This window comes from Tabrizicola sp. (assembly GCF_016792905.1).
Lineage (GTDB): Bacteria > Pseudomonadota > Alphaproteobacteria > Rhodobacterales > Rhodobacteraceae > Tabrizicola.
The window spans coordinates 1-54,963 of sequence record NZ_JAEULP010000001.1; the positions used below are offsets into that span (position 1 = coordinate 1).

Below are 54,963 nucleotides of genomic sequence, written 5' to 3' on the forward strand. Positions count from 1 at the left end.
GGTCGATCTGGCGGACATGGGTGATGCCGATCCCGCGCAGGGCCTTGGCGATGGGGTTCTTCGTGGCCTTTGACGCGTTGTCGGCACGGGAGGACATGACGTCCTGCCCCCCGGTCGCGGCGGAGTAGTAGTTGTCGACGATGATCGCCACGCCGTCGGACTTGTTGAAGGCCATGTTGGTGAAGCTGGAGGAGAGGCCGTTGTGCCAGAACCCGCCATCGCCGATGATCGCGATGGGGCGCTTTTCGCCGCCGCCGTCGAAGGCCCCGTTCGCGGCGGGGCCGAGGCCGTAGCCCATGGTGGCGCCGCCGATCTCGAACGGGGGAAGGCTGGCGAAGAGGTGGCAGCCGATGTCGGCGGCGATCTGGTGCTTGCCGAGTTCCTTTTCCACCAGCTTCATCGCGGCGAAGATCGGGCGCTCCGGGCAGCCGGTGCAGAAGCCGGGGGGACGGATCGGGACGGTTTTCGTCAGGTCCGGGATCGCCGGGCGGTCGACGTTCGGCGCGCGGACTTGGGCGGAAAGCATGTAGGGGGCGGCCTGACGCAGAAAGCCCTCGACGGCGTCCAGCATCACCGCGCCGGTGTATTCCCCGGCCATCGGGAACAGGCCCTTGCCGTGGAGTTTCACCCCGGACCCGGCGCGGTAGAGGAAGCTGCCGAGCTGGGTTTCGATGAATTCCGGCTGGCCTTCCTCGACGACGAGGATGTTGTCCTTGCCCTGGCAAAAGTCGAGAAACTCGCTGGAAATCAGCGGGTAGGTGACATTCAGGACATAGATCGGCACCTCCGTCGCGCCGTAGATGTCGGCGAGGCCGAGGCGTTGCAGGGCGCGGATCAACCCGTTGTACATGCCGCCCTGCACCACGATGCCGAAGGGGGCGTCCTTCGGGCCGAAGATCTCGTTCATGCCTTTGTCACGGATGAAGGCTTCGGCGGCGGGCCAGCGGTTCTTTACCTTGTCCTGTTCATGCGCATAGGACATTGGCGGCAGGACGACGCGGTTGAAGTCGCTGCGGGGGTTCGAGAGGGCGTCCTTCACGGTCAGCTTGGGGCGTTGGTTGTCCCGCGCGGTGAAGCTGCCGGTGACATGGCAGGACCGGATGCGGACCATCAGCATGACCGGGGTGTTCGAGGCCTCGCTGAGGTCGAAGCCGTCCGACACCGCCTTGACGATGGAGGGCAGGTTCGGGCGCGGGTCCAGAAGCCACATCTGCGCCTTCATGGCGAAGGGGTGGGTGCGTTCCTGCATGATCGAGGAGCCTTCGCCGTAATCCTCGCCCACGATGACCAGCGCCCCGCCGGTCACGCCGGAGGAGGAGAGGTTGGCGAGCGCGTCGGAGGCGACGTTGACGCCGACCGGGCCCTTGAAGGTGACGGCGCCGCGGATCGGGTAGTGGACCGAGGCGGCCAGCATGGCGGCGGCGGCGGCTTCGTTGGCATTGGCTTCGTAGCGGACACCAAGGTCAGCCAGCAGCTCCTCGGCGTCGGCGAGAACGTCCATCAGGTGGCTGATCGGCGCGCCCTGGTAGCCGCCGACATAGCCCACGCCGGATTCGAGGAGCGCCTTGGTGATGGCAAGGATGCCTTCGCCGGTGAAGGTTTCCCCCGCGCCCAGCTTGAGGTCCTGCACCTGCGCCTTGAAGCTGCGTTCGGCCATGTCAGATCTCGTGCTTGCGGATGTTGACCAGCATCTTCTGGAGCGTGGCGGTGAAGGCCTGCCGCTCGGCGGCCGGAATGCCGCGGAACATCCGCTCCTGCGCGTCATGCATGTGCGGCCAGAGGTCGGCGAAGACGGCACGTCCGGCGTCGGTGATGACGATCCGGACCGCGCGGCTGTCACTGGCATCGGCCTCGCGGCGGATCAGGGCCTCGGCCTGCAACTGGTCAAGCGCGCGGGACAGGGTGGATTGCTCGGTGACGGTGTAGACGGCAAGTTCCCCGACGAGGGGTGCCTCGACGACCGACAGCACGGCAAGGGCGCGGGCCTTGGGCGTGGTCAGGCCAAGCCCGGCCAGTTCCTCGCGAAAGCCCGCGTTGTAGCGGCCCATGATCCGGTTCATCAGGTAGGGGGCGAAATTGGTCAGGCCAATCTCGCCCAATCCCCGGGGGGCCGCGCCGTCCATGGCTCAGGTCCGGGGGACGAGCGCCAGCGCACGAATGGGCGAGCCGGTGCCGTGCTGGATCTTCAAGGGCGCGGCGATCAGGATCGCCCCCTTCGGCGGCAGTTTCGACAGGTTGGCCAGCGAGGCGAGGCCGTAGCAGTTGTTCTTGTGCAGCAGGTTGTGCGCCGGGAAGGGCGGGTTCATGCCGCCCGCCTGACCGGCGTCGGTGCCGATGCACTGGCTGCCCCAGCCGACGATGCCCTTGTCGATCAGGTACTGGATGACCTCGGCGGTCGGGCCGGGCGTGTGCGGGCCGGTCTCGTTGGCGTTGAGGAACAGGTTTTCGTCATGCGATCGGCTGTCCCAGTCCGACCGCAGGACCACCCATTCGCCCTTGCCGATGGGGCCATGCTTGGCCTCCCAGGCCTTCACATGGTCGATGGTCAGGAGGAAGTCCGGGTCGGCGCTGCATTCCTTGCTGAAGTCCAGCACGTTGACCGGGGCGACAAGGCGCTGGACCGGCAGGGTGTCGGTGTAGCCGTCGGCATAGTCCTTGCCGGTGATCCAGTGGTGCGGCGCGTCGAAATGGGTTCCGGAGTGTTCGCCCAGCTCCAGCCAGTTCCAGGCCCAGAACGGCCCGTCCTTGTCGTATTCGCTGATCCGGTGGATCTTGATCGGCGGGGTGTCCTTGGCGAAATCGGGGGGAAGCTTCAGAAGCGGCGTGTCCGGGCCAAGTACGCCGGTGCAGTCCACCACCTGAATCCCGCCCGAGGCGATCATCGCGCCCAGTTGCGCCAGAACATTTTCCGCTGCCATCGCAATCCCTCCCCGGTGGTGACATGCTTCTTTGCGGGAATCGGTACGTCAATTTAAATGCAAATGCAAATAAATTCGGGGCTGGCGCCGAAGGGCGCCGGACCGCCCGGGGCGAAGGCCGGACGCAGACTGCCCATTGCGGCTTCGCGCCGGGTGCAGCAAAGTCAGGAACGAGCGGCGACGGCAGATCGCCAGCAGACAGGTCAGGGAGGCGCTGATGCGATACCACACCCCGAGGAGTTTTTCCGACGCAGCGACGATAGCCGAGGCTTCCACCGGAACCCTGCGGTTCCTGGCCGGGGGCACGGATGTCCTGGTGCAGATGCGCGCGGGCATGGTGCAGCCGGACGACCTGATCGATCTGAAGCACATCCCCGGCGTTGACCGGATCACCCCGACGCCCGAGGGCGGTTGGCGAATCGGCGTGGCGGTTCCGGGGATCGTGCTGGGCGCGCATGAGGGACTGCTGCGCGACTGGCCCGGCGTGGTCGAGGGGATGAACCTCGTGGGCTCGACGCAGGTGCAGGGCCGGGCAACACTGGCGGGCAACCTGTGCAACGGCTCACCGGCGGCGGATTCGGTGCCGGGGATGGTTGCGGCGGGCGCAGTGGTCACGGTGACGGGGCCGAAGGGCGACCGCGACCTTCCGGTGGAACAGGTGCCGACCGGGCCAGGGCGGACCAGCCTTGCGAAGGGCGAGGTGATCTCGGCCATCACGCTGCCGCCAAGGGGCAAGAACGGCGGCGACGCCTATCTGCGCTTCATTCCCCGGACCGAGATGGACATTGCCGTCGTCGGCTGCGCGGTGAACCTGCGGCTGGACGGCGACAGGATCGTCGAGGCGCGGGTGGCACTGGGAGCGGTGGCGCCGACGGTGATCCTGTCCGAAGCGGCGGCGAAGGCGATCATCGGCACCACGCTGGGCGAGGCTGCTTTGGCGGCACTGGCCAAGGCGGCAGAGGCGGCGGCAAAGCCGATCTCCGACAAGCGCGGCACGAAGGAGTTCCGGATCGAGGTGGCGGGGGTTCTGGCCCGCCGGGCGGCGCAGATCGCCTATGACCGGGCGAAAGGATTGAAAGCATGAGCAAGATTCACGTCACCACCACCGTCAACGGCGACCCGGTCGAGTTTCTGGCGGACCCGCGCGAGACGCTGCTTGACGCGCTGCGCAACCATCTGGACCTGACGGGGACGAAGGAAGGCTGCGGCACGGGCGACTGCGGGGCCTGTTCGGTCACGGTCGACGGGACGCTGGTCTGCTCCTGCCTGATGCTGGCGGCGGAAGCCAACGGCAAGCGGGTGGAAACCATCGAGGGAATGGCGGGCGAGGAGCTGCACCCGTTGCAGCGCAAGTTCATCGAACATGCGGCCTTGCAGTGCGGGTTCTGTACTCCTGGTATTCTGGTGGCGGCGAAGGCGCTCTTGGAGCGGAACGCGAATCCAACGGATACGGAAATCCGCTATTGGCTGGCCGGGAACCTGTGCCGCTGCACGGGCTATGACAAGATCATCCGCGCCGTTCAGGACGCGGCGGCGGAAATGCGGGGGGCTGCGTGATGGCACGGGATGATGTGAAGACCGGATACAAGCTGATCGGCACCCGGCCGAACCGCCCCGACGGGCTGGACAAGGTGACGGGCCGGGCGCGCTATGGCGCGGATTTCGCGCTGCCGGGGATGCTGCACGCCGCCGTGGTGCGCTCGCCCCATGCCCATGCGCGGATCGTGAAGATCGACGCCTCGAAGGCCTTGGCGCTGGACGGGGTCAAGGCGGTGGTCACGCGGGCCGACCTGCCGACCGGGCTGACGGGCGAGGACCTGAACCTGCAGGACAACACGCTGGCGGGGGAGAAGGCGCTGTATGACGGGCACGCCGTGGCAGCGGTGGCGGCGACCTCGCAGCTTCTGGCGCAGGACGCGGCGCGGCTGATCGAGGTCACCTATGAGGTCCTGCCGCATGTGACCGATGTCGATGCGGCGATGGCGCCCGGTGCCCCGGTCATCCGCGAGGGTGTGGCGGACTATTCGGTGCCGGAAGGCATGAACGGCAACGTCGCGCGGCACATGGAGTTCGGGCATGGCGACGTCGAGGCGGGTTTTGCCGCTGCCGACATCGTGCGGGAGCAGACTTACAAGACCGAGGCGACCCATCAGGGTTACATCGAACCGCATGCCTGCGTCGCCCAGATGGGCGAGGACGGGCGCGGCGAGATGTGGGTCTGCACGCAAGGGCACTGGTATATCCGGCGGATGTGCGCTTCTGTGCTGGGGATCGAGGCGGCGAACCTGCGGGTGACGCCCTCCGAGATTGGCGGCGGCTTTGGCGGCAAGACCACGATCTTCATGGAGCCCTTGCCGCTGGCGCTGTCGAAGAAGGCGGGCGGGCGTCCGGTGAAGCTGGTGATGAGCCGGTCGGAAGTCTTGCGGGCGACGGGGCCGACGGCCAGTGCCTCGATGGACGTGAAGATCGGCATGAAGAAAGACGGCACGATCACGGCCGGACAGGTGTTCTTCCGGATGCAGGGCGGGGCCTTCCCCGGCATGTCGCCCATCGGCGAGGCTCTGCCTTGCGCCTTTGCCTGCTATGATATCCCGGCGCTGAAGCACGAGGCGGTGGAGGTGATCGCCAACCGCCCCAAAGCGGCGGCCTATCGTGCGCCGGGTTCGCCCATGGCGGCGTTTGCGGTGGAAAGCCTGGTCGACGAGATGTGCCGCGAGTTGAAGCTGGACCCGATCGCGGTGCGGCTGAAGAACGGGGCCAGGAACGGGTCGAAGTCGAGCTACGGCCCGGTCTACAACGTGATTGGTCTGGCCGAGACGCTGGAGGCCGCGAAGGCGCATCCGAACTACGCCATCCCCCTGGGCAAGAACCAGGGCCGGGGTGTCGCCTCGGGCTTCTGGTTCAACCATGGCGGCGAGACTTCGGTATCGCTGGCGGTGGGCGAGGACGGGACGGCGACGGTGATGATCGGGACGCCGGACATCGGCGGGAGCCGCGCCTCCATCGGGCTGATGGTGGCCGAGACGCTGGGCATTCCCTATGAGGATGTCCGGGTGAACGTGGTGGAGACTGGGGCGCTGGGGGTCAACGAGCCGACCCACGGCAGCCGGGCGACCTTTGCCAGCGGCAAGGCGGCGGTGGAGGCCGCGCGGGCCGCGATCAAGGAGATGTGCAAGCGCGCGGCGGCGGAATGGGAGATCGACGCCGAGGCCGTCGAATGGAAGGACGGGGCGGCGCATCCCGCTGGCCCGAACGCGGGGAAGTTCCCGCCCATGACCATCGGCGAGATCGGTTCTAAGATGGGCGGCTCGGGCGGGCCGATCTCGGGCCACCATGAGGTGACAGCCGAAGGTGTCGGCGCCAGCTTCGGCACCCATGTCGTCGACGTGGAGGTCGACCCGGAAACCGGGCGGACCACGGTGTTGCGCTATCTGGTGGTGCAGGATGCGGGCACGGCGATCCACCCGGCCTATGTCGAGGGCCAGTATCAGGGCGGGGCGGCGCAGGGCATCGGCTGGGCGCTGAACGAGGAATATGTCTACGGGACGGACGGGCGGTTGCAGAACCCGATTTTCCTGGATTATCGCATCCCGGTGGCCAGTGACCTGCCGATGATCGACACGGTGATCGTCGAGGTGCCGAACCCCGGCCACCCCTATGGCGTGCGCGGCGTGGGCGAGACGGGGATCACCCCGCCGCTGCCTGCGGTTGCTTCGGCCATCGCGGGGGCGACGGGTGTGCGCATCCGCAGCCTGCCGTGTTCGCCGCCCAAGGTGCTGGCGGCGATCAAGGCGAAAGGCTGATGGCGAAGGTCCATCTCTGGGCCAGCCTGCGGCGGTTCGCCGAGGGGCAGGAGGTGGTGGAGGTGGAGGCTGCAACCGTGGGACAGTTGCTGGATGCGCTTGAGAGGGCGCATCCGGGGCTGGGACCGGCGATCAAGGCCGGGCTGTCGGTGGCGGTGGATGGCGAGGTCATCGCCAACAACCGCGCCGCGCCGGTGGCCCCCGGAAGCGAGGTCTTCCTGTTGCAGCGCCTGAAGGGCGGTTAGGCCGCCGGTCCAAGCGAGACGATGGGCGCGTCCTTCAGGTAGTTCTGCTTCATGTAATTGATGAAGTTGTCGCGGAACTGCCGGGTATGGGCATGCGCCAGCGCATCCGCGCGGGCCACGTCGCGGTCGCGGATCGCGGCCAGCATCTCGTCATGCTCGTCGGTCAGCAGCACCTCGCCATCGCCCTGCTCCAGATAGGCGAAGTGGAGGTGCAGCATGCGGCGGCCCTGGTTCAGCAGGCGTTCGTAGAAGGCTGACAGGTAAGGGTTCCGCCCGGCATGGGCGATGGCCATGTGGAAGTTCTTGTTCCCTTCCGACATTGCCAGATGCTCGCCCTTGTTCACGGTCGCGACGAATTCCTTCTGGCGCCGCGCGATGGTCTTGAGGTCGAGCTCGGTGCGCAGCTCCGCCGCAAGCCGGGTGTTCATCCGCTGGGCGACGTCCAACGCCTCGACGTATTTCGGGAAGCTCTGCAGGTCGATCGGCGCGACGACGGTTGAACGGTTCGAAAGCGTGACGACCAGATCGTCCCCGGCCAGCCGGATCAGCGCCTCGCGCACCGGCGACCGGGACATGCCGAAGCGTTCGGCCAACGAGGTTTCGTCCAGCACCGCACCGGGTTCGAGGTCGAGGGACAGGATTTCGTCGCGCAGCGTCTCGTAGGCGAACTTCACGCCCGAGCCCTTGACCCGTTTCGGTTCGGTCTCGTCGCGCATTGCGGCCCCCTCGCTGTATCCCGGCAGCATAGCGAAGCGAGGCGATCAAGTCGACACGGTACACTCTCGATTTGACATGTCGTCACCATGTCGTCATGATGGATACGAAATCGGGCGGGCCGCGGCGCTGCCTTTCAGGAAAGGAATCGCCTCATGCTGAAACTCTCCGGCGTCATGCCTGCGCTTGTCACGCCCTTCGACGCCAAGGGCCAGATCGACTTCAAGGCCTTCGAGAAGCACCTTGTTGCCCTGCGTGCGGCCGGGGTTTCGGGCTGGGTGCCCTGCGGGTCCTCGGGGGAATACAACCTGATGAGCGACGATGAGCGCGACCAGGTGCTGCGCTTCGTGAAGGACTTCGCCAAGCCGGGAGAGACACTGATCGCCGGGACCAACGCCCCCTCCACTGCCGGGGTGATCGCGAACACGCGGCGGGCCAAGGACATGGGCTATCACGCCGTCCTTCTGGCGGTACCGTTCTACACCAAGCCGACGCAGGCCGAGATCATCCGCCATTTCAACGCGGTGATCGAGGCGACTGACATGAATGTCGTCCTCTACTCCTACCCCGGCAAGGACGGGGTGGAGATCGAGTATGAGGCGCTGGACGCGCTGGCCGACAATCCCCGGATCATCGGGATCAAGGAGTCTTCGGGCGTCTTGCAGCGCGCCATCGGGATTTCGACGCGCTACAAGGGGCGCATCCAGCTGGTGTCGGGGTCCGACGACATCGCCTGGGACTTCATGCACTGGGGGGCGGATTCGTGGATCTGCGGCCCGGCCAACTGCATGGCGAAGCCGGTCTGCGAGATGGACGCGGCCTTCCGGGCGGGCGACCATGCCCGGGCGAAGCAGATCATGCAGGCGGTCTGGCCCGCGATGAACGTGCTGGAATCGGGCAAGTTCGTGCAGAAGCTGAAATATGGCTGTGAGTTGCAGGGCAACCCGGTGGGCGAATGCCGGATGCCCTTCGGCCCGCTGACCGATGCCGAGAAGGCCGAGTTCGCGGCGGCTATGCGGCCGATCCTGAACTGGAAATGACCACTGTAGTCGTAGGCGCGGGCATCATCGGCACCGCCATCGCGCATGATCTTCAGAAGCGCGGCCGTCAGGTGGTGCTGGTCGACCGCGATACGCCGGGCATGGGGGCCTCCTTCGGCAACATGGCCAGTATCGCGGTGACGGAGTTCATGCCCGCCTCGCGGCCTTCGGTCTGGCGGCAGATTCCGGGCTGGATGCTGGACCCGGAGGGGCCGGTGCGGGTGCGACCGTCCTACATGCCGAAGCTGGCGCCGTGGTTCCTGCGCTTTATCGCGGCCTCGCGCCCGTCCAGGCTGAGGGAGCTGGAGGCGCAAGGGGCGGCCCTCTGTTCGCGGGCACTGGACGATACAATGGCGCTCCTGCGCGAGACGGGGCTGGAGGACCAGATCAGCGCGGAAGGCTGTCTGTCGCTGTATGCGGACGAGGCCGAGTTCAGGGCCGACCGTGAGCACATCGAAATTCTCGAACGCTTCGGTTTCCCGCATGAGGTGATCGGGCGGCAGGCGATCAATGCGCTGGAGCCGGAGCTGTCTGACCGGATCGGCATGGCGGTGCTCTTCCCGCAGAATCGGTCGATGAGGGACCCCTACAGGCTGGTTCTGGCTTTGGCCGAACGGTTTGCGGGGCTTGGAGGCCGAATCGAGCGCGAGGAGGTGGTGGGTTTCACCAGATCCGACGCGATGCGGGAGGTGGTGCTGAAGGACGGGCGTCGCCTGCCCGCCGATGAAGTGGTGATCTGCGCCGGGGCGTTCTCGGCCAGGCTTGCGAAGGCGTTGGGCGAACCGATCCCGCTGGAGACGGAGCGGGGCTATCACACGCAGATCATGGCGCCGGGGATCTCGATGAAGCATTCGATCATCTGGCCCGCGAAGGCGTTCATGGTGACGCCGACGGCGGGCGGCATCCGGGTCGGCGGCACGGTGGAAATGGCGGGGCTGGATGCCGCTCCGGACTATCGCCGCGCAAAGGTGACGGTGAAGCGGGCGAAGGAGGCCCTGCCCAACCTGCGCTGCGAGGCGTTTACCGAATGGATGGGCCACCGCCCTGCCCTGCCAGACACGGTGCCGATACTCTCGGCCAGCGCGAAGATGAAGGGGCTGTTCTACGCCACCGGGCACGGGCATCTTGGCCTGACCTATGCCGCGACGACGGCAAGGTTGATGGGAGAGCTGATCACCGGGGCGAAGCCTTCGGTCGATCTGCATCCCTATCGGGTGAACAGGTTCTGAGGGGGAAGCGATGCGCTGGAGCCGGACGATACAGACGGTGGATGTCCATTGCGCGGGCGAGATTGGGCGCGTGATCACCGGGGGCGTCCTGAACGTTCCGGGCGTGACGATGGCCGAGAAGCTGCATCACCTGAATACGGTCGACGACAGCCTGCGCCGCTGGCTGTGTTCGGAGCCCCGGTCGGGCCCGGTGGGGTCGTTCTGCCTTCTGGTCCCGGCCTGCGACCCCCGTGCCGACGTGGGCTTCATCGTCCTGCAACCGGATCAGGCCCATGCGATGTCGGGCTCGAACGCGATGTGCGCGACGACGGCGCTCTTGGAAACCGGGATGATCCGGATGGTTGAACCCACCAGTATGGTGACGTTCGACACGGCGGCGGGACTGGTGGTAGCGACGGCGACTTGCCGGGACGGCAAGGTGGTGAAGGTGACGCTGGACATGCCGCCGGCCTTCGTCGTGCAGCAGGACGCGGTGATCGAGACGGCGGAATGGGGGCCGGTACGATATGACCTTTGCTTCGGCGGGGTGTTCTACGCACTGGTCGATGTGGATCAGATCGGGCTGGCCATCGCGCCCGAGAACGCTCGGGAGCTGGCGACGATCGGGGTGGACCTGCGCAGCAGGATTGCCGCAGTGGAACCTGCGTTGCATCCGGTGGTGCCCGCCCTGAACGGGCTGGCCTACGTCATGTTTCGCAGCAACGAAGCGGATGGCACCCTGCGCACATGCACCACCATGCGCCCGGGTCGCGCGGATCGGTCGCCCTGCGGGACGGGATCGAATTCCAGCATGGCCTCGCGATATGCCCGGGGTTTGGCAAGACCGGGGGATGTCGTCGTGTCACGGTCGATCATCGGTGGCGAGTTTGTGACCGAGTTCGTCGAGGAGACCACGGTCGGCCGCTACAGGGCGACACGGAACCGGGTGTCGGGCCAGTCGTGGATCTATGGGGTCAGCCAGATCGGACTGGACCCGAGCGATCCGTTCCCTACGGGATTCACGCTATCGGACACCTGGGGTGGGTGACAAAGACGGTGGCTATGGTGCGGGGCTGAAGTCGAAGCGCATCAAGTGGCGATAGGTCTGCCCGGGGTTCAGCCGCGCCGAGGGGAATTGCGGGTTGTTCGGTGCGTCGGGGAAGCGCTGGGTTTCCACCGCGAAGCCGGCGAAGCGGGAATAGCGGGCGCCGACCTTGCCGGGCCCGTTGGCGAAATGCGCGCCGGTGTAGAGTTGGACGCCGGGCTCGGTGGTGGACAGACGCATCCGGCGGTCCGAGGCGGGGTCGCTGGCGATGAGGCAGGGGCGGAGGCCATCCGCACCGGCAGGGCCGGAAAGACAAAAGTTGTGATCGAACCCGCCTGGACCGGGAATCGCGGCACCGATGGGGCGGGACTGGCGAAAATCGAAGGCGGTGTTTGCGACCGAAAGAACCTCGCCCGTCGGGATCAGCTGCGCATCGACGGGAAGGTAGTGGCGGGCTTCGATCTGAAGCTGGTGGTCCATGATGTCACCTGCGCCCTGTCCGGCGAGATTGAAGTAGGCGTGGTTGACAAGGTTGACGATGGTTGGGGCGTCGGTGGTGGCTTCCATCTCGATCGTCAGGGCGGCGCCGTCGATCCGGTAGGTTGTCCGGGCCTGAAGGGTGCCGGGGAAGCCCATCTCGCCATCGGGTGAGGTGGTGGCGAAGGTGACATGGGCGTCGGAGTGGCTGTCGATGGTCCAGTGCTTCTGGTCGAATCCGTGGCTCCCGCCATGCAGCGTGTTCCGGCCTTCGTTCCGGTCGAGTTGAATGGCCCTGTCATCAAGCGGGAAGCGACCTCCGGCGATGCGGTTGGCATAGCGTCCGCAGGTGGCCCCGACATAGGTGCCGTGGGCCTGCCAGTCGGAAAGGGTGTCGTGACCGAGGACGATGTCGGCAAGCGAGCCGGTGACGTCAGGTACCCAGAGCTGGGCCAAACGTGCGCCCCAGGTCAGGAGGACCACGCGGAGACCATTCGGGCCGGTGAGGGTGGCCTGATGAACCGCGAGCCCGTCGATCTGCCCGACCCCGGTGATCATGGCCATCTGCTCAGGCCCAGTCCGGCGGCAGAAGGGCGTCGGGCATGTTCTGGTAGGCCACGGGACGGAGCCAGCGGCGGATCGACATCGTGCCGACCGAGGTTGCGCCGAAGTTGGTCGAAGCGGGATAGGGGCCGCCGTGGACCTGTGCGTCCACGACTTCGACCCCGGTGGGGAACCCGTTGGCAAGGACGCGGCCCGCCTTGCGTTCGATGACGGGCATCAGGGCACGGGCCAGGTCGGTGTCGGCACCGTCGAGGTGGAGGGTGCAGGTGAGCTGGCCTTGCAGGCTGCGGGCGATGTCCTGCATTTCGGTCGCGTGGCGGACGCGGACGATGAGACCGAGGGGGCCGAAGACTTCCTCGGCGAGGGCGTGGTCGGAGAGCCAGTCGCTGCCGGAGACTTCGTAAAGGTAGGGAGTGGCATTGCGAAGGTCGCAGGTAGTGGCGAGGACGGACCGCACGCCGTTGCCCGCCGCGATCCGGTCGCGCCCCGAGCGGTAGGCTTCGGCGATGCCGTCGGTGAGCATGGTCTGGGGGCCAACCGCGCCGAGGGCGGTCTTGGCGGCCTCGACGAAGCTGTCGGCGGCCTTGCCGTCGATCACCACGGCTATGCCGGGGTTGGTGCAGAACTGGCCCGCGCCCTGGGTGAGCGACCCGGCCCAGCCTTTCGCGATGGCTTCTCCGCGCGCGGCGAGGGCGGCGGGGAGGAGGAACATGGGGTTGACCGAGCCAAGCTCGCCGAAGAAGGGGATCGGCTCGGACCGTGCGGCGCAGAGATTGAAGAGCGCGCGGCCCCCGGCGAGCGACCCGGTGAAGCCGACGGCCTTGATCAGCGGGTGCTGGACGAGGGCTTCGCCGACGTCACGCTTGCCGCCTTGGATGAGGGAGAAGGTGCCTGGGGGCATGCCGGTGGCACGGATGGCGGCGTCGATGGCTTGCGCCACGATCTCTCCGGTGCCGGGGTGAGCGGAGTGGCCCTTCACCACGACCGGGCAACCGGCGGCGAGGGCCGAGGCGGTGTCGCCCCCGGCGGTGGAGAAGGCGAGCGGGAAGTTCGAGGCGCCGAAGACGGCGACGGGGCCGATGGGTCTTTGGACAAGTTTGAGGTCGGGGCGCGGGGCGGGCTGGCGGTCGGGCAGCGCCGCGTCATGGCGGCGGTCGAGCCAGTCGTCTTTCAGGATGTGGTTCGCGAAGAGGCGGAGCTGCATGGTGGTGCGGCCGCGTTCGCCTTCGAGGCGGGCTGCGGGGAGGCCGGTTTCCTGGGTGCCGATCTCGGTGATTTCGGCGCCCCGCGCCTCGATCTCGTCGGCGATGCGGTTCAGGAAGGCGGCGCGTTCGGCGCGGGACCTGGCGATGTAGGCTGGAAAGGCGGTTTCGGCGGCTTCGCAGGCGGCGGCGACATGGGCGGGGGTGCCGATGGAGAACTGGTGCGACGGACCATGCGCGGGGGAAGAGGCGAAGGTCTGGTCGTTTGCGATCCAGTCGCCCGCGATCAGGTGGTTTCCGGTCAGCATGGTCGGTCCTTTCAGAAGTCGAAAGCGTCGGTGGTGAGCCGTTCGCCAAGGGTCAGGGCATCGGCGACATGGACCATGGGGGAGAGGTCGACGTCCGAAGCCTTGCGGCGCACGAGGTCGGCCATCCGGGCGTAGAGGGCGGGGTATTCGCCCATGATGCTGCTTTCACCCGCCACCGGCTTGCCGTCGATCTCCAGCATGTTGCCGCCCATGCGGAGGGCGAGGTGGCTCTTCTCAGTTTCGATCTCGATGTCCCAGGTCTGCGGACCTTCCTGGCGCCAGTCGAAATCGGCGGTGACGTTGCCGGAGAAGGTCAGTTGCGCGGCAATGGGGGTCTGGCGGTTCTTTGGGAAGTCGAGCCGGGCGGTGGTCATGTGGACGGGCTGGGGCAGGATTTCGGTCAGGATGGAAAGGGCGTTGATGCCGGGGTCGAAGACGCCCATCCCGCCGGGTTGGAAGACCCAGTCCTGGCCGGGGTGCCATTTGCGCACGTCCTCGCGCCAGGTGATGTGGGCTTTGCGGATGCTCTTGTCCTTGAGCCACGCCTTCGCGGGCGCGACCGCATGGGCCATCCGGCTGTGCCAGGTGGCGTATAGGGTGACGCCTTTGGCTTTGGCCTGGGCCTCAAGGGCATGGACCTCGGCGAGCGTCGCGCCGGGCGGCTTTTCCAGCATGAGGTGGCGCCCGGCGAGGAGCGCGGCTTCGGCATAGGCGAAGCGGGGGACGGGGGGCATGCAGAGCGAGACGACCGGCACGTCGGGGCGTTCGGCAAGGAAGGCGGCGAAGTCGGTGAAGGCTTGCACGCCCGGGACTTGGCCGTTGCGGCTGACGGTCGCCGCCAGTTCCCAATCGGGGGAGGCATGGATCGCCGGGACGTGCTGGTCGAGGGCGATCTTGCCGATGCCGACGAGGGCGATCTTGGTGCGGGTCATGGGATCGTCTCATTTCTTGCTGCGTCGGAAGCGGGGTCGGTGTGGCTCCCCCTCACCCCATCCCTCTCCCCCGAGGGGAGAGGGGGCGTCTGGGCGTAGCGTTGGTCGCCGTGACGAACGCTGCGCAACTTATCAATGGCTCTCCCGGGCCACCGCGTTGCCCCGGCAGCCGACGAGGAAGTCCATGTCGGCGCCCTTGTCGGCACCCTGGACGTGGTCGTGGTAGAGCTTGGCGTAGCCTCCGGTCGGGGGCTCGACGGCGGGTTTCCAGGCGGCGAGGCGGGCTTTCAGTTCCGCGTCCGTGATGTCGAGGTGCAGGCGGCGGTTGGCGACGTCAAGCTCGATGAAATCGCCCGACCGCACCACCGCCAGCGGACCGCCGCGCGCAGCTTCGGGCGAAGTGTGGAGAACCACGGTGCCATAGGCGGTACCGGACATGCGGGCATCGGAAATGCGGACCATGTCGGTGATACCCTTGCGCAGGACTTTCGGCGGCAGGCCCATGTTTCCAACCTCTGCCATGCCGGGATAGCCGCGCGGGCCGCAGTTCTTCATCACCATCACGCAGGTTTCGTCGATATCCAGAGTCTCGTCCTCGATCCGGGCCTTGTAGTCGTCGATATCCTCGAACACGACAGCGCGGCCCCGGTGCTGCATCAGGGCTGGCGTCGCGGCGGAGGGTTTCAGGACCGCGCCATCGGGGGCGAGGTTGCCCTTGACCACAACGATGCCGCCGGACTGGGTGAGGGCCTTGTCGGCGGGAAGGATCACGTCGTCATTGTCGATGCGGGCATCCTTGACCTCATCCCAGACGCCGCCACCGGACACGGTCAGCGCGTCCTTGTTCAGGAGGCCGGCTTCGCCGAGGCGTTTGATCACGGCGGGAAGGCCTCCGGCGTAGAAGAATTCCTCCATCAGGTATTTGCCCGAGGGCATCAGATTGACCACGGTCGGCACGTTGCGGCCCCAGTCGTCCCAGTCGTTCAGCGTCAGCGGCACGCCGATCCGCCCCGCGATGGCGAGGAGGTGGATGACGGCGTTGGTCGAGCCACCGATGGCGGCATTGGTGCGGATCGCGTTCTGGAAGGCCTGGCGGGTGAGAATGTCGGAGGGTTTCAGGTCGTCCTTCACCATCTGGACGATGCGCCGCCCGGTCAGTTGCGCCATGACGCGGCGGCGGCTGTCGACAGCCGGGATCGCGGCATTGCCGGAGAGGGTCATGCCCAGCGCTTCGACCATGGAGGCCATCGTGGAAGCGGTGCCCATGGTGTTGCAGGAGCCGGGGGAACGCGACATCGAGGCTTCGGCCTCGACGAATTCCTCGGCAGTCATTTCGCCCGCCTTCACCGCCTCGGAGAATTTCCAGAGATGGGTGCCCGAGCCGACCCGTTCGCCCCGGTAATAGCCGTTCAGCATCGGGCCGCCGGAGACCATGATGGTCGGCAGGTCAACGCTGGCCGCGCCCATCAGGAGCGAGGGCGTCGTCTTGTCGCAGCCGACGAGGCAGACGACTCCATCCATCTGCTGTCCGCGGATGGTTTCCTCGACCGCCATGGCGGCGAGGTTGCGGAACATCATCGCGGTGGGGCGGAAGCCGGATTCGCTGACGCTGAAGACGGGGACGATGACGGGGAAGCCTCCTGCCTCATACACGCCATGCTTCACCCGTTCGGCAAGGTCGTTCAGGTGGGCGTTGCAGGGGTTGAGTTCGCTGAACGTATTCAGGATGCCGATCACCGGGCGGCCGTCGAACAGGTCGGCGGGGAGACCCTGATTCTTCATCCAGGAGCGGTGATAGATCGCGTCCTTCGAGGTGCCCGCGAACCATTCCTGCGAGCGCAGTTTCCGGGGCCACTTGGCGGGTTTGAAGGTCATGACGCGGACTCCTTACAGCGGGTGGACCCTGGTGGCGCCGTGGGTTTTCGGCGCGAAGGTCAGGGTATTGCGGAGAGGCTGGCCGAAATCGGCGACTTCGATTTCGAAGGTGTCCCCGGCTTCGGTCCTGACCCCGTCGGCAAAGGACAGGGTGGCCGTGCCGAAGTAGTGGACATGCAGGTCGCCCGGCTGGCGGAAGATCGGGTATTTGAAGTGATGGTGCTCGAGGTTGGTGAAGCTGTGGGACATGTTCGCCTCACCCGACAGGAAGGGCTTTTCCCAAAGGGTCTTGCCGTCCCGCAGGATACGGCTGGAGCCGCGCAGATCCGCTGGCAGGTCGCCGACCAGAATTTCGGGGCCGTAGGAGGCGACACGCAGCTTGGAATGGGCGAGCCAGAGATAGTTCACCCGTTCCGTCACATGGTCGGAGAATTCGTTGCCCAGGGCCCAGCCGATCCTGTGCGGGGTGCCGTCCGGGCCGATCAGGTAGATCCCTGCGATTTCGGGTTCCTCGCCGCCATCCTGGGCGAAACCGGGGGCTTCCAGCGCAGCGCCGGGGGCGACGGCGGCGTAGCCGTTGCCCTTGTAGAACCATTCCGGTTGCGCCCCGACCTGACCGGCAGCGGGGCGACCGCCTTCGAGGCCCATGCGGAACATCTTCATACTGTCGGTCAGGCTCTCCGCACCTTCCAGTTTCGCGTGCATCGCATCGCGGGCAGAGGCCGAGCCAAGGTGAGTCAACCCGGTGCCGGTCAGGTGGAGATGCGCCGGGTCCGGGTGACTGACCGGCAGGTCGAAGGCGACGCGGTTCAGGTCGACCGTCTCGCCCAGACCGCGCGCGGCGACTTCGGCGGCAAGGGAATGGCCCGCCTTGATGGCCGCATTTGCCAGGTCGTAGACCGAGGCGGTGTTGCGCAGGGTCCTTGCTTCGGCGCCGTCGCGCACGACGACTCCGGCGCCCCTGACGGTGGACAGATGCATGGCGGAACTCACTTGTTCTTGTTGTAGACGTCGAAGATCACGGCGGCCAAAAGGACCAACCCCTTGATCATCTGCTGGTAGTCGATGCCGATGCCGAGGATCGACATGCCCATGTTCATCACACCCATGATCAGCGCGCCGATGACGACGCCGATGATCTTGCCCGAGCCGCCCGTCATCGAAGCCCCGCCGATGAAGACGGCGGCGATGGCGTCAAGCTCGAACCCCGTGCCGGCCTTGGGCGTGGCGGAGTTGAGGCGGGCCGTGACCATCATGCCGGCAAGTGCTGCAAGGACGCCCATGTTGACGAAGCAGAAGAACACCAGCCGGTCGGTGCGGATGCCGGAAAGCTTGGCGGCTTTCTCGTTGCCGCCGACGGCATAGATGCGGCGGCCCTGGACGGTGTTTTCGGTGAAGAAGGCATAAAGGACGATCAGGATGGCCAGCACGACCAACACGTTCGGCAGGCCCCGGAACGAGGCCAGCTGGTAGCCGACGAAGGCCATGGCGGCGGCGATGATCGCGGTGCGGCCCCAGAACAGGCCGGTGGGTTCGGGGGTGATCCCGAATTCGGCATCACGGGCGCGGGCGCGGAGGCCGACCCAGACCACGGCGGCAATCACCAAAGCGGTGATGATCAGCGTCAGGCCGTGGGGTTTCATCAGTCCGGTCAGGTCGGGAATGAAGCCCGAGGACATGGACTGGAAGGCCTTGGGGAACGGCCCGATGTTCTGCCCGCCGAGAAGGAGCAGGGTGGCACCCCGGAAGACCATCATCCCGGCCAGGGTCACGATGAAGGACGGAATGCGCCAGAATGCGACCCAGTAGCCCTGCGCCGCCCCGATCAGCCCGCCGACGATCAGGGTCAACGGAATCACCAGCCAGAAGGGCAGGCCTGCGTCGACGGTCAGGTAGGCGGCGACCGCTCCGGTGAAGGCGGCGACGGAGCCCACCGACAGGTCGATGTGGCCGGAGACAATGATCAGCAGCATCCCCAGCGCCAGGATGATGACATGGCCGTTCTGCAGGAAGATGTTGGTGATGTTCGGCGCCTGCAGGAACATCGGCTTGCCCTGCGCCGAAACGAGGATCGAGAACAGCGCGACGATGGCGACCAGCGCCAGGAGCATGCCGTTTTCCCGCAGGTGGCCGCCGAGAGAGCTTTGCTTGTCAGCCATTTACGCCACCTTGCCCTTGTTGTTGTCCCTGACGATCAGCGCCATGATCTTTTCCTGGTCCGCTTCGTCGCGGCCGAGTTCCCCGACGATCCGGCCTTCGTTCATCACATAGATGCGGTCGCACATGCCCAGAAGCTCGGGCATCTCGGAGCTGATCATCAGGACGCCCCGGCCCTGTTCGGCCAGATCCTTCATTATAGTGTAGATCTCGAACTTCGCGCCGACGTCGATGCCGCGGGTGGGTTCGTCAAGGATCAGAAGCTGGGGGTCGGTGAAGAGCCACTTCGACAGGACGACCTTCTGCTGGTTGCCCCCCGAGAGGTTCACCACCTTCTGCTGCACCCCCGGCGTGCGGATGCCAAGCTGCTTGCGGTAGCCTTCGGCGACCTGCGCCTCGCGCCGCTTGTCGAGGACCGAGCGTTTCGCGATGCCGACAAGGTTCGCGAGACTGATGTTGCGAAGGATCGGCTCTTCCAGGATCAGGCCCAGCGCCTTGCGGTCTTCGGTGACATAGGAGATGCCCGCCTCGATGGCCTTGCCGACCGTCGTGACGTCGACGGGCTTGCCGTTCATCCGGACCGTGCCTTCGTGGCCCTTGCCGTAGCTGTGGCCGAAGATCGACATGGCAAGCTCGGTCCGCCCGGTGCCCATCAGACCGGCGATGCCAACGATCTCGCCCTTGCGGACGTTCAGCGAGACGCCCTTGATCATCTTGCGGCCCGCCTGTTCGGGGTGCCAGCAGGACCAGTTTTCCACCTCGAACAGCACGTCTCCGGGGTTCGGGGTGCGTTCTGGGTAGCGGTGCGCCATATCGCGTCCGACCATGTCGCGGATGATGCGGTCTTCCGAGATTTCGTCCTTGGACAGGGTCGAGACGGAGGTGCCGTCGCGGATCACGGTGATGCGGTCGGCGACGCGGGAGATTTCGTTCAGCTTGTGGCTGATGATGATCTGGGTGACACCCTGCGCCTTCAGTTCCAGCATCAGATCAAGCAGGCGGTCGGCGTCGGCTTCCTGCAAGGCGGCGGTCGGTTCGTCGAGAATCAGAAGGCGGACGTTCTTCGACAGGGCCTTGGCGATCTCGATCAGCTGCTGCTTGCCGACGCCCAGCTTGCCGACCACGGCGCCGGGGGGTTCGTTCAGGCCGACCTGACGGAGCAGGGCCTCGGTCTTCTTGAAGGCCATCGGCCAGGAGATGACGCCGTTCGTCGCCACCTCGTTGCCCATGAACAGGTTCTCGGCGATCGACAACAGCGGGATCAGCGCGAGTTCCTGGTGGATGATGATGATGCCCTTGTGCTCGCTGTCACGGATGTCGCGGTTGGCGAGGGGTTCGCCGTCATAGGTGATGTCGCCGTCATAGCTGCCATGGGGATAGACCCCCGATAGCACCTTCATCAGCGTGGATTTCCCGGCGCCGTTCTCGCCGCAGATGGCGTGGATTTCGCCGACTTCGACCGTGAGACTGACCCGGTCCAATGCCTTGACGCCCGGGAAGACCTTGGTGATCTCCCGCATTTCCAGAAGTGTGGTCATGTCCCCTCCCCCAAGGGGACCTGCCCGCGCGGGAGCCGCGCGGGCAGGCCCTTCGGATGAAGCTTACTTCAGCTGGTCGGCGGTGTAGTAGCCCGAACCGACGAGGATCGCTTCGTAGTTCGTGGCGTTCACCGGCACCGGCTCCAAGAGGTAGGACGGTACCACCTTCACGCCGTTGTCGTAGGTCGAGGTGTCGTTGATTTCCGGCTCGCCGCCCGAAAGCACGGCGTCGACCATCTTGACGGTGACTTTCGCCAGCTCGCGGGTGTCCTTGAAGATCGAGGAATACTGCTCGCCAGCGATCATCGACTTGACCGAGGGGACCTCGCAGTCCTGGCCGGTGACGATCGGCATCTTCAGGTCGCCCGAGCCGTAGCCCACGCCCTTGACCGACGACAGGATGCCGATCGACAGCCCGTCATAGGGCGACAGCGCGCCGTGCAACTGCTTGTCGCCGTAGTTCGAGGACAGGAGGTTGTCCATCCGGGCCTGCGCCACCGCGCCGTCCCAGCGCAGGGTGCCGACCACATCCATGCCCATCTGGCCAGACGGAATGGCAATTTCGCCGGAGTCGATCATCGGTTGCAGGACCGACATCGCGCCGTTGTAGAAGAAGAAGGCGTTGTTGTCGTCGGGCGAGCCGCCGAACAGTTCGACGTTCCAGGGCTTCACGTCGGGGAAGCGTTCCTTGAGGCCCTCGACCAGCGAGGTGGCCTGCTGCACGCCGACCTTGAAGTTGTCGAAGGTGGCGTAATAGTCGACCGAACCGGAATCGCGGATCAGGCGGTCGTAGGCGATGACCTTGATGCCCGCAGCGGCGGCGTTGTCCAGCGCGTTCGACAGCGTGGTGCCGTCGATGGCCGCGATCACCAGCGCCTTGACTCCGCTCGTGATCATATTCTCGATCTGGCTCAGCTGGGTCGGGATGTCATCTTCGGCATACTGAAGGTCGGCGGTGTAACCTGCATCGGTGAAGGCCTTCACCATCGACTCGCCGTCCGAAATCCAGCGCGACGAGGATTTGGTCGGCATCGCGATACCGACGGCGCCCTTGTCCTGGGCAAAGACGGGCAAAGCCGACAGGGCGGCGGTGGTGCCGGCAAGGGCCATCAGGCCACGGCGGGTCAAGATCATCTGTTTCCTCCCGATGATTCTTCGTTTGCATCCGCTTTGGGCACGCCTTTGCGCCCCCTGCACACGGACGAGGCGCAGATTGCGCAGAAGACCCATATCTGTCAAATAGGGCTTGAGCGCTCAATCATGGCCAGATTGTTATGAATATCGTCGCCTCGTCCCTCGCTGGCCAGTTGCGCCGTCTCAAGCCGGTGCATCTACGCCTGCTTGCCGAGCTTGACCACACCGGCGCCCTTGGCCTTGCCGCCATTCGGATCGGCATTGCCCAGCCCGCGGCTTCGCGGCTGCTGGCCGAGATGGAGGAATTGCTCGGCCTGTCGCTGCACGAACGGCAGGGCCGCGGGCTTCGGTTGACCCATGTCGGGCAGGCGCTGGCGCGGCGGGCCGCCCGGATCGAGATCGAGCTGACCGATGCCGCCCGTGATCTGGCCGAGGCCGCCACTGGGCGCGCAGGCGTCGTGCGGGTCGGGTCGGTGACCGGTCCGGCACTAAGCCTGGTGCTGCCGGTGCTGATTGCGATCCAGCGCGCCCTGCCCGACTTTCGCGCCGAGGTCACGGTGGCGACGTCTGTCAACCTTTGCGATCTCTTGCGCGATGGGCGGCTGGACTTTGCCCTTGCCCGCCTCAGCCCCGGCGAAACCCAGCTTGAGGCGCAGGTCATTGCCGGCGAACCCCTGTCGCTGGTCGTACGCCGGGGGCATCCCGTGCTGGTGCGGCCGGAGATTTCGATAGATGACCTGCTCCGTCACGACTGGGTCATGGGTGATGACGAAACCCTGCTGACGCAGACGGTCATCGCCCGGCTTTCCGAACTTGGGCTGCCCCTGCCCCAGCGGCGAATCTCGACCTCGTCCTTCCTGTTCACGCTTGCGCTCTTGAACCAGACCGATGCCATAGCGCCGTTGGCGACGTCGGTTGTCGACAGTTTCGCGGGAAACCCTTCGGTTCCGTTCGTGTCTCTGCCGGTGGACTTCGGCCTGTCCGTCGCACCTTTCAGCCTGGTGACCCGGACAGGCGCACAGATGACCCCGTCAGCGCAGCGGCTGATCGACGGAATTCTCGCCGCCGTCTAAAGGAAAGGGCCGGACCAGGGGGAGCGCCCGGCCCGGCCCTTCGCAGCGGATCAGGCGTTCTGATCCAGCCAGTCGGCGAAGGCCGAGACGACTTCGGGCTCGCAGTCCACCAGATGCTGTGGCGCCGGGTAGTCGCCCTCGTGCACGTCCCTGGCGAAGCGGCCCAACGCCTCGATCCGCATCGCCTGGAGACGGTCGTACTCGCTGGCGAAATCGGCATAGACCTTGGCATGGCGCGGAATCTTGCCCCGGTTCTGGCCCAGCACATCATCGGTGAAGAGATACTGTGCATGGCCCGCGACACCGGCGCCCATCGAGATCAGGAACAGGTTGGTGCGCTCGGCGATCAGCCGGGTGATGGAGTGCGGCACGACCTCGATTTCCACCGCGAAGGCGCCTGCGTCTTCCAATGCCTTGCACTGGTTCCAGACCAGTTGCGCGGTTTCCAGTGTCTTGCCCACCGCCTTGAACCCCCCGGTCCAGGTGCGTTTCGAGGGGATCAGGCCGACATGGCCGCAGACCGGGAGCGCATGGTCGGCCATTGCCCGAACCGTCGCGAGCGAGCCCGAGCAATAGAAGGCATCCGCGCCCTGCTTGTAGAGCGGGAAGGCCCAGCGCAGGAAATCGTCGGTCCCGCCGATTTCGTAGAAGTTGTCGCCGGGGAAAATGAAAGCGTCCGGGGCAACCTCGCGGAAGCGACGGTCCATGACCATGGACGGCGGAACCGAGAGCAGTTCCACCCCGGCTTTCGCCGCTGCTTCGGCTTCGTCCAGAGTCTCGACCCGCAGCATGGCGAATTGGTGTTTGCCGCGCTGGTCCAGCAGGTCGCGGACGGTTGGCGGTGCCATCACGCGACCTCGACGAAGACGCGGTCGCCTTCGACCTTCACCGGGAAAGTCCGAAGGTTGATGCAGACCGGAGCGCGCATCGCCTCGCCCGTGCGATAGTCGAACTGGCCGTTGTGCTTGGGGCATTCGATCAGGTTGCCCATCACGAGGCCGTCACAGAGGTGGACGTTCTCATGCGTGCAAAGCCCGGCGGTGGCGAAGAAATCTCCCTCGGGAGAGTGGTAGATCGCGAAGGTCTTCCCGGCGTGATCCCAGCGGATCAAGTCTTCCTCGTCGATGTCGTCGGTGGCGCAGGCGTCGATCCAGGGCATGTCTTGTCCTTCATTCTGCGGCGGCGGGGCGCATCATGCCCGGCACATACTGGTGGAAATCCTCGCGGTAGGGCTTGGCGGTGGGCGGCAGGTCGCGCTTGAGGAAATACTCCTCGCTGAGGACCTGGCGCTTGATCGCCGGCCACATCTCGCGGAAGGCCTCGGCAATGGAGCGGTTCGGCGGGGGCAGGTCGTCCTTGATGGTCGCGTGCAGGCGCGGCAGGGCGTGGTAGGGCACCATCGGGAACATGTGGTGTTCGACATGGTAGTTCATGTTCCAGTAGATGAAGCGGCTGACCGGGTTCATGTAGACGGTGCGGCTGTTCAGGCGGTGGTCGATGACATTGTCGGCCAGCCCGCCGTGCTGGAGAAGGCCAGTCATGATGTGGTGCCAGGCGCCATACATGCGGGGCAGGCCGATGATCATCAGCGGCAGGATCGAATGCCAGGCCATCGCCGACAGGATCGTCGCGGCATAGATCGCGACATAGATGATGGCGACCTTCTGCACCTTCGGCCATTCGCTTTCCGGCACGAAGGTCTTTTCCTCGGGCGTCGGGCCAGAGATGGCGTTGCGGAGGATCAGCGGGACGAACTTGATGACGTCGATGATGCCGAAGAAATTCAGGATCAGCTTGGCCAGTTCTGGCGGCCGCATCACGGCAATCTCGGGGTCGCGGCCGACGAGGTAGGTTTCGGAGTGGTGGCGCGCATGGCTCCAGCGCCAGGTCGCGGAATTGCGCATGATCATGAAGCTGGCGATCTGGTAGACCCAGTTGTTCATCCAGGGCGTCTTGAAGGCGGTTCCATGGCTGCATTCATGCCAGCGCGAATCGGAGGCGGATCCGTAGAGCACGCCGTAGGCCAGCCAGAAGGGGGCCGACCACCAGGACGGCCAAAGCGCGATGCCGATCGCGACAAGGACGATCATGCTGCCGTAAAGGATGATCGTGTCGCGGATGGCGGGCTGGTCGCTGCGCGCCATCAGGTCCTTCATCACCTTGCGCGGCACTTCGGTATGATACCACTCCGCCGCCGTCAGCCCGCTTTCGACCGCGCGCTTGGCGTCGGGCCCGAAGGGGCTGTAATCCCGCTTGCTCATCTGTGACCTCCATTCCCCCGCCCCCGGTGTCGGGAGCGCCTCATCGAGTCGTGGATAAGTCGGGCGTGACCAAATCTCCAATAGTCCTGCTTGCAGGTTTCGTCATGATCCATCATGGTCTGGCAAAGGCCTGATGGGATTTCGTCAAGCACGATGGCAAACCGCCCCACCATCCATGATGTGGCCCGCGAGGCCGGGGTATCCAGCGCGACGGTCGACCGTGTCCTGAACGGGCGCGAGAAGGTGCGCGAGGAAACCGCCCGCAAGGTCTATGAGGCCGCCCGGCTGATCGGCTATCACGCGGCGCCGCTGATCGGGCAGCGGGTGCAGGCGGATCTGCCAAGGCTGCGGCTGGGGCTGGTGCTGCACAAGGAGCGCCAGGCCTTCTACCAGCAGTTCAAGGCCGAGGCGGAGCGCGCGGTCGGCCAGGCCACCGGGGTGCGTGCGACGGTGCAGGTGGCCTTCGCTTCGTCGCAATCGCCCAAGGATTTCACAGAGCTGATGGAGGGGATGGCGGGCCGTGTCGACGCGATTGCCGCGACCGCCGTTACCCATCCCGAAGTGACAGAGGCGGTGATCCGGCTGAATGCCAAGGGTATCCCATGCTTTTCGCTGCTGAACGATTTCGGGCAGGGGGTTCGGCAAAACTACCTTGGACTCAACAACTTGAAGGTCGGGCGCATCGCTGCGCACATGATCGCCACCGCCTCGCACCATGCCGGAAAGATCGCGGTTTTCGTCGGAGGCTACCGCTGGCACGGGCACGAGCTGCGCGAGACCGGGGTGCGCAGCTATTTCCGCGAACATGCCCCGCAGTTCCAGATCCTCGACACGCTGATCAACCTGGAAACCCGGCAGCTGACCTATGAGGCGACGCTCGACCTGCTGGGCCGCCACCCGGACCTGCGCGGCATCTATTGTGCCGGGGGCGGGATGGAGGGCGCCATCGCTGCGGTGCGCGAGGCGCGGGCACCGGGCGAGGTGGCGCTGGTCGTCAATGAGCTTACCCCCGAAAGCCGCGCTGCGCTGATCGGGCGCCATGTGACGATGGTCATCGGCACGCCATTGCCCCGGCTGTGCGATGACCTCGTGCGGCTTGCCGCCGAGACGGTCAGCGATGGCATGACCCCGGTGCAAGGCCAGCACTTCCTGCAGCCCGACCTTTACCTTCCCGAAAGCGTCTGACGAAAAAGCGTCAGCGTCATGCGCGTCATTTCGTCACAAATGATGCGTTCGCCCCGCGACGGATTGACGCGACCTTGCTGTCTCGGGGATGGTCCGGCCAACGAAATTGCCGCGGTTGGGGAGGCCGGGAATGATCCACTTCGCTTTGAACCACATGACGGTGGCCCGGCTTTCCTTCCGCGAGCTTGTGGCCTTGTCGAAGGGCCTTGGCTGCGTCGGCATCGAGGTCCGCAACGACCTGCCCCAGCCGCTGTTCGACGGTATGGACCCGGCCGAAGCAGGAGCCTTCATCCGCGACAGCGGGCTGCGCCTGCTGGCCGTGGCCGAGGTGAAGCGCTTCAACGACTGGTCCACGGACAAGGAAGCCGAAGCGCTGGCGCTGATGAAGATCGCCAAGGCCGCCGGGGCCGAAGCGGTCAGCCTGATCCCGCGCAACGACAATCTTGGGATGGGCAACGGCGAGCGGCAGGCAAACCTGCGCGTCGCGCTGAAGGCGCTGAAGACGATGCTGGAAGATCACGGCCTTGTCGGCATGGTCGAGCCCCTGGGGTTCGAGATCTGCGCGCTGCGCTACAAGGCGGAGGCGGTCGAGGGGATCGAGGCCGTCGGCGGCAAGGGCCGCTTCAAGCTGGTGCATGACACGTTCCATCACACGCTGGCCCACGGCGGCCCGCTGTTCCCGGACCATACCGGCATCGTCCATGTCTCTGGCGTCGTCGACCAGCAGGTGAGCGTCGCCGACATGCGCGATCCGCATCGGGTGCTTGTCACCCCGGCCGACCGGCTGGGCAATGTGGAACAGATCGCCGCCTTGCAAGCCGCGGGCTGGAACGGTCCCGTCAGCTATGAGGCCTTCTCGCCGGAGGTTCACGCCTATGCCGATCCGGCGGGCGAACTGTCCAAGTCTTTTGATTTCATCCGCCAAAGCCTCGCTGCGCGCGCGGCCTGAGCGACGGCTTCAGACCCAGGGAGAACGGGTCTTCCGGTTCAATCCAGGATGTGCCGGACATCCACCAAGGGAGAGAGACATGAAAAAGACGCTTCTTGCTGCGGGCCTGACCGCGCTGATGGGCACGACCGCCATGGCGGACGGCATCGGCGTGTCGATGGCGCTGTTCGACGACAACTTCCTGACCGTGCTGCGCAACGGCATCCAGTCGCAGGCCGATTCGGCCGGCCTGAAGGTGCAGATCGAGGATGCGCAGAACGACGTCGCCAAGCAGCTGGACCAGATCAACAACTTCATCGCCTCGGGCGTTGACGCGATCATCGTGAACCCGGTCGATACCTCGGCGACGCAGGCGATGTCGGATGCCGCCGCTGCCGCGAACATCCCGCTGGTCTATGTGAACCGCCAGCCGATCAACGTCGACACCCTGCCCGACAACCAAGCCTTCGTCGCCTCGAACGAAGTGGAATCCGGCACGCTGGAAACCATCCAGCTCTGCGACAACTGGGCGGCCGAAGGGAAGACTGAGGTCAACGTCTATGTCATGCAGGGCGAACTGTCGAACCAGGCCGCCGTGCAGCGGACCCAGGACATCCATGATGTGATGGGCGACGGCCGCTGCAAGGTGAAGATCAACATCATCGACGAGCAGACCGCCAACTGGTCGCGTGATCAGGCCCAGACCCTGATGACCAACTGGCTGTCGACCGGTGCGGCGTTCGATGGCGTGATCGCCAACAACGACGAAATGGCGATCGGCGCGATCCAGGCGATGAAGGCCGCGGGCATCGACATGGCGACGGTGCAGGTCGGCGGCGTCGACGCGACGCAGGACGCCCTGGCCGCGATGCAGGCGGGTGAACTGGACGTGACCGTGTTCCAGAACGCGGCGGCCCAGGGTGGCGGCGCGCTGGATGCGGCGACCAAGCTCGCCAAGGGCGAGGCGGTTGACCAGAAGGTCTATGTTCCGTTCGAACTGGTCACTCCGGCGAACGTCGCCGACTACGCTTCGAAGAACTGAGCCCCTTCCGGGCACCTGGGGCGGCTGGAGACAGTCGCCCCTTTCTTGCTGGTCCAGATGGGGCAACATCGGCCAGAGTTTTCCGAAATCGCATCTTTGGGGAGGAGGAAGCGACGTGGCTGAAGCGACCCATGGCCTTGGCGGCCTGAAATACGACCCGGCAAAGCGCACCCGCGCGCCGGAGTGGAACGTGTTCGGCGCGCTGGTGCTGATCGTCCTGATCTTCGAGATCCTGAACCGGATGCAGGGCGGATCCTTCCTGTTCAACATGCGCGACAACGTGGATGCGATCTTCAACCAGCAGCGGCTGGATATCATGATTCTCCAGGTTGCCATCGTCGGGATCATCGCGCTGGGCGTGACGCAGGTGATCATCATCGGCGGGATCGACCTGTCGTCGGGGTCGGTCGTCGGCGTGACGGCGATGGTGGTGATGAGCTTCGCTCAGACGGCCCTGGTCAACGGCAACCCGAACCCGAAGGCGATCTTCGGCGACTGGGCGATGGACCTGCCGGTCATCGTGCCGATTGTCGTGGGACTGGCCTGCGGGCTGCTCGCCGGGCTGATCAACGGCTTGCTGGTCGCCTACACCAAGATTCCGCCCTTTATCGCAACGCTGGGCATGATGGTTTCGGCCCGGGGCGCGGCGCGATGGTGGTCGAACGGCCAACCGGTGAGCTTTCCGACGGAAAACTTCGGCAGCCTGGCAAATGGCGACCTTCTGGGCAGCATGACCTTTGGCGTGCTCCACTGGCCCGGACAGAACCCGGCGGTGGTCTTTGTCCTGCTGGCGATCCTGTTCCATGTCATCATGACGTACACGCTGTACGGCAAGCGCAGCTATGCCATCGGGTCGAACGAGGCGGCGGCGCGGATGTCGGGGATCAACGTCGATCACCACAAGGTGCTGGTCTATACCATCGCGGGTATCCTCGCGGCAGTCGCGGCAGTGCTTTTGACCTCGAAGAACCTGACCGCACAAGCGGGAATGGGGGTCATGTACGAACTTGACGCCATCGCCATGGCGGTGATCGGCGGCATCAGCCTTGCGGGCGGGCGCGGCTCGATCCTTGGAACGGTGCTGGGCGCGATGATCTTTTCGGTCATCATCTCGGGGTTCACCTCGATCAAGCTGGACGCCTATTACCAGGAGATGGTCAAGGGCGCGATCATTGTCGGCGCCGTGGTGCTGGACCAATGGCGGCAACGCAAACGGACCCGGGGGTAACGGACATGTCGAAGATCATTCTGGAAACCCGTGGCCTGACCAAGCACTATGGCGGCGTACATGCGCTGGAAGACGCGAACTTCATCCTGCACGAAGGCGAGCATGTCGCCGTGGTGGGCGATAACGGGGCGGGGAAGTCCACGTTCGTGCGCCAGGTCACGGCGGTAGAGCAGCGGTCCTCCGGTGAGGTTATCTTTGACGGCCAGCCGGTGAATTTCTCCGGCCCACTGGAGGCGCGACAGGCCGGGATCGAGACGGTCTTTCAGACCTTGGCGCTGGCTGACGATCTGGACGTGCCCTCGAACCTGTTCCTGGGGCGCGAGCTGTTCAAGTTCAAGCTTGGGCCATTCTCCTGGCTGGACCGCAAGACGATGCGCGACCGGACGATGGAGGCGCTGAAGACCACGGCGGTGAAAATCCCCAATGTCGACAACCCGATCCGCAACATGTCGGGCGGGCAGCGGCAGTGCGTGTCCATCGCCCGGACGGCAGCCTTTGCGTCGAAGCTGGTGATCATGGACGAACCGACGGCGGCGCTGGGGGTGCAGGAGACGGCGCAGGTCGAGAACATCATCCGGGGGCTGAAGGAGCGCGGCATCCCGATGATCCTGATCAGCCACAACCTGCGGCAGGTTTTCGACCTGGTGGACCGGATCGTCGTGTTCCGTCGCGGGCGCATCGTGGCGTCACTGCGGAAGGATGAAACCGACGGCAATGACATCGTGAGCTACATCACCGGGGTGAAGGGTGCCTCGGATGCGGCGTTCGCCTGAGCGCCTTGCAATGATCGTTGCAGGAAGATAGAAGTTCGGCAACCTTGTTGCCAACAAGAAACAGGCTTTGAAAGAGGACAGGCTATGACGATCAGGTTCGGGCTTCTGGGCGCGGGGCGCATCGGGAAGGTTCATGCGAAGGCGGTGACGGGGAACCCGGCCGCGAAGCTGGTGGCGGTGTCGGACGCGATGGCCCCGGCGGCGCAGGCGATTGCGGATCAGTATGGCTGCGATGTGCGCAGCATCGACGCGATTGCTTCGGCGAAGGACATCGACGCGGTGGTGATCTGCACGCCGACGGATACCCATGCTGACCTGATCGAGCAGTTCGTGAAGGCCGGGAAGGCGGTGTTCTGCGAAAAGCCCATCGACCTGTCGCTGGCCCGCGTCAAACAGTGCCTGGAGGTCGTCCACGCCGAGAAGGGGGTGCTGATGGTCGGCTTCAACCGCCGCTTCGACCCGCATTTCGCTGCCGTCCGGGGCGAGATCGACAAGGGCAGCATCGGGACGGTAGAGATGGTGACGATCACCAGCCGCGACCCGGGGGCGCCGCCCTTGGACTACATCGCGCGGTCGGGCGGGATCTTCCGGGACATGACGATCCATGACTTCGACATGGCGCGGTTCCTGCTGGGCGAGGAAGTCACCGAGGTTTCGGCGATGGCGGCGGTGCTGGTCGATCCGGCGATCGGGAAGGCGGGGGACAGCGACTCGGTTCAGGTCATGCTGAAGACGGGCTCGGGCAAGATGGCGGTGATCTCGAACTCGCGCCGGGCGACCTATGGCTACGACCAGCGGATCGAGGTGCACGGGTCGAAGGGGGTCGCCTCGGCCGAGAACCAGCGGCCGGTTTCCATCGAGGTGGCGACCGGGGCGGGCTATACCCGGCCGCCGCTGCATGACTTCTTCATGACCCGCTATACCGAGGCCTATGCGGCCGAGATCGCGGCCTTCATCGACGTGATCGGCGGCAAGGCCAAGGCGAGCCCGTCGGGCGAGGACGGGCTCTTGGCCCTGGCCCTGGCCGAGGCTGCGCTGAAGTCGGTCGCCGAGGGGCGGACTGTGAAGATGAGTGAGGTTCTCTGAGTTGAGCCGGAGGATGTGTCCACGGTGGACAGATTTTCCAGTCCAATGAAATCAAGGCCTTGCTTGCGGGTGTTCATGAAATCTTAAGACTCGGCCGACCTTCGGGTCGGCCTTTTCCGTGCTGGACAACCGCAGCATTGAGAGCGGGCCGCTGACCTGATAGAAGGCGGCAAATCCGTTTGGGAGACCCGGAAATGGCAGACGAAACCCCGGCTGGGAACGGCGCTACCGCCGCTCCGCAACAAGTCAAGATGCAGGTGCTGGCGCAGTATGTGCGCGACATGTCCTTCGAGAACATGGTGGTGCAGAAGGGCCTGTCGGCTGGCGAAGTGCAGCCGGACATCCAGGTCGCAGTGAGCCTTGACGCCCGCAAGCGCCCGGTGCCGAACCAGTACGAAGTCATCACCAAGTTCAAGGTGACGTCGAAGAACAAGGTCAACGGCGACGTGCTGTTCCTTCTTGAGCTGGAATACGGCTCGACCTTCCACGTCGAGGGTGTCAGCGACGACCAGATGCATCCGTTCCTGCTGATCGAATGCCCGCGACTGATGTTCCCCTTCGTGCGTCGGATCATCTCGGACGTGACGCGCGACGGTGGCTTCCCGCCGCTGAACGTGGATACCGTCGATTTCATGGCACTTTACCGGCAGGAGCTGGCGCGTCGGGCGCAGGCACAGGCGGCAGCTGCGGCGCCGACCGAAAAGGTCAACTGAAGCGTTTTCCCCTCACCCTGACCCTCTCCCCCAGGGGGAGAGGGGACGCGGGCTGGACCGGCGGTGCGTGACGATCAGCCGTTACGCGTTCTGCTTCCAGATCGCAGCATCGCCCAGTTTCGCGAGCATCGCCGCATGGGCCGCGGTTTCTGCTTCGGTGATCCGCGGCGGCAGCGGTTCCGGGCGGGGACGGGGGCGCCAGGTTGTGTCGCCTGTCGCGCCCATTGCCGGGGCCGGGGCAGCGCTGCCGAGCACCAGATCCGGTTGGCGGCCGCCGATCAGTTCCAGATAGACCTCGGCGAGAATTTCGCTGTCGAGGAGCGCACCGTGTTTTTCGCGCATGGAGTTGTCGATGCCGAAGCGGCGGCAAAGGGCATCGAGCGAAGCGGGCGAGCCGGGGAATTTGGTCCGGGCCATGGCCGCCGTGTCGATGGCACGCGCGCCCGGAAGGCCGGGGAGACCGGCCCGTTCCAGTTCGAAGTTCAGGAACTTCATGTCAAACCCGGCATTGTGCGCCACAAGCCGCGCATCGCCGATGAAATCGAGAAAGGCCTGACCGATGCGGGCAAAGACAGGCTTGTCCCGCAGTGTGACGCCGCCTGGAACCGGCTGGCCGGGCTGTTCCAGGATGTCGTGCCCGATGCCGTGGATGTTGAAGGCCCCGAGCGGCATTCCGCGTTCCGGGTTGATATACTGGTGGTAGGTCTTGCCGGTGGGCAGGTGGTTGAACAGTTCCACCGCGCCGATTTCGACGATGCGGTCGCCCTCGGTCGGTTCAAGCCCGGTGGTTTCGGTGTCGAGGACGATTTCACGCATGTCTGGTGATCCGGCGGCGGATGTCGGCCAGCACATCCTTTACCGCCTGACGCGCGGCTTCAAGGCTGGTCGTTGGGATGATGTAGTCCGCCCTTGCGCGTTTCTCGGCATCGGGCATCTGGCGGGCGAGAATGGTCCGGAACTCGGCCTCGGTCATCGCGCCGCGCGACAGGACACGGTCCCGCTGGACTTCGCGCGGCGCGGAGACCACGACCACGGCATCGCAGGCTGTGTTGACGCGGGATTCGAAAAGCAGGGGCACGTCGAGGAGGACGATGGGGGCGCTTTCGTTCGCCGTCAGGAAGGCCGCGCGGTCATCCGCGACGAGCGGGTGGACGGCGGCGTTGAGGCGGTCGAGCACGGTGACGTCGGTCCGGATCAAGCTGCGCAGGGTGGCGCGGTTGACGCTGCCGTCTTTGTCTATGGCAACGGGAAAGAGCTGTCCGACGGCCAGTGCTGCTGGCTGACCCGGCTGATAGAGGCGATGGACGGCGGAATCGGCGTCCCAGACGGGCAGGCCCGCATCGGCGAACATCTGGGCCGTGGTGGACTTGCCCATGCCGATGGAGCCGGTAAGGCCGAGGACGAAGCTCATGCCGCAAGAACGGCTTTGCGGGCGGCCTCGTCCACTTCGGGGCGGGTGCCGAACCAGCGTTCGAAACCCGGGGCGGCCTGGTGGAGCAGCATGCCGAGGCCGTCGACCACTGAGGCGCCCCGTTCTTCGGCCTCGATCAGGAACTGCGTCTTGAGGGGGGTGTAGACCAGGTCATTGCAAAGCGCGCCGGGGTTGAGGCGGTGGAGGGGTACATGAAACTCTTGCTTGCCGGTCATGCCGAGCGAGGTGGTGTTGATGACAGTGATTGCATCGTCGAGGAGGTTCGGGGCCTGCACCCATTCGTGAACATGGATCTTGGCGCCGAAGTCCTGGCGGATGGCGTCGGCCCGGGCGCGCGTCCGGTTGGCAAGGCGGATTTCCGGCACGCCGACCTCGATCAGGGCGGCGACGACGGCCCGGGCGGCCCCGCCTGCGCCAAGGACGACGGCGGGACCGGAGGCGGGTTTCCAGTCGGGCGCGTTCTGGCGCAGGTTGGCGATGAAGCCGGAGCCGTCGGTGTTGTCGGCGTGGATCTTGCCGTCCTTGCGGAAGATCAGCGTGTTGGCGGCCCCGATCAGCGCGGCGCGGTCTGTCACCACGTCGGCGATCTGGAGGATGGCCTCCTTGTGCGGGATAGTGACGTTGCAGCCGACGAAGCCAAGCTCGGGCAGGGTGCGCAAGAGGCGCGAGAGGTCGACCGGAACGATGTCGATGGGAATGTAGTGGCCCTTGATGCCGTAGCGTTTCAGCCAGTAATTGTGCAGCGCGGGGCTGCGGCTGTGGGCGATCGGGTGGCCGATGACGGCAGCAAGCGGGATACGGGGGTGGTCGGTCATCGGGCGATCATGCCCCGGTTGCCCATCCATGCCAACAGCGGCAGAAGCGGCAGGCCGAGAATGGTGAAATGATCGCCGGCGATGGCGGAAAACAGCCGAACGCCTTCTTCCTCGACCTTGTAGCAGCCGACGGAGTGGCGGACGCTGTCCCAGTTTCTGTCGAGGTAGGCGTCAAGGTAGGCGTCGGAGATGTCGTGCATGGTCAGGCGGGCCTCGCCGACATGGCGCCAGACGGGTTCGGCATTTTCGTAGATGACGAGGGCGGAAAGGAGCTTGTGGGTCTTGCCTCTCAGGCGGCGGAGGTGCTGGCGGGCGTCCTCGGGGGTTTCGGGCTTGGCGAAGGTGTCGCGGTCAAGCGCGAGGACCTGGTCGCAGCCGAGGACGAGGGCCTCGGGGTGTTTCTCGGCGACCTTGCGGGCCTTCATCTCGGCCAGGGTGTCGGCGATGTCGCGGGGGTGGGCGCCCTCGGCTGTCAGCGCGTCGCGGATGCTGGCTTCGTCGACGCGGGGGGCGATGGGCGTGGGGTCGAGGCCCGCGGCGCGGAGCATCTGGAGCCGGGTGAGCGAGGTGGAGGCGAGGATCATGGGGGCTGTGGATATCCGCGGTTTGTTCCTGAGGCCCTGACGGGGGAGAAGGCGGGTGTTGCGGGCTGGCTGTGGGCATGTGCCGCAATCCGGGGCTGTTGGGGCAGAGATATCCCGCTGTTGAGAGGCTTGTCACGCGGGACGGGAGAAAATCTTGTGCCTTGGGTGGGGATAGGGCTGACCTGTGGATGGCGGCGGTTGCGGCCTTTCTGTAAGTAGTTGAAATGTTTATGTGTTCTTTGTGATATGTTCGCTGCTGCGGTCTTTTCCCGGATTTGTCCCCAAGCCCCTCCTTGTGGAGCGTTCTGGGGGCGGTCGGGCAAATCCCGTTCTGCACAGGGCCTACATCATCCACATTCCTTCTTTTCTTTATTCTTTATAGAAGACAGGCGTGGCCTGCAGGGTGGACGAGATGCTTGAGACGATCACGGATTTTCTGGCCGACTGGTATCCGGTCACGAAATCGCTGCACGTCGTGTCGGTGATCTCCTGGATGGCGGGGATGTTCTACCTGCCGCGGCTGTTCGTCTATCACGCCGAACAGGTGGAGCCGGGATCGAAGACCGACGCGATGTTCCAGACCATGGAACGGCGCCTGCTGCGGGGGATCATCAACCCGGCGATGATCGCGACCTTCGTCTTCGGGCTGGCGCTGGTCTTCACGCCGGGGGTGGTGGACTGGTCCTTCGCCTGGCCCTGGGTCAAGGCGGGGGCCGTGCTGGTGATGGGCTGGTTCCACGGCTGGCTGTCGGCCCGGCGCAAGGACTTCGTCCGGGGGACAAACACCCGCAGCGGGCGGACCTACCGGATCATGAACGAGGTGCCGACCGTGCTGATGCTGATCATCGTCTTCTCGGTGATCCTGCGCTACTGATTGACTTTTGCCGCAGGTGACATTACCTGCGGCGGTGCAGGGCCGTCCGGCCCACCGCATCTCCCTTGCCATCCTGCCCGTGATCCGCCCTGTAGGGGCCGGTCCGCCCAAAGGTTTTCCATGAACGTTGAACGCTTGAACCTCGCCCAACTCAAGGCCAAGACCCCGGCCGATCTTCTGGCCATGGCCGAAGAGTGGGAGATCGAGAACGCCCCCTCCATGCGCAAGGGCGAGATGATGTTCTCGATCCTGAAGGAGCATGCCGAGGAAGGCTGGGAGATCGGCGGCGACGGCGTGCTGGAGGTGTTGCAGGACGGGTTCGGCTTCCTGCGGTCGCCCGAGGCGAACTATCTGCCCGGCCCGGATGACATCTACGTCTCGCCCGAGATGATCCGCCAATTTTCGCTGCGCACCGGCGATTCCATCGAAGGGGTGATCAAGGCCCCGTCGGAGAACGAGCGCTATTTCAGCCTGACGAAGGCCACGAAGATCAACTTCGACGACCCGGAAAAGGCCAAGCACAAGGTCCACTTCGACAACCTGACGCCGCTTTACCCGGATGAGCGGCTGAAGATGGAAGTCGAGGATCCGACGATCAAGGACCGCTCGGCCCGGATCATCGACCTGGTCTCGCCCATCGGGAAGGGTCAGCGCGGGCTGATCGTGGCGCCGCCGCGGACGGGTAAAACCGTGCTGTTGCAGAACATCGCGCATTCCATCGCGACCAATCATCCGGAATGCTACCTGATCGTCCTCTTGATCGACGAACGCCCCGAGGAAGTGACCGACATGCAGCGGTCGGTGAAGGGCGAGGTGGTGTCCTCGACCTTCGACGAACCGGCGACGCGGCACGTCGCGGTGGCGGAGATGGTGATCGAGAAGGCCAAGCGGCTGGTCGAGCACAAGCGCGACGTGGTGATCCTGCTCGATTCGATCACCCGCCTGGGCCGGGCCTTCAACACCGTGGTGCCGTCTTCCGGCAAGGTGCTGACCGGCGGTGTCGATGCGAACGCCCTGCAACGCCCGAAGCGGTTCTTCGGCGCGGCGCGGAACATCGAGGAGGGCGGGTCGCTGACGATCATCGCCACCGCGCTGATCGACACCGGCAGCCGGATGGACGAAGTGATCTTCGAAGAATTCAAGGGCACGGGTAACAGCGAGATCGTGCTCGACCGCAAGGTTGCCGACAAGCGGGTGTTCCCGGCGATGGACATCCTGAAGTCCGGCACAAGGAAAGAGGACCTGCTGGTCGACAAGACCGACCTGCAGAAGACCTATGTGCTGCGCCGCATCCTGAACCCGATGGGCACGACGGATGCCATCGAGTTCCTGATCTCGAAGCTGAAGCAGACCAAGACCAACTCGGAATTCTTCGAGTCGATGAACACCTGACAGGCGGGCGGCGATGGACACGATCTATGCCCTCGCCACGGCGCGGGGTCGGTCGGGCCTGGCCGTGGTTCGCGTCTCGGGGCCGGCGGCGTTTGCGGCCGGTCTCGCGCTCTGCGGGTCGCTGCCTGCGCCGCGGGTGGCGGGCTTGCGGCGGCTGACCTGGGGCGGCGAGTTGCTGGACGAGGCACTCGTTGTCAGCTTTGCCGAAGGGGCGAGCTTCACCGGCGAGGCGGTGGTGGAGCTGCACTGCCATGGCGGTCCGGCGGTGGTGGGGGCGGTGCTGCGGGCCTTGGCGGACCAGCCGGGGCTGCGGCTGGCCGAACCGGGCGAGTTCACCCGCCGCGGGCTGGAGAACGGCGTGCTGGACCTTGCGCAGGTGGAGGGGCTGGCTGACCTGATCGATGCCGAGACCGAGGCGCAGCGGCGGCAGGCGGTGCGGGTTCTGTCGGGGTCGGTCGGGCAGAAGGTGGAGGGCTGGCGGCGCGACCTGATCCGGGCGGGGGCATTGCTGGAAGCCACGATTGATTTCGCGGATGAGGACGTGCCGGTGGATGTTTCGCCGGAAGTTCTGACACTCATCGACGGCCTGATGACGGACTTCGGGCGCGAGGCGGCAGGGGTTGCGGCGGCGGAACGCATCCGGGACGGGTTCGAAGTGGCGATTGTCGGTGCGCCGAATGCGGGCAAGTCGACGCTGTTGAACCAGCTGGCGGGGCGCGAGGCGGCCATCACCTCGGAGATCGCCGGGACGACGCGGGATGTGATCGAGGTGCGGATGGAGATTGCCGGGCTGCCGGTGACGTTCCTGGACACGGCAGGCCTGCGCGACACCGAGGACCGGCTGGAACAGGCGGGGATCGACCGCGCATTGGCGCGCGCCGAAGCGGCGGATTTGCGCCTGTTCCTGACGGACGGCTCGGCTGTACCGGGGCTGGAGCCGACCGGGGATGATCTGGTGGTTCTTGGCAAGGCTGACACCAAATCTGGTTTTTCCGGCTTGGCTGTGTCGGGCAAAACGGGTGCAGGGGTCGCTGAAGTGATGGCCCGGATCGGCGCGATCTTGCAGGAAAGAGTGGCGTCGGCAGGCGCTTTGGTGCGTGAACGGCACCGGCTGGCAGTAACATCTGCAATTCGCTCTCTGGCCGAGTCACGGGCGGAAGTGGTAAGACCTGACTCGCGCGTCGAGCTGGCGGCGGAACATCTTCGACAGGCTGTGCGGGCGCTGGATGCGTTGGTTGGCCGGGTGGATGTGGACGACCTGCTCGGCGAGATTTTCGCCAGCTTCTGCATCGGCAAGTGAAGGGTGTTCCCAGGGAGTGTTCCACGTGAAACACTACGACGTCATCGTGATCGGCGGCGGCCATGCGGGCGCTGAAGCGGCTGCCGCAGCGGCCCGGATGGGTGTGTCTGTTGCACTGGTGACGCTGCGGGTGGAGACGCTGGGGGCGATGTCCTGCAATCCGGCGATAGGGGGCCTCGGGAAGGGGCACCTTGTCCGCGAGATAGACGCGCTGGATGGCGTGATGGGCCGGATAGCGGATCGGGCGGGCATCCAGTTCCGCTTGCTGAACCGGCGCAAGGGACCGGCTGTGCAGGGGCCGCGGGCGCAGATCGACCGGCGGCTTTACCGCGAGGCGATGCGGGCAGAACTTCTGGCGACGCCGGGGCTGGAGGTGATCGAGGGCGAAGTCGCCGGGCTGCGTCTGGTCGGCGGGGCGGTGGCCGGGGTTGTGCTGGCCTCGGGGGTAGAGTTTGCGTCGGGCCGGGTGGTGCTGACCGCGGGGACTTTCCTGAATGGGGTGATCCACATCGGCGACCGGCGGATGTCGGGCGGGCGGATGGGCGATTCGCCGTCACGGCTGCTGGCGGCACAGCTTGCCGAGCTGGCGCTGCCGGTCGGGCGGCTGAAGACGGGCACGCCGCCGCGGCTGGACGGGCGGACGATCGACTGGGCGCGGCTGGAAAGCCAGCCGGGGGACGAGCATCCGGCGGTGTTTTCCTTCCTGAACCGGGTGCCGGAAGCCCGGCAGATTTCCTGCGGGATCACGCATACTTCGGAGGCGACCCACCAGATCGTGCGGGACAACCTTGGCCGCTCCGCTATGTATGGGGGACATATCGAGGGCGTCGGCCCGCGCTATTGCCCGTCGATCGAGGACAAGGTGGTGCGCTTTGCCGACAAGAGCTCGCACCAGGTGTTCCTGGAGCCGGAGGGGCTGGACGACCATACGGTCTATCCGAACGGGCTGTCGACCTCGCTGCCGGAAGAGGTTCAGCACGCCTATATCCGCACGATTGCGGGGCTGGAGCGGACAGCGGTCCTGCAACCGGGCTATGCGATTGAGTACGACTATTTCGATCCGCGCGGGCTGCATCGGACGCTGGAGACGCGCGCGGTGCCCGGGCTGTATTTCGCGGGCCAGATCAATGGGACAACAGGGTATGAGGAGGCCGGGGCACAAGGGCTTGTAGCTGGGCTGAACGCTGCTGCTGCCGCTGGTGGCCGCGCGCCGGTCGAGTTCAGCCGGACCGACAGCTATATCGGCGTGATGATCGACGACCTCACTTCGCGCGGGGTGACGGAACCCTACCGCATGTTCACGTCGCGGGCCGAGTTCCGGCTGACAGTGCGCGCTGACAACGCCGACCGGCGGCTGACGCCCATCGGATTGCAGGCGGGCTGCGTGTCGGAGGCGCGGCGAGTTGCGTTTGATGCGAAGCTCGATGCCCTGGAATCCGGGCGCGATGCCCTGTCCGAAGTGCTGATCGGGCCGAAGGCGCTGAACGATGCGGGGATCGCAGTCAGCCGGGATGGCGGGAAGCGCTCGGCCTATGACGTGCTGTCGCTGCCGGGGGTGGAACTTGATGTAGTAGCGGAGGCTTTTCCTGCCTACCAGAATTTGAGCATCGAGGTGCTGGCGCAGCTGCAGATCGATTCGACCTACAACCAGTATTCGGATCGCCAGGCGAAGGAAGTTGCTGATTTGCGGCGCCAGGAAACGCAGCGGATACCCGGGGACTTCGACTACAGCCGGATTTCCGGCCTTTCGAATGAGCTGAAGCAGAAGCTTTCGCGCGCTCAGCCGGATACGATTCTGCAAGCTTCGCGCATTGAAGGCGTTACTCCGGCGGCTTTGCTGCTTGTGCTTGCCCATTTGCGGAAACCGCAGTCGGAACGGCTGGCGGGATGACGGACGCAGCAGAAGAGTCAGTTGCGGGTCTGAATGTTTCACGTGAAACATTCGCCAAGCTGAGGGAGTTCGAAGCGCTCGTGCGGCGCTGGAACTCCGCAATCAACCTTGTGAGCAAAGCAACACTTGCAGATCTCTGGAGCCGACACATTGTTGATTCAGCACAGGTCTTTTCGCTTTACCCGCCGAAAGCGCAGTCCTGGGTCGACTTGGGGTCGGGCGGCGGCTTTCCCGGGCTCGTAGTGGCCATACTTGCGCAAGAGATGAAGCCGGACCTGCGCGTAACGCTGGTCGAATCCGATCTTCGCAAAGCCACATTCCTGCGCCAGGCCTCACAAGCGCTTGGCGTTCCCGTGACGGTGAGGACCGAGAGAATCGAATCGCTTGCGCCGCAGAACGCTGATGTCCTGTCCGCGCGCGCTCTTGCGTCGCTTGCGGACCTTCTGGGCTTTGCCGAGCGGCATTTGCGTGCAGACGGCCTCGCGATCTTCCCGAAAGGCGCGCGTTGGGCGGAGGAGCTTGCTCAAGCCCGAACGATGTGGGCGTTTGACCCTTACAGTCGGCAAAGCCTGTCCGAGGCCGAAGCTGCAATTCTTGAGATCAGGAACATCCATCGTGCCAGACAAGACTGACCGGCAGCCTCATATCCTCGCGCTGGCGAACCAGAAGGGCGGCGTTGGCAAGACAACGACTGCAATAAACCTGGCTGCCGGGCTTGCCGAGCTGGGCAAGAGAATCCTGCTGGTGGACATCGATCCGCAGGGCAACTCATCAACCGGGCTTGGCATCCGGCCGGATGCGCGCAAGAAGACCAGCTATGACTTGATTGTTGATGGCGTGGCTCTACAGGATGTTGTGATCGAAACCGGCATTCCGGAAGTGATGATCATTCCAGCCAATGCCGACTTGTCCTCGGCCGACCTCGACATCGTGTCGAACGAGAAGCGCAGCTACTTGCTGCATGATGCTCTCCGCCGCCCCGAAATGGAAGCTTACGGTTTCGACTACATCCTGATCGACTGCCCGCCCGCGCTGAGCCTGCTGACTGTCAATGCACTTGTCGCCTGCAACTCGGTCCTTGTCCCGTTGCAGTGCGAGTTCTTCGCGCTGGAAGGCCTGTCCCAGCTGATGCTGACGATTCGCGATGTGCGCCGGTCGGCCAACCCGGACCTGCGGATCGAAGGGGTTGTGTTGACGATGCATGACCGCCGCAACAGGTTGACGGCCCAGGTCGAAGCGGACGCTCGTGCCAACATGGGCGATCTGGTGATGAAGACGACGATTCCCCGCAACGTGCGAATCAGCGAGGCGCCGTCCTATGCACTGCCCGTCCTGACCTACGATCCGGGCTCCAAGGGTGCCGAGGCCTATCGCGCCCTTGCGCGGGAGATTTCGGACCGCCGCAAGACACCAGAAGTATCAGAGGCTTGATTGATGAGTGGCAAGAACGAAAAGCGGGGCCTGGGGCGCGGACTTTCGGCGCTGATGGCGGATGTCCATCTGGCGGGGCCGGAGCAGATGGCGACGCCGCGCAGGGCTGAGCAGCATCTGCCTGTCGACAAGCTGGAACCGAACCCGCAGCAGCCTCGGATGGACTTCAAGCGCGAGGAGCTTGAGTCGCTGGCCGATTCGATTCGGCAGAAGGGTGTGATCCAGCCGCTGATCGTGCGGCGGAAATCGGGGCGCGACGTCTATGAGATCGTCGCCGGCGAACGGCGCTGGCGGGCGGCACAGCTGGCGCAACTGCATGAAGTTCCTGTCATTGTTCGCGATCTTGACGATACCGAAGTGCTGGAAGTCGCGATCATCGAGAATATCCAGCGGGCCGACCTGAACGCGATCGAAGAGGCGCTGGGCTTCCGGCAGTTGATGACCCGATTCGGGCACACGCAGGAGAAGCTGGCCGAAGCGCTGAGCCGCAGCCGCAGCCATGTTGCAAACCTGTTGCGGCTGCTGACTCTGCCAGCCGATGTGCAGGACATGGTGCGGGACGCCGCGCTTTCGGCCGGGCATGCGCGGGCGCTGATCGGCAGCCCGAACGCATCGGATCTGGCGGCGCAGATTGTCGCCAAGGGGCTGTCGGTTCGCGAGACGGAGCGACTGGTCAAGGCCGAGGCAGCGATGAAGCCCGCCGGGAAGCCTGCCGTCAAGGCGCCGGAGAAGGATGCCGACACCAGGGCGCTGGAGGCCGATTTGTCCGCGAACCTTAAGATGGCGGTGCGGATCAACCACGCTTCCGGCGGCGAGAGTGGTGAGCTGACGATCCGCTATGCGTCGCTGGATGACCTCGATACCTTGTGCCGCATGCTTTCGCAGCTACCAGATGAAGATTGATCAGCCCGCGCTCTGCCGGTCTGCCAGCAGGGCGCGGAGGATGCCGTTCAGCACCATCACCCCGGATCCGGTGGTGCGGAGCTGATCTTCCTCCTGGTGCAGGAACCCGAGATCGGCCATTTCCGACAGCGCGCCGGGGGCGAGCGGGGCGCCCGCAAGCGCCGCGAACCGGCTGAGCGACGCGCCTTCCTTCAGGCGAAGCGCGAACATCAGGTATTCGGCGGCGCGGTCTTCGGGAGAAAGGCGGTCGGATGTCTCGGCGGAACCGGAGCGGTTGAGGGTCTGGTCGAGCCAGGGCATCGGCTGTCGTTCCGCTTCCGTCGCGAATCGGGCCGAATCGAGGGTGAGTCGGCCATGCGCCCCGGGGCCGATTCCGGCGTAATCGCCCATGCGCCAGTAGATCAGGTTGTGGCGCGATTCGTCACCGGGGCGGGCATGATTCGACACCTCATAGGCGGGGAGACCGGCGTTTGCCGTGATCTCCTGTGTCAGATCGAACATGTCGGCGGAGAGGTCTTCCTCGGGCAGGCCGCGCAGGAGGTTCTTGGCGTGCATCTGGCCGAAGACGGTGCCGTCCTCGATGGTGAGCTGGTAGAGCGAGAGATGCGAGGTGCCAAAGTCGAGTGCTCGGTGCAGTTCGTCGCGCCAGGCGGCGAGGGTCTGGTTCTGGCGGGCGTAGATCAGGTCGATGGAGACGCGCTGGAAGGTGGATTGGGCGATGGCGATGGCGGCGCTCGCCTCGTCAACGGAGTGCATCCGGCCCAAACGGCGGAGGTCTTCCGGGTCAAGTGATTGGATTCCAAGGGAAACCCGGTTAACGCCTGCCTTGGCGTAGGCCTCGAACCGGGCGGCTTCGACCGAACCGGGGTTGGCCTCCAGCGTGATCTCCACGTCGTTGGCGAGAGTCCAGGTGCTGCGGACGCGGTCGAGGATGCCCTGGACAGTGGCGGCCTCCATCAGCGAGGGGGTGCCGCCGCCGAAGAAGACAGTGTTCAGGATGCGGCCCTGCGTCAGGGCGCCGATGCGGTCGATCTCGGCTTCGAAGGCCCCTAGCCAGCGGGACTGGTCGACGCGGGCGGCGACGTGGCTGTTGAAGTCGCAGTAGGGGCATTTCGACTGGCAGAAGGGCCAGTGGAGATACAGGCCGAAGCCGGCGTGGCGCCAGTCTTCCATTACGGGAAGCAGGCCGCGACCAGTTTGGCGAAGGCGTCGGCGCGGTGAGAGAGGCGGTTCTTCTCCCAGCGGCCCATCTCGCCAAAAGTCTGGCTGTGGCCGTCAGGCATGAAGATCGGATCGAAGCCGTGACCTTGTTCACCGCGACCGGGCCAGACCAGGTGGCCGGGGGATTTTCCTTCGAAGACAAGGTCATGGCCATCCGGGTGGGCGAGAACCAGGGTGCAGCAGAATTGCGCGCGGCGGGGTTCGGGGGCGCGGATGGCTTCAAGCTCGCGCCAGACACGCTCCATGCCGACCGCGAAGTCGCGGCCTTTTGACGTGGTGGCCCAGTCGGCGGTGAAGACGCCGGGTGCTCCGTTCAGGGCATCGACTGCCAGGCCGGAGTCGTCGGCCAGAGCAACCAGTCCGGAGGCCCGGGCGGCGGCATGGGCCTTCAGGCGCGCATTGCCGATGAAGGTGGTCTCGGTTTCCTCGGGTTCGGGCAGGCCGAGGTCTCCGGCGCCGAGGACGGTCACGTTGAAGGGACGCAGAAGATCGGCGATCTCTTCCAGCTTGCCACGGTTGTGGGTGGCGACCAGCAGGCGATCCCCGCGTTTCAGCATCTTAAAGGCCCAGCGCCGCCCGTTGCGCCGCAACCAGCGCGGCGTTGCCCTGACGGGCGAGGTCGAGGAGGTGGAGAAGCTCGTCCTGGCTGAAGGCGGAGCCCTCGGCGGACATCTGCACTTCGATCAGCTTTCCCGCGCCGGTCATCACGAAATTGCCGTCGGTTCCGGCGGCCGAATCCTCGGCATAGTCGAGATCGAGCACCGGCTGGCCCGCATAGATGCCACAGGAGACCGCGGAAACATGGTCCAGGATCGGGTCCGACACGATCACGCCCGAGGTCAGGAGCTTGTTCACCGCCAGCCGCAGCGCGACCCAGCCGCCGGTGATCGAGGCGCAACGGGTGCCGCCGTCGGCCTGGATCACGTCGCAGTCCACGACGATCTGGCGTTCGCCCAGCGCCTGGCGGTCGACGCCTGCGCGCAGCGAGCGCCCGATAAGCCGTTGGATTTCCTGCGTCCGGCCCGATTGCTTGCCTGCCGCCGCCTCACGCCGGGTCCGCGAGTTGGTAGCGCGGGGCAACATGCCGTATTCCGCCGTCACCCAGCCCTGACCGGTGTTCTTCAGGAAGGGGGGCGCCTTGTCCTCGATCGTCGCGGAGCAGAGGACGTGAGTTTCGCCCATCTTGATCAGGCACGAGCCCTCGGCATGCTTCATCACGCCGGTTTCGATTGAAACCGCCCGAAGATCGCTTAGTTTTCTGCCTGACGGGCGCATGATCCGACCTTTCAAAGGAATGCGGCCACATATGCAACCACAGGCGGGGGATGCAACCCCGAAACCCGAACCGATGTCGAGCCCGCAGGCCATTCTGACCGAGATGAACGACCGCACGCGCGAGGTGTTTCGCCGCGTGGTGGAGGGCTATCTGACCTCGGGAGAGCCGGTGGGGTCGCGGACGCTGACCCGGACGCTGTCGGAAAAGGTCTCGGCCGCGACGGTCCGCAACGTGATGCAGGATCTGGAATACCTGGGGCTTCTGGACAGTCCGCATGTCTCGGCGGGGCGGGTGCCGACGCAGGCCGGATTGCGGATGTTCGTCGACAGTCTGCTGGAGGTTGGCCAGGTCGCGCCGGAGGATCAGGAGAAGATCGACGCCACCTTGGGGATCAACGACCAGGATGTGACGACCCTGCTGGACGAGGTTGGGGCCGCATTGTCGGTGATCACCCGCGGGGCCAGCGTTGTGCTGGCGCCGAAGCGGGAAGCGGCGATCCGGCATATCGAGTTCGTCAGCCTCTCCGCCGACCGAGCGCTCGTGGTGCTGGTGCTTGCGGATGGCCAGGTGGAGAACCGTGTGTTTGTGCCGCCGCCGGGGCAGACCCCGTCTTCCATGCGCGAGGCGGCGAATTTCCTGAATGCGCTGGCCGAAGGGCGCACCCTGTCCGAGCTGCGCACCAGCATGGTGAGGGAAATTGCCGTTCGCAGGCAGGAAATCGATTCGCTGGCGCAACAGCTTGTCGAAAGCGGGCTGGCGCTGTGGGAAAATGCAGGGGAATCATCAGAGCGGCTGATCGTGCGCGGGCGGTCGAACCTGATCGGCGAGGCGGCGGATCAGGCGGAGATCGACCGGATTCGCGTTCTGTTCGACGACCTGGAGCGCAAGCGCGACATCGCCGAGTTCCTGAACCTGACCGAGGCAGGCGAGGGTGTGCGCATTTTTATCGGCTCGGAGAACAAGCTTTTTTCACTTTCCGGTTCAAGTCTGGTGGTTTCTCCCTATATGAACGCTGATCGAAAGATCATCGGCGCGGTGGGCGTCATCGGTCCGACCCGGCTGAACTACGGCCGTATCGTTCCGATCGTCGACTACACCGCACAGCTGGTGGGCCGCCTGGTCAGTGACCGCGGCAAGGCGTGACAAGAGGACGTGAGAATGCCGCAGGATGAAGCCGCTTCGCCGCAGGTGGAGCTGGAAGAGTTTGAAGTGACCCCGGAGGACGCCGAGCTAGACGCTCTGCGGGCCGAGCGCGACGAGCTGCGCGACAAGTTCATGCGGGTGCTGGCCGACGCCGAGAATTCCCGCAAGCGGGCCGAGCGCGACCGGAAAGAGGCCGAGATGTATGGCGGGACGCGGCTGGCGCGTGACCTTCTGCCGGTCTACGACAACCTGAACCGCGCGATACAGGCGATCCCCGAGGAAAGCCGGGCAGCCTCGTCTGCGCTGATCGAGGGGGTCGAGCTGACCCTGCGCGAGCTGACCAACGTGATGACCAAGCACGGGGTGACGCCGATTTCTCCGGCGGTGGGCGACATGTTCGATCCGCAGATGCATCAGGCGATGTTCGAGGCTCCCCTTCCTGGGACGAAGGCCGGGCAGATCATCCAGGTGCTGACGGAGGGCTTCCTGCTGCACGACCGGCTGTTGCGCCCGGCGCAGGTGGGCGTGTCGTCGAACACGGCGGGATGATCGTAGGGTGGGTGTCAACCCACCGTGCCCGCCTTGAACCTTGGGATGGTGGGTTGGCACCCACCCTACATCAAGCCCTTGATTTCATAAACCAAACGCAGCGCCTCCATCGGCGTTAGCTCATCGGGGTGGACCCCTTTCAGCCGCTCCTCCACCGCCGAGGCTTTCTGCGCCTTTGGTGGAGGGGGCGGTGCAGCGCGGAACAAGGGAAGGTCGTCGATCAGCGTCGATTGTTTCCCGCCCTCGCGGTCGCCTTGTTCCAGTGCCTCCAGCACCACTTTCGCCCGCTCGATCACCGAAGGCGGCAGGCCCGCCAGCCGGGCGACCTGCACGCCATAGCTGCGGTCGGCGGCGCCCTCGCGGACCTCGTGCAGGAAGATGACCTCGCCCTCCCATTCCTTCACTGTCACCGTGGCGTTCTTCACTCCCGGCAGCTTGCCCGCGAGAGCCGTCATTTCGTGGTAATGCGTGGCGAAGAGGGCGCGGCAGCGGTTGACCTCGTGCAGGTGTTCCAGCGTGGCCCAGGCGATGGAGAGGCCGTCATAGGTTGCGGTGCCGCGGCCGATCTCGTCCAGAATCACCAGCGCGCGGTCATCGGCCTGGTTCAGGATGGCGGCGGTTTCCACCATCTCGACCATGAAGGTCGACCGACCGCGTGCCAGGTCGTCGGAGGCGCCCACCCGGCTGAACAGTTGGCTGACAAGGCCGATCCGCGCCTCCGTCGCGGGGACATGGCTGCCCGCTTGCGCCAGCAAGGCGATCAGCGCGTTCTGGCGCAGGAAGGTGGACTTCCCGGCCATGTTCGGGCCAGTCAAAAGCCAGATGGCAGGGGTCGTGCTGTCAGTCAGGGCGCAGTCGTTGGCGACAAAGGGCTGGCCCTCGCGGCGGAGCGCGCGTTCCACAACGGGGTGTCGACCGCCGGTGATCTGAAACGCGCGGCTGTCGTCCACCTCCGGCGCGCACCATCCCTCTTCCGCCGAAAGATCGGCGAAGGCGGCGGCAAGGTCGATCTCGGCAAGGGCGCGGGCAGCTAGGGCGATGGGGGCGGAGGCGTCGAGAATCCGGGCTTTCAGGCCATGATAGTGACGCTTTTCGATCTCCAGCGCATGGTTCCCGGCGTTCAGGATCCGGGTTTCCAGATCGCTGAGGGGCAGAGTGGTGAAGCGCACCTGTCCGGCCGTGGTCTGGCGGTGGATGAAGGTCTCCGGCATGGCGCGCATCCGGTCTTCATGAGTCGTGGTGGTCTCGATGAAATAACCGAGCACATTGTTGTGCTTGATCTTCAGGCTGGGGATGCCCGTGGTCTGTATATACTCGGCCTGCATCCGGGCAATGACGCCGCGGCCTTCGTCGCGGAGCGCGCGGGTCTCGTCGAGTTCGGCGTCATAGCCGGGGGCGATATAGCCGCCGTCGCGGGAAAGGAGCGGGGGTTCGGCAACGAGGGCTTTGGCCAGGAGGGTGACGAGGTCGGTGTGGCCGACGAGGGCGGTGGCGGCCTCGGAGAGGAGCGGTGGGGCGTCGGTCAGGAGGATTGCGATCCGTTCGGCCTGTTCCAGTCCGGCGCGGATGGCGGTCATGTCGCGGGGGCCGTCTCGGTCGAGGGCGAGACGGGAAAGGGCGCGGTCGATGTCGGGGACGTGGGCCAGGGCGTCGCGCAGCTGACCGCGGAGCGAGGGAGCTTCGAGGAGGTGGTCGAGCGCAGCCTGCCGGGCGTGGATGGTGTGAAGGTCGAGCGAGGGGGAGGAAAGGCGGCGTTCAAGGAGTCGCGCACCCCCGGCGGTGACGGTGCGGTCGATGGCGGCGAGGAGCGAGCCGTCGCGGCCACCAGTGAGGGACTGGGTGAGTTCCAGGTTTCGGCGGGTGGCCGCGTCGATCTGCATCGTGCCGCCCGAGGGTTCGCGAACCGGGGGGCGGAGAAGCGGCATGCGGCCGCGCTGGGTCAGGTGCAGGTAGTCGACCAAGGCGCCCATGGCGGAGACTTCGGCACGGTCGAAGGTGCCGAAAGCGTCGAGGGAAGCGACGTGGAAGAGGTCGCAGAGACGCTTCCCGGCGTTGGTGGAATCGAAGCTGCCACGGGAGAGCGGGGTGACGGAAACCCCGGTTTCAGCCATGTCAGAGACGATTTCCCGTTCCCGCGCCTCGCTAAGGAGGAGTTCGCGGGGGGCGATGCGGGCGAGGTCGGGGCCAAGGCGGGTGAGCGAGGAGGGCATCACCCGGAACTCGCCGGTCGAGATGTCGGCCCAGGCGAGGGCGGCTTGGTCACGCACCTCGGAGAAGGCAGCGAGGAAGTTGTGGCGGCGGGCTTCGAGGAGGGAGTCCTCGGTCAGGGTGCCGGGGGTGACGAGGCGGACGACGTCGCGTTTGACGACGGCCTTGTAGCCGCGCTTCTTCGCCTCGGCCGGATCTTCCAGCTGCTCGGCGATGGCGACGCGGAAGCCCTTGCGGATCAGGGTGAGAAGGTAGCCTTCCGCCGCGTGGACCGGGACGCCGCACATGGCGATGGGCTCGCCCAAGTGGAAGCCGCGCTTGGTGAGGGCGATGTCCAGCGCAGCGGCGGCGGCCACGGCGTCGTCGAAGAACATTTCGTAGAAATCGCCCATCCGGTAGAACAGAAGCGCGCCGGGGTTCTGTGCCTTGATCGCCAGATACTGCGCCATCATCGGCGTGACGGTGTCGTCAGTCACTTTGGACTCCCCGGTTGCGCGACGACCCTACAAAAGCCACGGCAACGGGGGAAGCCCGGTTTCCGGCGATCAAAGAACGTAGCGCGAGATGTCGGCGGAGCGGGCGAGCGCGCCCAGATTCGTCTCTACGAAGGCCGAATCCACCGTCACCCTGTGGCCGGAGCGGTCGGGCGCGTTGAAGGAGAGCTCTTCGAAGACGCGCTCCATCACCGTGTAAAGCCGCCGCGCGCCGATATTTTCCACGCTGCGGTTCACCTCGGCGGCGATGCGGGCCAGGGCCGCGATGCCGTCGGGGGTGAAGGTGACGGTCACTTCCTCGGTCGCCATCAGGGCGGTATATTGCCGGGTGAGCGCGTTGTCGGTTTCGGTGAGGATGCGGACGAAATCCTCTTCGGTCAGCGGCGCGAGTTCGACGCGGATCGGCAGGCGGCCCTGGAGTTCGGGCAGGAGGTCCGAGGGCTTGGCGATGTGGAAGGCGCCGGAGGCGATGAAGAGGATGTGATCGGTCTTCACCGGGCCGTGCTTGGTGGAGACGGTGGTGCCCTCGATCAGCGGCAGCAGGTCGCGCTGGACGCCTTCGCGTGAAACATCGGCGCCGCGCGCGTCACTTCGGGCGCAGATCTTGTCGATCTCGTCGAGGAAGACGATGCCGTTTTCCTGCACCGCCTCCAGCGCGGCGGTGCGGACGGCCTCATCGTCCAGAAGTTTGTCGGCTTCCTGCCCGATCAGGATGTCGTAGCTTTGCGCCACGGTCATCCGCTTGCGGCTGCTTCGGCTGCCGAAGGCCTTGAACAGGTCCTGCAACCCCTGCATCTGGGTTTCCATGCCGGGCATGCCGAAGCCCATCGGCATGGCGGGGGCGGCGTCCGCGACCTCGATCTCGATCATCGTGTCGTCCAGCTCGCCACGCTTCAGCTTGCCTCGGAACATCTCTCGGGTCTGCTCGCGCGCCTCCTTGCCGGCCAGCGCCTCGACCACGCGGTCCTCGGCGGCCTTGTGGGCGCGGGACTTCACGTCTTCCCGCATCTGGGCGCGGGTGTCGGTGATCGCGACATCGACAAGATCGCGCACGATTGAATCTACGTCGCGGCCGACGTAGCCGACCTCGGTGAACTTGGTTGCTTCCACTTTCAGGAACGGCGCCTTCGCGAGTTTGGCAAGGCGGCGGCTGATCTCGGTCTTGCCCACCCCTGTCGGGCCGATCATCAGGATGTTCTTCGGATAGACCTCATCGCGCAGGTCATCGCCCAGCCGCTTCCGACGCCAGCGGTTGCGCAGCGCCACAGCGACGGCGCGCTTGGCTTCCTTCTGGCCGATGATGAAGCGGTCAAGCTCGGAGACGATCTCGCGGGGGGTCAGGTCGGTCATTCGGTGGATCCATAGGGCGGCAGGCGGGATTTGCCGGGGAAATCAGGGAGCATCTGCATGACCTTGGCCCGAAGCTGCACCCACCAGGTACCGATGGCGGTGATGAAGGCGCCAAGGGCGAGGAGGACGAAGATCCAGCTGGTGCCCGCACCTTCGCCCATCACCCAGGCGATGACGATGGCGATATAGGCGATGGCGGCGGTGAGGAAGCTGCGGCGGTCGATGACCAGGGCCAGCACGGTGATCAGGACCAGCGCGATGGTCAAAAAGCCGATGCCGCCGCCATTCAGGAGGGTGACGGCGACGGTGTTGACCAGCGCGGGCGCGGCCAGGAGGTGGCACCAGAAGGCCGTGGCGGCGTAGCGGCCAAGGCGATAGGGGTCGCGGATGTCGAACCACATGCCGGTGAGGAAGGCGCCGATCCCGAAGACCAGTGTGGCGCTGGCGAAGGCGGGGCTTTCGCCAAGGTCGAACAGTGAGCGGTAGCCCTGGAAGCCGGTGAAGAGCCCGGCGAGGTTAGAGGCGGAGGCCGTGAAGGCATAGATCGCAGCCAGGACGAAGCCACCGGTCAGGAAGGCGGAAAAGGGCAGGCGGAATCGCCGATACCAGGCAACCATTGCGAAGGCCGAGAGTGCAAAGCCCAGGATTGCCGTCATCCGATGATCCTGCCCGGCGTTTCCAAGCACGGTGAAGACGAAGATCGCGATGCCGATGCCGAAGGCGGTGGCGAGCACCATCGAGGGCAGGGTCATCCGACGCTTCAGGGTGAAGTAGCCTGCCCACCACCAGGCGATGGCGGCCGTCGCGAGCGGGACGAGCGTCAGGAGCGCGAAGCCACCGAATGCGGCGAGGAGTGCCGTGACGCCGACCAGCAGGATGACAAGGCCTATGGAGATGAAGATCTCCGAGAAGCCGCGGAAGAACTCGAACGGCTCATCTTCGGCCGGAAGGGTGGCGCGCTTGCCGGAGCGGTCATTCGCCAGGGCCGAGAGCGAGGCCGCCTGCGCTTCGGTCACGATGCCGGCGGCGACGGCGGCGCGTAGGTCTTCTGGGGTCATCGGTCGAATGCCTCGGCAAGAAACTGTCTTTGCAGAGATAAGGGGTTTGTCGAGGCAAACCAAGTGAGGTAAATTCCGGACCACGGGCAGTATATACGGCCTCTGGTTGCATATATACAGGATGTATATATAATTCCGGGCCGGAAGTGACTGAAAAATAACGATAACGTCACAGCGGCAAACGCTGGGCATCTGAGAGGGGCATGTGAATGGTTGACGAAGTACCGAAGCGGCTGAGCATCGCGGAAAAGCGCGCCCTGGCCAGTCCGTTGGTGTTGAATCCGAACGATCGGATCAACGAGTTGCCGGTCGAGGCGCTTGCGACGGGCTGGACCGACGCGGTGCTGCCGGAACAATCGCGGAAGAAGCTGATCTCCCTGCGGGTGGACCCGGAGGTGCTGGACTTCTTCAAGGCACAGGGGCCAGGCTACCAGACGCGGATGAACGCGGTGCTGACGGCCTATATGCAGGTGAAGAAGGAAATGGGGCAGGCCTAGGTCTTCGCCGGAGCCGTGATCCGTTCGACCGTCAGGTTGCCATTGGTGTAGACGCAGATGTCGGCGGCGATGGCCATGGCCTTGCGGGCTACGTCCTCGGCTGGCAAGTCGGTGGCCATCAGGCCCCGGGCGGCTGCGAGGGCGAAGTTGCCGCCGGAACCGATGGCGGCTACGTCATGCTCGGGCTCCAGCACGTCTCCGGCGCCGGTTATGACGAAAAGGGCGGAGCCGTCGGTCACGATCAGCATGGCTTCAAGATTGCGCAGGTATTTGTCCATGCGCCAGTCCTTGGCCAGGTCGACGCAGGCGCGGGCCAACTGGCCGGGAGCAGATTCCAGCTTTTTCTCCAGCCGTTCCAGAAGGGTGAAGGCGTCGGCGGTGGAGCCTGCAAAGCCGCAGACGACGTCATGCCCGCCGGGCGACAGGCGGCGGACCTTGCGGGCGGTGCCCTTGATAACGGTCTGGCCGAGCGAAACCTGGCCGTCGCCCGCCACAACAACCTCGCCGCCGCGGCGGACGGCGAGGATGGTGGTGCCGTGCCAGCCGGGAAACTTGTCGTCTGCCATGAATGCCTCCGTTTGGTCCTATATGGGCGCGCGACGGTTCCGCGGCAACGCAAAACGCCCGCACCTTTCGGTACGGGCGTTCGCGAAACCCTTGGCCGGTCTTAGCGGCGCAGGCCGAGACGGGTGATCAGCGTGGAGTACCGCGCTTCGTCCGTCTTCTTCAGGTAGTCCAAGAGCTTGCGGCGCTTGGCCACCATCATCAGAAGGCCACGACGCGAGTGGTTGTCCTTCTTGTGACCCTTGAAGTGTTCGGTCAGAGTGGCGATCCGCGACGACAGGACCGCGACCTGAACTTCCGGCGAGCCGGTGTCGTTCTCTTTGGTGGCGTAGTCCTTGATCAGGCGGGCTTTTTCTTCAACGGTGATCGACATCGGGGTCTCCTGTTCTGAAGGGTCATGGCGCAGGCCGGGATGTCGTCCAGCAAGGCCCTTGGAGGGTCCGCCCGAAAGCGGATGCGGGCGTATAGGCGGATTCGGACGGCAAGGGAAGCGGATTCAGCGCGACCCATCAAGCCACGGTTAACCCTGAGTCGAGATTCCGGGTTGCGGGACGCGAACGCCGCTTTGGCGACGGCCCGATCCATGGTATTTCTGGCCAGAGTTTCCATGCGTTACCAAATGGTTAACGTGGGTTCTGCGGTATCGGCCCGATGGTCGAAGTGGTAGGGAGTTTCGGGTTTGCTCGCCATGCTTGGCCTTTTCGGTGTGATGATGGCCGGCCTGGCTGCCGATGCCGTGTTCTCGTTCCGGGACGATGACAATGATGAGGCCGAGCCACCCGCTCCGGACGACGGCGAACCATCGCTTGATGACGGCGACCTCCTGGACGACCTGTCGGGCGATCCCACCATACCCACCTCCGATGACCTGGACGACCCGGTCGATCCGTCGGTCACGCTTACCGGCACCGACGGTGTGGACCAGCTTTCGGGCAACGACGCGGGGGATGACCTTCAAGGCGGCGGCGGCGACGACATGATCAACGGCCGCGGCGGGGATGACCTGATTGATGCAGGCGGCGGCAATGATGCCATCTGGGCTGGCGACGGCGATGACAGCATCCTGGCCGAGGGCGGGAGCGACACCGTCTATGGCGACGCGGGCGAAGACAGCATCGCGGGGGGTGACGGAAACGACTCCCTCGCCGGATGCGAGGGCAATGACAGCCTGCAGGGCGATGCGGGCAAGGATACGCTTCTGGGCGGGACGGGTGACGACTGGCTGGATGGCGGCGACGACGAAGACTGGCTGGTCGGTGCAGACGGAAATGACCTTCTGACCGGGGGCGGCGACCGGGACGAACTTGATGGCATGAATGGCGACGACACCATATCGGGCGTCGAGGAGGGGCAGCAGGAGGCCGACTTCCTGAACGGCGGCGATGGCGATGATCACCTGCTTCTGGGAGCGGGGGATTTCGCCACCGGCGGCGCAGGCCATGACGAATTTGTCCTGCAGGACGGGCTGTCGAGAGATTCGGTCACGCAGATTTCCGATTACGACCCGAGCGAGGACAAGCTGGTCATTGTCTATGACTCAGCCGTCCACCCCGATCCCGTGCTTAGGGTCGAGGCGAACGAAGGCGGCGGTCACGCGATCTATCTCGATGGGGCGAAGCTCGCCGTGGTCAACGGTGCGCCGGTGAGCGAGAGCGATGTCAAGATGGTGGCCGCGTGACCCGGCTACCAGGCCTGTGGCTGCTGGCCGTAGCCGACGTAAAGCGGATGGCGCGGCTGTCCCTGCCCGGTCAGGCCAAGATGCGAAAGCGGGGCGCCGGTGCCGCGCAGCAGGGCGGCCACCTCGTCGCCCCGGTTCAGGTGCAGCCCGTGGTTGCCCCATGCGCAGAGAATGCTGTCCGACCAATCCACGCTGTCCAGGATCGCGCGGTCGTTGTCCGGACCAACCGGGTCATCGGCCGCGCGCATGACTTTGGGGTCGGTAGCCCGGAAGGCAAAGATGTTCGTCACCCGGAACGCCCCATAGCCCAGCGCGCGCGCGCGCCGCTCGCAGCGCTCGACCGTCGGGTCGTTCTGAACTTCGGTCGCGGTGGAGGGATTCAGCATCACGAACAAGGCTTTCGGTCCACTACCCCAGACCCGGGTCAGCAGGTAGCGGTAGCGTTCGCAATCGGAGTAAACAGCCTCGGACAGCGCATCGCCCTTGGTAAACCCGCGCAGGATCATCGTGGCAGCCCGGTCCTTCCATGCACCGGCGCGGAGATAAGCGGCGATCCGCCCCGGCGTAAAGTCCTTTCTGCCCCGACGCGCGTGACGCCCGCAGAGTCCGGTGCCCAGGGTCTGCGGTTGTGGCGATTTCCCTTGTTGGCACTTTGCTCTCCTGCCTAGATTGCCCTTCAAGCCAACCCGACGCCGGAGCTTCGGTCGTGTCCGATCTGATCATTGTTCTTTACGGCAGCCAGAACGCCGCCTTCGTTGCCGGTGAGGCGCTGGCCGTTTTCCAGCAAGAGGCCGGAACCGAGCCGGAGGATATTGTCGTCGTGACCAGGGCCGAAACCGGTCGGGTGTCGGTCA

The 54,963-nt window shown here is 65.3% G+C and carries 55 protein-coding genes (1 of these 55 only partly in view); 27 read left to right on the forward strand and 28 right to left on the reverse strand.

Features of this window, described 5'->3' with window-relative positions; all coding sequences use genetic code 11:
- From JNL31_RS00005 to JNL31_RS00015, 3 genes are all read right to left on the reverse strand, one after another.
- On the reverse strand, positions 1–1,657 hold a 1,657-nt coding region (locus JNL31_RS00005), incomplete at its 3' end, for an indolepyruvate ferredoxin oxidoreductase subunit alpha (protein WP_294968139.1).
- Position 1,658: 1 nt separating this feature from the next.
- Positions 1,659–2,123: a MarR family transcriptional regulator gene (locus JNL31_RS00010; RefSeq protein WP_294968142.1), complete on the reverse strand. Its 465-nt coding sequence runs from the start codon at positions 2,121–2,123 to the stop codon at positions 1,659–1,661.
- A gap of 3 nt (positions 2,124–2,126) precedes the next feature.
- The gene (locus tag JNL31_RS00015; protein WP_294968144.1) at positions 2,127–2,918 is read right to left on the reverse strand and encodes a cyclase family protein; all 792 of its coding nucleotides are present in this window, start codon (positions 2,916–2,918) and stop codon (positions 2,127–2,129) included.
- Between the two features lie 217 nt (positions 2,919–3,135).
- On the opposite strand from JNL31_RS00015, the gene JNL31_RS00020 reads away from it, so the two are divergent.
- The 4 genes from JNL31_RS00020 to JNL31_RS00035 are packed head-to-tail and all read left to right on the forward strand — an operon-like array spanning position 3,136 to position 6,966.
- The gene (locus tag JNL31_RS00020; RefSeq protein WP_294968147.1) at positions 3,136–4,002 is read left to right on the forward strand and encodes a xanthine dehydrogenase family protein subunit M; all 867 of its coding nucleotides are present in this window, start codon (positions 3,136–3,138) and stop codon (positions 4,000–4,002) included.
- Positions 3,999–4,475, forward strand: a complete 477-nt coding sequence (locus JNL31_RS00025; RefSeq protein ID WP_294968149.1) for a (2Fe-2S)-binding protein — start codon at positions 3,999–4,001, stop codon at positions 4,473–4,475. Before JNL31_RS00020 ends, JNL31_RS00025 begins: the two co-directional genes overlap by 4 nt.
- Positions 4,475–6,721 (forward strand): xanthine dehydrogenase family protein molybdopterin-binding subunit, encoded by a 2,247-nt coding sequence (locus JNL31_RS00030; RefSeq protein WP_294968152.1) that lies wholly within the window; start codon positions 4,475–4,477, stop codon positions 6,719–6,721. Before JNL31_RS00025 ends, JNL31_RS00030 begins: the two co-directional genes overlap by 1 nt.
- A complete protein-coding gene (locus JNL31_RS00035) occupies positions 6,721–6,966 on the forward strand; it encodes a MoaD/ThiS family protein (RefSeq protein ID WP_294968154.1) in 246 nt (81 codons plus the stop codon). Before JNL31_RS00030 ends, JNL31_RS00035 begins: the two co-directional genes overlap by 1 nt.
- Here JNL31_RS00035 and JNL31_RS00040 read toward each other — a convergent pair.
- Positions 6,963–7,682 (reverse strand): GntR family transcriptional regulator, encoded by a 720-nt coding sequence (locus JNL31_RS00040; protein ID WP_294968157.1) that lies wholly within the window; start codon positions 7,680–7,682, stop codon positions 6,963–6,965. The two genes, JNL31_RS00035 and JNL31_RS00040, sit on opposite strands and share 4 nt — an antisense overlap.
- Positions 7,683–7,835: 153 nt before the next feature.
- Here JNL31_RS00040 and JNL31_RS00045 point away from each other — a divergent pair, with 153 nt between their 5' ends.
- From JNL31_RS00045 to JNL31_RS00055, 3 genes are read left to right on the forward strand one after another with little or no spacing between them, the layout of a single operon-like run.
- Positions 7,836–8,720 carry a dihydrodipicolinate synthase family protein gene (locus JNL31_RS00045; RefSeq protein WP_294968160.1) on the forward strand — a complete coding sequence of 295 codons (885 nt, stop codon included), beginning with the start codon at positions 7,836–7,838 and terminating at the stop codon, positions 8,718–8,720.
- The gene (locus JNL31_RS00050) at positions 8,717–9,949 is read left to right on the forward strand and encodes an FAD-dependent oxidoreductase (protein ID WP_294968163.1); all 1,233 of its coding nucleotides are present in this window, start codon (positions 8,717–8,719) and stop codon (positions 9,947–9,949) included. The genes JNL31_RS00045 and JNL31_RS00050 overlap by 4 nt, the downstream gene beginning before the upstream one ends.
- Before the next feature lie 10 nt (positions 9,950–9,959).
- Positions 9,960–10,976: a proline racemase family protein gene (locus tag JNL31_RS00055; protein WP_294968166.1), complete on the forward strand. Its 1,017-nt coding sequence runs from the start codon at positions 9,960–9,962 to the stop codon at positions 10,974–10,976.
- A gap of 12 nt (positions 10,977–10,988) precedes the next feature.
- Here the strand turns inward: JNL31_RS00055 and JNL31_RS00060 are convergent, their stop codons facing one another.
- From JNL31_RS00060 to chvE, 8 genes are all read right to left on the reverse strand, one after another.
- Positions 10,989–12,014 (reverse strand): aldose epimerase family protein, encoded by a 1,026-nt coding sequence (locus tag JNL31_RS00060; RefSeq protein ID WP_294968169.1) that lies wholly within the window; start codon positions 12,012–12,014, stop codon positions 10,989–10,991.
- A 4-nt stretch (positions 12,015–12,018) separates the two neighbouring features.
- Positions 12,019–13,524, reverse strand: coding sequence for an aldehyde dehydrogenase (NADP(+)) (locus tag JNL31_RS00065; protein ID WP_294968172.1), 1,506 nt, complete (start codon positions 13,522–13,524; stop codon positions 12,019–12,021).
- 11 nt (positions 13,525–13,535) lie between these two features.
- The gene (locus JNL31_RS00070) at positions 13,536–14,456 is read right to left on the reverse strand and encodes a Gfo/Idh/MocA family oxidoreductase (protein WP_294968175.1); all 921 of its coding nucleotides are present in this window, start codon (positions 14,454–14,456) and stop codon (positions 13,536–13,538) included.
- Between the two features lie 132 nt (positions 14,457–14,588).
- Entirely contained in the window at positions 14,589–16,331 is a 1,743-nt protein-coding gene (gene araD, locus JNL31_RS00075) for an L-arabinonate dehydratase (RefSeq protein WP_294968178.1), read from the reverse strand.
- Between the two features lie 12 nt (positions 16,332–16,343).
- Entirely contained in the window at positions 16,344–17,312 is a 969-nt protein-coding gene (gene araD1, locus JNL31_RS00080) for an AraD1 family protein (RefSeq protein ID WP_294968181.1), read from the reverse strand.
- A gap of 8 nt (positions 17,313–17,320) precedes the next feature.
- A complete protein-coding gene (gene mmsB / locus JNL31_RS00085) occupies positions 17,321–18,490 on the reverse strand; it encodes a multiple monosaccharide ABC transporter permease (protein ID WP_294968183.1) in 1,170 nt (389 codons plus the stop codon).
- On the reverse strand, positions 18,491–20,026 hold the full coding sequence (mmsA, locus tag JNL31_RS00090; RefSeq protein WP_294968187.1) for a multiple monosaccharide ABC transporter ATP-binding protein: 1,536 nt from the start codon (positions 20,024–20,026) through the stop codon (positions 18,491–18,493).
- 63 nt (positions 20,027–20,089) lie between these two features.
- The gene (chvE, locus tag JNL31_RS00095) at positions 20,090–21,160 is read right to left on the reverse strand and encodes a multiple monosaccharide ABC transporter substrate-binding protein (RefSeq protein WP_294968190.1); all 1,071 of its coding nucleotides are present in this window, start codon (positions 21,158–21,160) and stop codon (positions 20,090–20,092) included.
- 140 nt (positions 21,161–21,300) lie between these two features.
- Between chvE and JNL31_RS00100 the strand changes: the two genes are divergently transcribed.
- Complete coding sequence (locus tag JNL31_RS00100) at positions 21,301–22,233, forward strand: LysR substrate-binding domain-containing protein (protein ID WP_294968192.1); 933 nt, start codon at positions 21,301–21,303, stop codon at positions 22,231–22,233.
- Positions 22,234–22,283: 50 nt separating this feature from the next.
- On the opposite strand, the gene JNL31_RS00105 is transcribed toward JNL31_RS00100, so the two are convergent.
- From JNL31_RS00105 to JNL31_RS00115, 3 genes are read right to left on the reverse strand one after another with little or no spacing between them, the layout of a single operon-like run.
- Entirely contained in the window at positions 22,284–23,081 is a 798-nt protein-coding gene (locus JNL31_RS00105; RefSeq protein ID WP_294968195.1) for a 3-methyl-2-oxobutanoate hydroxymethyltransferase, read from the reverse strand.
- Entirely contained in the window at positions 23,081–23,392 is a 312-nt protein-coding gene (locus JNL31_RS00110) for a MocE family 2Fe-2S type ferredoxin (RefSeq protein ID WP_294968198.1), read from the reverse strand. The genes JNL31_RS00105 and JNL31_RS00110 overlap by 1 nt, the downstream gene beginning before the upstream one ends.
- A 10-nt stretch (positions 23,393–23,402) precedes the next feature.
- Positions 23,403–24,494 carry a fatty acid desaturase family protein gene (locus JNL31_RS00115; RefSeq protein ID WP_294968200.1) on the reverse strand — a complete coding sequence of 364 codons (1,092 nt, stop codon included), beginning with the start codon at positions 24,492–24,494 and terminating at the stop codon, positions 23,403–23,405.
- 153 nt (positions 24,495–24,647) lie between these two features.
- Between JNL31_RS00115 and JNL31_RS00120 the strand changes: the two genes are divergently transcribed.
- The 7 genes from JNL31_RS00120 to secB all read left to right on the forward strand — a co-directional run bounded on the left by JNL31_RS00120 (position 24,648) and on the right by secB (position 31,449).
- Positions 24,648–25,679: a LacI family DNA-binding transcriptional regulator gene (locus tag JNL31_RS00120; RefSeq protein ID WP_294968203.1), complete on the forward strand. Its 1,032-nt coding sequence runs from the start codon at positions 24,648–24,650 to the stop codon at positions 25,677–25,679.
- Between the two features lie 130 nt (positions 25,680–25,809).
- Positions 25,810–26,628 (forward strand): TIM barrel protein, encoded by an 819-nt coding sequence (locus JNL31_RS00125; protein ID WP_294968206.1) that lies wholly within the window; start codon positions 25,810–25,812, stop codon positions 26,626–26,628.
- Positions 26,629–26,707: 79 nt separating this feature from the next.
- On the forward strand, positions 26,708–27,649 hold the full coding sequence (locus JNL31_RS00130) for a substrate-binding domain-containing protein (protein ID WP_294968208.1): 942 nt from the start codon (positions 26,708–26,710) through the stop codon (positions 27,647–27,649).
- Positions 27,650–27,764: 115 nt separating this feature from the next.
- Entirely contained in the window at positions 27,765–28,877 is a 1,113-nt protein-coding gene (locus JNL31_RS00135; RefSeq protein WP_294968210.1) for an ABC transporter permease, read from the forward strand.
- Between the two features lie 5 nt (positions 28,878–28,882).
- Positions 28,883–29,650, forward strand: coding sequence for an ATP-binding cassette domain-containing protein (locus tag JNL31_RS00140; protein ID WP_294968213.1), 768 nt, complete (start codon positions 28,883–28,885; stop codon positions 29,648–29,650).
- Positions 29,651–29,734: 84 nt separating this feature from the next.
- Positions 29,735–30,736: an inositol 2-dehydrogenase gene (gene iolG, locus JNL31_RS00145; RefSeq protein WP_294968214.1), complete on the forward strand. Its 1,002-nt coding sequence runs from the start codon at positions 29,735–29,737 to the stop codon at positions 30,734–30,736.
- A gap of 194 nt (positions 30,737–30,930) precedes the next feature.
- Complete coding sequence (gene secB, locus JNL31_RS00150) at positions 30,931–31,449, forward strand: protein-export chaperone SecB (RefSeq protein WP_294968217.1); 519 nt, start codon at positions 30,931–30,933, stop codon at positions 31,447–31,449.
- An 81-nt stretch (positions 31,450–31,530) separates the two neighbouring features.
- On the opposite strand, the gene dnaQ is transcribed toward secB, so the two are convergent.
- Genes dnaQ through JNL31_RS00170 form a run of 4 tightly spaced genes read right to left on the reverse strand, consistent with a single transcriptional unit; the run spans position 31,531 to position 34,280 of the window.
- Positions 31,531–32,265 (reverse strand): DNA polymerase III subunit epsilon, encoded by a 735-nt coding sequence (gene dnaQ / locus JNL31_RS00155; protein WP_294968220.1) that lies wholly within the window; start codon positions 32,263–32,265, stop codon positions 31,531–31,533.
- Complete coding sequence (gene coaE / locus JNL31_RS00160; protein WP_294968223.1) at positions 32,258–32,860, reverse strand: dephospho-CoA kinase; 603 nt, start codon at positions 32,858–32,860, stop codon at positions 32,258–32,260. Before coaE ends, dnaQ begins: the two co-directional genes overlap by 8 nt.
- The gene (locus tag JNL31_RS00165; RefSeq protein ID WP_294968226.1) at positions 32,857–33,696 is read right to left on the reverse strand and encodes a shikimate dehydrogenase; all 840 of its coding nucleotides are present in this window, start codon (positions 33,694–33,696) and stop codon (positions 32,857–32,859) included. Before JNL31_RS00165 ends, coaE begins: the two co-directional genes overlap by 4 nt.
- On the reverse strand, positions 33,693–34,280 hold the full coding sequence (locus JNL31_RS00170; protein WP_294968229.1) for a nucleoside triphosphate pyrophosphatase: 588 nt from the start codon (positions 34,278–34,280) through the stop codon (positions 33,693–33,695). The genes JNL31_RS00165 and JNL31_RS00170 overlap by 4 nt, the downstream gene beginning before the upstream one ends.
- 412 nt (positions 34,281–34,692) lie before the next feature.
- Between JNL31_RS00170 and JNL31_RS00175 the strand changes: the two genes are divergently transcribed.
- The 7 genes from JNL31_RS00175 to JNL31_RS00205 all read left to right on the forward strand — a co-directional run bounded on the left by JNL31_RS00175 (position 34,693) and on the right by JNL31_RS00205 (position 42,071).
- Positions 34,693–35,154, forward strand: a complete 462-nt coding sequence (locus tag JNL31_RS00175) for a CopD family protein (protein WP_294968232.1) — start codon at positions 34,693–34,695, stop codon at positions 35,152–35,154.
- A gap of 120 nt (positions 35,155–35,274) precedes the next feature.
- Positions 35,275–36,546 (forward strand): transcription termination factor Rho, encoded by a 1,272-nt coding sequence (gene rho / locus JNL31_RS00180; protein ID WP_294968234.1) that lies wholly within the window; start codon positions 35,275–35,277, stop codon positions 36,544–36,546.
- Positions 36,547–36,559: 13 nt separating this feature from the next.
- Entirely contained in the window at positions 36,560–37,846 is a 1,287-nt protein-coding gene (gene mnmE, locus JNL31_RS00185) for a tRNA uridine-5-carboxymethylaminomethyl(34) synthesis GTPase MnmE (protein WP_294968237.1), read from the forward strand.
- A gap of 25 nt (positions 37,847–37,871) precedes the next feature.
- A complete protein-coding gene (gene mnmG / locus JNL31_RS00190; protein ID WP_294968240.1) occupies positions 37,872–39,737 on the forward strand; it encodes a tRNA uridine-5-carboxymethylaminomethyl(34) synthesis enzyme MnmG in 1,866 nt (621 codons plus the stop codon).
- Positions 39,734–40,369, forward strand: a complete 636-nt coding sequence (gene rsmG, locus JNL31_RS00195) for a 16S rRNA (guanine(527)-N(7))-methyltransferase RsmG (protein ID WP_294968243.1) — start codon at positions 39,734–39,736, stop codon at positions 40,367–40,369. Before mnmG ends, rsmG begins: the two co-directional genes overlap by 4 nt.
- Entirely contained in the window at positions 40,353–41,168 is an 816-nt protein-coding gene (locus tag JNL31_RS00200; RefSeq protein WP_294968334.1) for a ParA family protein, read from the forward strand. Before rsmG ends, JNL31_RS00200 begins: the two co-directional genes overlap by 17 nt.
- A gap of 3 nt (positions 41,169–41,171) precedes the next feature.
- Positions 41,172–42,071 (forward strand): ParB/RepB/Spo0J family partition protein, encoded by a 900-nt coding sequence (locus tag JNL31_RS00205; RefSeq protein WP_294968246.1) that lies wholly within the window; start codon positions 41,172–41,174, stop codon positions 42,069–42,071.
- Here the strand turns inward: JNL31_RS00205 and hemW are convergent, their stop codons facing one another.
- The 3 genes from hemW to rph are packed head-to-tail and all read right to left on the reverse strand — an operon-like array spanning position 42,072 to position 44,567.
- Positions 42,072–43,244, reverse strand: a complete 1,173-nt coding sequence (gene hemW, locus JNL31_RS00210; RefSeq protein ID WP_294968248.1) for a radical SAM family heme chaperone HemW — start codon at positions 43,242–43,244, stop codon at positions 42,072–42,074.
- Positions 43,244–43,849: an RdgB/HAM1 family non-canonical purine NTP pyrophosphatase gene (gene rdgB, locus JNL31_RS00215; protein ID WP_294968251.1), complete on the reverse strand. Its 606-nt coding sequence runs from the start codon at positions 43,847–43,849 to the stop codon at positions 43,244–43,246. The genes hemW and rdgB overlap by 1 nt, the downstream gene beginning before the upstream one ends.
- A gap of 1 nt (position 43,850) precedes the next feature.
- Entirely contained in the window at positions 43,851–44,567 is a 717-nt protein-coding gene (gene rph / locus JNL31_RS00220; protein WP_294968254.1) for a ribonuclease PH, read from the reverse strand.
- A 73-nt stretch (positions 44,568–44,640) separates the two neighbouring features.
- Here rph and hrcA point away from each other — a divergent pair, with 73 nt between their 5' ends.
- On the forward strand, positions 44,641–45,711 hold the full coding sequence (gene hrcA / locus JNL31_RS00225; RefSeq protein WP_294968257.1) for a heat-inducible transcriptional repressor HrcA: 1,071 nt from the start codon (positions 44,641–44,643) through the stop codon (positions 45,709–45,711).
- A 15-nt stretch (positions 45,712–45,726) separates the two neighbouring features.
- Positions 45,727–46,260, forward strand: coding sequence for a nucleotide exchange factor GrpE (locus JNL31_RS00230; protein WP_294968260.1), 534 nt, complete (start codon positions 45,727–45,729; stop codon positions 46,258–46,260).
- Positions 46,261–46,325: 65 nt separating this feature from the next.
- On the opposite strand, the gene mutS is transcribed toward JNL31_RS00230, so the two are convergent.
- From mutS to JNL31_RS00245, 3 genes are all read right to left on the reverse strand, one after another.
- Positions 46,326–48,944 carry a DNA mismatch repair protein MutS gene (gene mutS / locus JNL31_RS00235; protein ID WP_294968263.1) on the reverse strand — a complete coding sequence of 873 codons (2,619 nt, stop codon included), beginning with the start codon at positions 48,942–48,944 and terminating at the stop codon, positions 46,326–46,328.
- 69 nt (positions 48,945–49,013) lie between these two features.
- Positions 49,014–50,312, reverse strand: coding sequence for an ATP-dependent protease ATPase subunit HslU (gene hslU / locus JNL31_RS00240; RefSeq protein WP_294968266.1), 1,299 nt, complete (start codon positions 50,310–50,312; stop codon positions 49,014–49,016).
- Positions 50,309–51,370, reverse strand: a complete 1,062-nt coding sequence (locus JNL31_RS00245; protein ID WP_294968268.1) for a hypothetical protein — start codon at positions 51,368–51,370, stop codon at positions 50,309–50,311. The genes hslU and JNL31_RS00245 overlap by 4 nt, the downstream gene beginning before the upstream one ends.
- Positions 51,371–51,579: 209 nt before the next feature.
- Between JNL31_RS00245 and JNL31_RS00250 the strand changes: the two genes are divergently transcribed.
- Positions 51,580–51,867, forward strand: a complete 288-nt coding sequence (locus JNL31_RS00250) for a BrnA antitoxin family protein (protein WP_294968270.1) — start codon at positions 51,580–51,582, stop codon at positions 51,865–51,867.
- On the opposite strand, the gene hslV is transcribed toward JNL31_RS00250, so the two are convergent.
- Together hslV and rpsO are read right to left on the reverse strand one after the other, a co-directional pair.
- On the reverse strand, positions 51,864–52,433 hold the full coding sequence (gene hslV, locus JNL31_RS00255; protein WP_294968273.1) for an ATP-dependent protease subunit HslV: 570 nt from the start codon (positions 52,431–52,433) through the stop codon (positions 51,864–51,866). The two genes, JNL31_RS00250 and hslV, sit on opposite strands and share 4 nt — an antisense overlap.
- A 101-nt stretch (positions 52,434–52,534) precedes the next feature.
- On the reverse strand, positions 52,535–52,804 hold the full coding sequence (gene rpsO, locus JNL31_RS00260; RefSeq protein WP_294968276.1) for a 30S ribosomal protein S15: 270 nt from the start codon (positions 52,802–52,804) through the stop codon (positions 52,535–52,537).
- A gap of 315 nt (positions 52,805–53,119) precedes the next feature.
- Between rpsO and JNL31_RS00265 the strand changes: the two genes are divergently transcribed.
- Complete coding sequence (locus JNL31_RS00265) at positions 53,120–54,109, forward strand: calcium-binding protein (protein ID WP_294968279.1); 990 nt, start codon at positions 53,120–53,122, stop codon at positions 54,107–54,109.
- 5 nt (positions 54,110–54,114) lie between these two features.
- On the opposite strand, the gene JNL31_RS00270 is transcribed toward JNL31_RS00265, so the two are convergent.
- Complete coding sequence (locus JNL31_RS00270) at positions 54,115–54,615, reverse strand: DUF1643 domain-containing protein (protein ID WP_294968282.1); 501 nt, start codon at positions 54,613–54,615, stop codon at positions 54,115–54,117.
- A 200-nt stretch (positions 54,616–54,815) separates the two neighbouring features.
- Here JNL31_RS00270 and JNL31_RS00275 point away from each other — a divergent pair, with 200 nt between their 5' ends.
- Positions 54,816–54,963 carry the 5' end (the start) of a DUF1269 domain-containing protein gene (locus JNL31_RS00275; RefSeq protein WP_294968284.1) on the forward strand. 374 nt of this gene lie beyond the right edge of the window, so 148 of the gene's 522 nt are visible here — the first part of the coding sequence; the start codon lies at positions 54,816–54,818; its stop codon lies beyond the right edge, outside the window.

Excerpts from the sequence above, each read along its gene's own strand:
- JNL31_RS00010 (WP_294968142.1), bottom strand. The coding sequence starts at position 2,123 with ATGGACGGCGCGGCCCCCCGGGGATTGGGCGAGATTGGCCTGACCAAT.
- JNL31_RS00015 (WP_294968144.1), bottom strand. The coding sequence starts at position 2,918 with ATGGCAGCGGAAAATGTTCTGGCGCAACTGGGCGCGATGATCGCCTCG.
- JNL31_RS00020 (WP_294968147.1), top strand. The coding sequence starts at position 3,136 with ATGCGATACCACACCCCGAGGAGTTTTTCCGACGCAGCGACGATAGCC.
- JNL31_RS00025 (WP_294968149.1), top strand. The coding sequence starts at position 3,999 with ATGAGCAAGATTCACGTCACCACCACCGTCAACGGCGACCCGGTCGAG.
- JNL31_RS00030 (WP_294968152.1), top strand. The coding sequence starts at position 4,475 with ATGGCACGGGATGATGTGAAGACCGGATACAAGCTGATCGGCACCCGG.
- JNL31_RS00035 (WP_294968154.1), top strand. The coding sequence starts at position 6,721 with ATGGCGAAGGTCCATCTCTGGGCCAGCCTGCGGCGGTTCGCCGAGGGG.
- JNL31_RS00040 (WP_294968157.1), bottom strand. The coding sequence starts at position 7,682 with ATGCGCGACGAGACCGAACCGAAACGGGTCAAGGGCTCGGGCGTGAAG.
- JNL31_RS00045 (WP_294968160.1), top strand. The coding sequence starts at position 7,836 with ATGCTGAAACTCTCCGGCGTCATGCCTGCGCTTGTCACGCCCTTCGAC.
- JNL31_RS00050 (WP_294968163.1), top strand. The coding sequence starts at position 8,717 with ATGACCACTGTAGTCGTAGGCGCGGGCATCATCGGCACCGCCATCGCG.
- JNL31_RS00055 (WP_294968166.1), top strand. The coding sequence starts at position 9,960 with ATGCGCTGGAGCCGGACGATACAGACGGTGGATGTCCATTGCGCGGGC.
- JNL31_RS00060 (WP_294968169.1), bottom strand. The coding sequence starts at position 12,014 with ATGGCCATGATCACCGGGGTCGGGCAGATCGACGGGCTCGCGGTTCAT.
- JNL31_RS00065 (WP_294968172.1), bottom strand. The coding sequence starts at position 13,524 with ATGCTGACCGGAAACCACCTGATCGCGGGCGACTGGATCGCAAACGAC.
- JNL31_RS00070 (WP_294968175.1), bottom strand. The coding sequence starts at position 14,456 with ATGACCCGCACCAAGATCGCCCTCGTCGGCATCGGCAAGATCGCCCTC.
- araD (WP_294968178.1), bottom strand. The coding sequence starts at position 16,331 with ATGACCTTCAAACCCGCCAAGTGGCCCCGGAAACTGCGCTCGCAGGAA.
- araD1 (WP_294968181.1), bottom strand. The coding sequence starts at position 17,312 with ATGCATCTGTCCACCGTCAGGGGCGCCGGAGTCGTCGTGCGCGACGGC.
- mmsB (WP_294968183.1), bottom strand. The coding sequence starts at position 18,490 with ATGGCTGACAAGCAAAGCTCTCTCGGCGGCCACCTGCGGGAAAACGGC.
- mmsA (WP_294968187.1), bottom strand. The coding sequence starts at position 20,026 with ATGACCACACTTCTGGAAATGCGGGAGATCACCAAGGTCTTCCCGGGC.
- chvE (WP_294968190.1), bottom strand. The coding sequence starts at position 21,160 with ATGATCTTGACCCGCCGTGGCCTGATGGCCCTTGCCGGCACCACCGCC.
- JNL31_RS00100 (WP_294968192.1), top strand. The coding sequence starts at position 21,301 with ATGAATATCGTCGCCTCGTCCCTCGCTGGCCAGTTGCGCCGTCTCAAG.
- JNL31_RS00105 (WP_294968195.1), bottom strand. The coding sequence starts at position 23,081 with ATGGCACCGCCAACCGTCCGCGACCTGCTGGACCAGCGCGGCAAACAC.
- JNL31_RS00110 (WP_294968198.1), bottom strand. The coding sequence starts at position 23,392 with ATGCCCTGGATCGACGCCTGCGCCACCGACGACATCGACGAGGAAGAC.
- JNL31_RS00115 (WP_294968200.1), bottom strand. The coding sequence starts at position 24,494 with ATGAGCAAGCGGGATTACAGCCCCTTCGGGCCCGACGCCAAGCGCGCG.
- JNL31_RS00120 (WP_294968203.1), top strand. The coding sequence starts at position 24,648 with ATGGCAAACCGCCCCACCATCCATGATGTGGCCCGCGAGGCCGGGGTA.
- JNL31_RS00125 (WP_294968206.1), top strand. The coding sequence starts at position 25,810 with ATGATCCACTTCGCTTTGAACCACATGACGGTGGCCCGGCTTTCCTTC.
- JNL31_RS00130 (WP_294968208.1), top strand. The coding sequence starts at position 26,708 with ATGAAAAAGACGCTTCTTGCTGCGGGCCTGACCGCGCTGATGGGCACG.
- JNL31_RS00140 (WP_294968213.1), top strand. The coding sequence starts at position 28,883 with ATGTCGAAGATCATTCTGGAAACCCGTGGCCTGACCAAGCACTATGGC.
- iolG (WP_294968214.1), top strand. The coding sequence starts at position 29,735 with ATGACGATCAGGTTCGGGCTTCTGGGCGCGGGGCGCATCGGGAAGGTT.
- secB (WP_294968217.1), top strand. The coding sequence starts at position 30,931 with ATGGCAGACGAAACCCCGGCTGGGAACGGCGCTACCGCCGCTCCGCAA.
- dnaQ (WP_294968220.1), bottom strand. The coding sequence starts at position 32,265 with ATGCGTGAAATCGTCCTCGACACCGAAACCACCGGGCTTGAACCGACC.
- coaE (WP_294968223.1), bottom strand. The coding sequence starts at position 32,860 with ATGAGCTTCGTCCTCGGCCTTACCGGCTCCATCGGCATGGGCAAGTCC.
- JNL31_RS00165 (WP_294968226.1), bottom strand. The coding sequence starts at position 33,696 with ATGACCGACCACCCCCGTATCCCGCTTGCTGCCGTCATCGGCCACCCG.
- JNL31_RS00170 (WP_294968229.1), bottom strand. The coding sequence starts at position 34,280 with ATGATCCTCGCCTCCACCTCGCTCACCCGGCTCCAGATGCTCCGCGCC.
- JNL31_RS00175 (WP_294968232.1), top strand. The coding sequence starts at position 34,693 with ATGCTTGAGACGATCACGGATTTTCTGGCCGACTGGTATCCGGTCACG.
- rho (WP_294968234.1), top strand. The coding sequence starts at position 35,275 with ATGAACGTTGAACGCTTGAACCTCGCCCAACTCAAGGCCAAGACCCCG.
- mnmE (WP_294968237.1), top strand. The coding sequence starts at position 36,560 with ATGGACACGATCTATGCCCTCGCCACGGCGCGGGGTCGGTCGGGCCTG.
- rsmG (WP_294968243.1), top strand. The coding sequence starts at position 39,734 with ATGACGGACGCAGCAGAAGAGTCAGTTGCGGGTCTGAATGTTTCACGT.
- JNL31_RS00205 (WP_294968246.1), top strand. The coding sequence starts at position 41,172 with ATGAGTGGCAAGAACGAAAAGCGGGGCCTGGGGCGCGGACTTTCGGCG.
- hemW (WP_294968248.1), bottom strand. The coding sequence starts at position 43,244 with ATGGAAGACTGGCGCCACGCCGGCTTCGGCCTGTATCTCCACTGGCCC.
- rdgB (WP_294968251.1), bottom strand. The coding sequence starts at position 43,849 with ATGCTGAAACGCGGGGATCGCCTGCTGGTCGCCACCCACAACCGTGGC.
- rph (WP_294968254.1), bottom strand. The coding sequence starts at position 44,567 with ATGCGCCCGTCAGGCAGAAAACTAAGCGATCTTCGGGCGGTTTCAATC.
- hrcA (WP_294968257.1), top strand. The coding sequence starts at position 44,641 with ATGTCGAGCCCGCAGGCCATTCTGACCGAGATGAACGACCGCACGCGC.
- JNL31_RS00230 (WP_294968260.1), top strand. The coding sequence starts at position 45,727 with ATGCCGCAGGATGAAGCCGCTTCGCCGCAGGTGGAGCTGGAAGAGTTT.
- hslU (WP_294968266.1), bottom strand. The coding sequence starts at position 50,312 with ATGACCGACCTGACCCCCCGCGAGATCGTCTCCGAGCTTGACCGCTTC.
- JNL31_RS00245 (WP_294968268.1), bottom strand. The coding sequence starts at position 51,370 with ATGACCCCAGAAGACCTACGCGCCGCCGTCGCCGCCGGCATCGTGACC.
- JNL31_RS00250 (WP_294968270.1), top strand. The coding sequence starts at position 51,580 with ATGGTTGACGAAGTACCGAAGCGGCTGAGCATCGCGGAAAAGCGCGCC.
- hslV (WP_294968273.1), bottom strand. The coding sequence starts at position 52,433 with ATGGCAGACGACAAGTTTCCCGGCTGGCACGGCACCACCATCCTCGCC.
- rpsO (WP_294968276.1), bottom strand. The coding sequence starts at position 52,804 with ATGTCGATCACCGTTGAAGAAAAAGCCCGCCTGATCAAGGACTACGCC.
- JNL31_RS00265 (WP_294968279.1), top strand. The coding sequence starts at position 53,120 with ATGCTTGGCCTTTTCGGTGTGATGATGGCCGGCCTGGCTGCCGATGCC.
- JNL31_RS00270 (WP_294968282.1), bottom strand. The coding sequence starts at position 54,615 with ATGATCCTGCGCGGGTTTACCAAGGGCGATGCGCTGTCCGAGGCTGTT.